The sequence below is a fragment of the Kitasatospora sp. NPDC058190 genome (assembly GCF_042883685.1).
Classification (GTDB): Bacteria; Actinomycetota; Actinomycetes; order Streptomycetales; family Streptomycetaceae; genus Kitasatospora.
In genome coordinates, this window is record NZ_JBHVVI010000005.1 from 112307 (window position 1) to 169285 (window position 56979).

Genomic DNA, 56979 nt, shown 5'->3' on the forward strand with positions numbered 1-56979 from the left:
CCCGTACGGTGTGAATCGTGAGCAGTAGCGGCCTTATCTACGCCGTCATCGTAGGGGCCTGGGCCGCCTATCTGGTGCCGATGTGGCTCCGCAGGCAGGACGAACTCAACGAGGCGCGCCCGACGGAACGCTTCAGCACCGCCATCCGCCTGCTGGCCGGGCGTTCGGCACTGGAGCGGCGGGCAGCCCGGGCCCTGGGTGACGAACCGCGTGACGACGAGCACAGCAACGACGGTCCTCCCGAACGGGACGAGGCCGCCTCCGACGACCCCGCCGGCCGGGAGCCCGAGCCCCCGGCCGAACCCTGCGTCGAGCGCCCGGCCGAACGGCCGGCCCCCGCGGGGCCGGCCGGGGCCGAGCGGCGGGCGCGGCTGCTGGCCCGCCGGCGCCGGATGGTCACCGCCCTCTTCCTCGCCTTCGCGCTCGGCGCCGTGGTCGCGGCGGTGGCCGGACTGGCCTTCCTCTGGGTCCCGGCGATCCCGGGGGCCCTCCTCACCCTCTACATCGGCCACCTGCGCAAGCTGGAGCGCCAGCGGTACGAGGTGAAGCTGGACCGCGCCCGGGCCGCCCAGGCGGCCGAGCAGCTGCGCCGGCGCGAGCGGCAGCGGGCCGAGGCCCCGGCGGCCGAGCAGGCCCCCGTCGAGGCCCCCGTCGACGAGGAGTCGGCCCCGGCCGCGCCCGCCGAGCACCGACCCGGCCGCCGTCCGCACCTGCGGCTGGCCGCCGACCCCGAGGAGGCCACCGTCCTGGTGTCCGCCTCCGCGGTGGCCGAGGCGACCGAGCATGAGGAGTGGGTCGACGGCATGCGCGAGCGCGGTGCGGCCGGCCCGGACTCCTGGGAGCCGGTGCCCGTCCCGCTGCCGACCTACGTCACCGCGCCGGTCGCCCCCAGGGTCTCCCGCGGCCTCGACCTGTCGGCCCCCGGCACCTGGACCGCCGGGCGCCCGACCGAGTCCCGCAGCACCCCGCTGTTCGACCAGTACGCCGAGGCCCCCGCACCGGAGGCCCGCCCCCGCGCCGCCAACGAATGACCGTGACCACCCCCCGACCAGGGGGGTGGTCACAGACCCCCTCCGAAAGGTGCTAGAGTTTCTTCTCGTTGGGGCTGTGGCGCAGTCCGGTAGCGCACCTCGTTCGCATCGAGGGGGTCAGGGGTTCGAATCCCCTCAGCTCCACCCAACGGATCGACTCCGGTCGGTCCAGCAAATCCCGCCAGGAGTCAACTCCCGGCGGGATTTCGCGTTTTGCGGCTCCGGTCGCGACTCCCGGGCCGACCGGAGCGACCGCTGTGGTGGAGGTCACAACCCTCTCGCGGGGCGGATTCTGACGCCGTTTGGGTCTCAGAAGGGTCGGTTATGGTGGGTGGGCCCAGACGCTGACGAGGGAACGATCTGGTCTATCTCAACGGGGTGCCATCGCGGTGCGCGAGTTCGGTCTGAAGCGGTGGACGCGACAAGCGGAGCCGGAGGAGCCCGAAGGCGGCCCGGCAACCGGAAGACCGAATTCCTGGACCATCGCGGCGGCCTGCGCGGCGGCGGTGTCGTTGACGGCCTTCGTCCTGGTGCGGCACCTGCACGGGGCGACCATGGTCGACATGCTGGTCTACCGGGCCGAGGGCCAGGCCGTGGTGAACGGCCAGGACCTCTACGCGATGCGGTTGCCCGGCTGGGACCTCCCGGCCACCTACCCGCCGTTCGCCGCGATGCTGTTCGTCCCGAGCACCTGGTTCGACGTGAGCACCCTGCGCGTCCTGGTGATGCTCCTCAACTACGCGCTGCTCGCCGGGGCCGTCCACCTCTCCCTCCGGCTGGCCGGCTGGCCCGAGCGCACCCGTCCGGCCGCCGTGATCCTCGCCACCGGCCTCGGCGTCTGGCTGGAGCCGGTGTTCACCACCTTCCAGTACGGCCAGGTCAACCTCGGCATCCTCTGCCTGGTGCTGTGGGACCTGACCCGCCCGGACCGCAGCCGGTTCAAGGGCGTGGGCATCGGCCTGGCCACCGCCATCAAGATCACCCCGGGCCTGTTCGCCGTCTACCTGCTCCTGACCGGCCGGGTCCGGGCCGGCCTGGTCTCGATCGCCACCTTCCTGGGTGCTGGCCTGATCGGCTGGCTCGCGCTGCCGGACGCCTCGTACGGGTTCTGGAGCACCTACCTCTGGGACCCGAGCCGGGTGGGCGTCACCGTGCTGGTGGACAACCAGTCGCTGCGCGGGGCCGTCTGCCGGCTCCTCGACGTCAACGACCCCGGCCTGGTCGGGCTGATCGCCTCCGCGCTGGTCGGCGCGCTCGGGCTCGGAGTGGCAGTGCTCGCCGGGCGCTCCGCCCGGGTGCTGCGCCGGGCCGACGCCTGGGGCGCCGTCTGCGCCGCCTTCACGGCGCTGCTGGTCTCGCCGATCAGCTGGACCCACCACTGGGTCTGGTGCGTCCCGCTGATCGCCCTGCTGGTGGTGGAGGCCAGGACCAGGGCGCGGCAGGCGCTGCTCGCCGTGACGCTGGTGGTGTTCCTCTCCCACGTGATGTGGACGGTGCCGCACCGCTGGGGCCGCGGCGTCGCCTGGTACTGGCAGCTGCCCGGCTCGATCTACCCGCCGCTCGGCATCGCCGTGCTGGCCGTCGTCGGCCTGCGGCTGTACCGCGCCCGGCGCCAGGCCGTCGACGCCTCGGCCGGCGCCTGGGCGCTGCTGGCCACCAAGCTCGACCATGACCCCGGCCACGAACCTGGGCACGACCCCGACCGTGACCCCGCCCTGACCAACCGGACCTGACGGATCAGAGTCGACGTGACCACCCAGACCGCAACCCCGTCGCCGCCCCGGGCCGCCGCACCGGCCGCCCGCCGGGCGGCAGCCGTCCTGGGCTCGCCGGCCCGCCGTACCGTGCTGCTCGGCGTGCTGTGCTTCGCGGCGACGTGCGCCGTCGGCCTGCAGGGCTGGGCCTCCGTCTCGCTCGGCGGCTTCGACCTCGGCATCTTCGACCAGGGCGTGCGCGGCTACGCCCACTTCGGGCTGCCGGTCTCGACGCTGAAGAGCTACCACCACGAGTTCCCGCCCGGGTTCTCGCTGCTGGGCGACCACTTCTCCCCGGTGCTGGCGCTGCTCGCGCCGCTGTACTGGATCTGGGACGACCCGCGCTCGCTGATCATCGGACAGGCGCTGCTGTTCGCGCTCGGGGTGCCGCTGATCCGACGGATCGTCGCGCACTGCTTCGCCGCCGCCGAGCCGCGCACCGCCCGCCGGGCCGCCGACCTGGCCGGTCTGGTCTACGCGCTCGGCTGGCCGCTGCTGGTCGCCGCCCGGGTCGGCTTCCACGAGGTGGCGTTCGCCGTCCCGCTGACCCTGCTCATGCTGGAGCGCGGCCTGGCCCGCCGGTACGCCGCGGTGGTGCTCGCCGGGGTGCTGCTGTGCTGCACCAAGGAGGACCTCGGCCTGATGGTCGGCGCGTACGGCCTGGTGCTGCTGCTGCGCACCCGCCGTACCGGGGACCGCGCCGGGCGCTTCACCGGGATCGGGCTGCTGCTGGGCGGGCCGGTCGCCTCGGCGGTGGCGATCAAGTGGCTGATCCCGGCGATGGGCGGGGAGCCGGGCTATTACTGGAACTACACGACGCTCGGCAACGACGGCGGCGACGCCGTGAAGCACCTGCTGCACAACCCGTTCCTGTTGGTGCAGACCGCCTTCGACCAGCCACTCAAGCCGCTGCTGCTGCTCTGGCTGTTCGGCACGATGTTCCTGCTGCCGCTGCGCTCGGCCACCGCGCTGTGCGCCCTGCCGCTGCTGGCCGAGCGGATCCTCTCCAGCAACCCCAACCACTGGTCGATCGCCCGGCACTACGACTCGATGCTCTGGCCGATCCTGCTGACCGCCGCGATCGAGGTGCTGGGCCGGCTGAGTGCCGCCGAGCGGCCCGAGCCCACCCGTCGGCGGGCCCGGCTGCTGGGCCTGGGCACGGCCGGGGTGGCGCTGGTGGCGGCCGTACCGATCGGGCTGCTGCAGCTGGCGGTGCCGTCCTCCTGGGCGCCCAAGGCGAGCGAGGCCGCGCTGGTCCGGGCGGCCGCGCTGATCCCGGAGGGGGCCTCGGTGGAGGCGGACAACCAGATCGCTCCGCGGCTGACCGCGCGGGCGGACGTGGTGCTGGTGGACGGGACGCCGCGCGGGCGCGAGTACGTGCTCACCCGCTCCGACAAGCGCTCCTTCCCGTTCAAGACCGACAAGGAGCAGGCCGACCGGATCCAGCTGCTGCTGGCACACGGCTACCGACAGCTCTGGGCCGAGGACGGGGTGGTGCTGCTGCACCGGGAGGGCAGCGAGCCGGTGCCCGGCGAGCACGTGCCCGGGCCGGGCAGCAAGCCGGTCCAGGACGAGGTGCCGTCCGACGTGGGGCACAACCTGTTCAAGGGCTGACGGCCGCCTCAGGGCTCCCGGACGATGACCACCGGGCAGGGCGCGTGGTGCAGGCAGTACTGGGCGACGGTGCCGAGCGGGGCGTCCGGCGGGGTGGAGTGGCCGCGGTTGCCGAGGACGAGCAGGTCGGCGCCGGTCGCGGCGGCGACCAGGGCGGGGCCGGGCCGCCCGGCCTTGAGGTGGCGGCGCAGTGGGACGGCGAGGTCGGCGGCCGCCGTGGCGAGGCCGGCCGTCTCGGCGAGGACGGCGGCCGCCCGCCGCTCCGCGCCGAAGCCGTCCAGGACGGGCGGGACGAGGCCGTGCTCGCCGTAGAGGCAGGGGAAGTCCCAGACGGCCACCGCCTCCAACGGGCCGCCGGTGAGGCCGGCCAGGCGGGCCGCCCAGCGGACGGCCGCACGGGCGGGCGCGGAGCCGTCCACACCGACCACGATCCGGCCGTGGGGCTGCATGCCTTCATCGTCGCAGACCTGCCCCCCCGAGCCGAAGGGCCGCGCACGAGCCGTAAGGCTGCGAGCGAGCCGAAGGGCCGCGCCGGTGCCGAAAGGGAGAAGCGACCAGCGAGGCACGAGCGCCGGAGCGCCGACCGTCGGCAGCGGGTCAGAGCGGCTCGGAGGCGAGCCGAGCACCAAAAAAGGGGGCACGAGCGCCGGAGCGCCGACCGTCGGCAGCGGGTCGGAGCGGCCCGGAGGCGAGCCGAGCCCCAAAAAAGGGGGCACGAGCGCCGGAGCGCCGACCGTCGGCACCGGGTCGGAGCGGCCCGGAGGCGAGCCGAGCACCGAAAAAGGGGTACGAGCGGGGGAGCCACCGAGGGCCGGCCGGAACGGTGTCCGGCCGGCCCTCTCGTGCGCGGGGCTACGGGGCTACGGGCGGTCGGCGTAGGAGCCGTGCTGGTGCGAGCCCTGGGGCGGGACGGCGCCGTAGTGGCCGGGGCGCCGGCCGCGCGGGTGCCGGGTCAGCTTGTAGCCGAGGACACCGGCGAGGGCGGCCAGGAAGCCGCCGCCGATGGTCCAGTACCAGCGGCTGTTCCAGCCGGAGAACCAGCCGGTGTACCAGTGCTCCTTCTGGGCCACCGGGGCCGCCGCCTTGGCCGTGCTCGCGCCGCCGCCGACCGGCGGGACGAGCGGGGCCTTGAGTTCGCCGCCCTCCGGCTGGGCGTTGTCGGCGTTGCCCTTGGCGCTGACGTGCAGCTGGGCGCCGGCGGGCAGGCCGAGGTCGGGCTGGGGGGCGTCGGTGACCGAGAGCCGGACGTAGTAGGTGCCGGGCAGCGGGTCGCCGGACCACGGCTCGGCCCAGGTGCGGACCTCGCGCAGGGTGCAGTTGAGCGTCAGGGAGGTGGCGCTCTGGTCGCCGGTGGCGTTCTGGGTGCCGGCGGTGCAGGCCTGGCGGCGGCGCAGCCCGTCGAAGACCTCGACGGTCCAGGTCTGCGGGCCGTGCCGGTCGGCCGAGGGGGCCAGGTTGACGGTCAGGCTGACCGCCGGGGTCTGGCCCTCGGAGGCGCCGAACGCCCAGTACAGGTAGTCGCCGGTGGAGGCGGCGACGTTGGCGTCCTGGCCGGGGGAGAGGTTGACGGCGGTCAGGAACGAGGTGCCGGCCTTGGTGGCCGGGGCCGGGGTGCCGCTGGCGCTCGCCGTGGGCGAGGGCGCGGCGGAGGCGGCCGGGGCGCCCAGCGCGAGGGCGGGCAGCAGGGCGAGGGCGGCGAGGGCGCCGCGGATCGTCGTACGCATGGTCAGTTCTCCCGCCAGACGGCGATGCGCCAGCGTGCGATCCAGCCGGAGACCAGGCCGAAGACCAGGCCGGACAGGGTGAGGGTGAGCAGCAGGATCCAGCCGCGGCCGAGGCCCATCGCGGCGCCCTCGGGGGCGGGCGAGGCGGAGGCCAGGTCGACGGTCAGCTCCAGCGGCATGCCGGGGTCGGTGTGCACGCCGGCCTGCGGGGCCAGCGAGTTGCTGACGACCAGGCAGACGGTGGTGTCCGGCTTGTCCTTGGCCGAGGAGGTCGGGCTCGTCGTGACGTAGCCCTTGGAGTCGTTGGTGGACCAGCGCAGACCGGTGGAGACCACGTCGGTGCGGGTGCTGCCGGCGTCGGTGCCGCGGACGAGTTCCTGGCCGGTGGCGCTGGTGGCCTGGAGCAGGACGCCGTAGTCGCGGTTCACCGCGCGGTCGAGCCCCACGCTGACCGAGGCGCGCAGCTCCTGGCCGGCCTTGACCGGGACCTTGTAGACGCGGTGCTCGGAGAACTTCTCGCGGTCGCTGTAGACGCCGGGAGTGAGCACCGGGGCGCTCTCGCACTTGTCGGTGCCGGTGGTCTGGACCGGGTTGACGGTGTAGGTGTCGTCGTTGCGGTCGATCAGCTGCTTCACCTTGTCGGTGAGCTGCTGCGGGGTGCGGACGTCGGTGTAGGTGCCGCCGGTCGCGTTGGCGATGCAGAGCAGCTGCTGGCGGGTCTTGTCGTCGTGCGCCAGTCCGAGGGTGTCGACCACCAGGTGGATGCCCTGGGCGGCGAGTTCGCGGGCCACGTCGCACGGGTCCGGCGGGGCGCAGTCGTCCTCGCCGTCGGTGATCAGGACGATCCGGCGGGTGGCGTCGCCCTTGCCGAGGTCCTGGGCCGCGCCGCGCAGGGCCAGGCCGATCGGGGTCCAGCCGGTGGGGCGCAGGGTGGCGACCGCGGTCTTGGCCTCGACCTTGTTGGTCTTGCCGACCGGGAAGAGCTGCTTGGTGTCCTGGCAGCCGGCGGTCTTGTCGTTGCCGGGGTAGGTGGCACCGAGGGTGCGGATGCCGAACTCGGCCTCCGCGGGAAGGGCGTCGATCACCTCGTCGAGCGAGTTCTGGGCCACCGAGATGCGACTCTTGCCCTGGATGTCGGCGGTGTTCATGGAACCGCTGACATCCAGGATCAGGTCGACCTTGGGGTTCTCCTTGGGCGCGGATGAGGCGCCGGCTGATGGTTCGTCGGCATGGGCGGGCAGGCCGAGGAGCAGCGAGGCGCCCGTTATCGCCAGGGCGGCCAGCAGGCTGCCGAGCCTGGTCTTCGGTCGTCGTCCGGTAGTCACGCGCCAGATCCTAGGGATCATCAGTTCGCCAAGGCCAAACGGGACCGGACGGTGCACCTCCCCATCCGGGTGTGAACTCCGGCGCGTGGAGAGCGGATTGCCGGGCGCTGCGCTCGCGCCGGTCCCGTCGGGGGCGGGTGGCCCTGCGACAATGGCGGACACACCGCAATGAATTACCAATACATATGGATAGTGATCGTTAGGGTGACGAATCGGACCACGGGTGCCGCCGTACCGGCACCCGGTCCCGGTCGGCTCCTTCGACTCCCCGCCTCCCCTCAGGACGGTCCGTGGCGACACCCTCCGCCGTGACGAGATCCGCCGCCGGGCCCGCCCGGCCGGTGCCGACCAGGCGCACCACCGAGCTGGTGCTGGTGCTGGCCGCCGTCCTGATCGCCGTGTTCGGCTACATCGAGGTCGGCGTCAACCTGGACGGCACGGTGCCGGCCGACGCGGCCCAGTACGGCGCCGCGCTGGGCGTGCTGGCGCTGGCGGCGCACGCCGTCGTCCGGTGGCGGGCCCGGTACGCGGACCCGCTGCTGCTGCCGATCGCCGTGCTGCTCAACGGGATCGGGCTGGTGGTGATCTACCGCCTCGACCGGGTCACCCCGGGCCGGGCCGCCGCCTCCACCCAGCTGCTCTGGTCGGGCCTGGGGGTGGCGCTGTTCATCGGCGTGGTGCTGCTGGTGCGCGACCACCGGCGGCTGCAGCGCTACGCCTACCTCGGGGCGCTGGTGGCGCTGGTCCTGATGGTGCTGCCGATCTTCTTCCCGCCGGTGTACGGCTCGCGGATCTGGGTCGTGATCGGACCGCTCTCCTTCCAGCCGGGGGAGTTCGCCAAGATCCTGCTGGCCGTCTTCTTCGCCGCCTACCTGGCGGTGCACCGGGACGCGCTGGCGCTCACCGGTCGCCGGGTCTGGCGCTGGCAGCTGCCGCGCGGGCGGGTGCTCGGGCCGGTGCTGATGATCTGGGCGGCCTTCGTCGGCGTGCTGGTGCTGGAGACCGACCTCGGCACCTCGCTGCTCTTCTTCGGCCTGTTCGTGGTGATGCTCTACGTGGCCACCGCGCGCACCGGCTGGATCGCGATCGGACTGGGCCTGGCGGCGGTCGGCGCGGTGACGGTGGGCTGGCTCTCGCCGCACGTGCACAGCCGGGTGACGGACTGGCTGGACCCGCTGGGCTCGATCGCGGCGGGCAAGGGCGCCAACCAGATCGCCCAGTCGCTGTTCGCCTTCGCCTGGGGCGGCGAGCTGGGCGCCGGGCTGGGCAGAGGGCACTCGGTGCTGATCGGCTTCGCCGCCAAGTCGGACTTCATCCTCGCCACCATCGGCGAGGAGCTCGGTCTGACCGGGCTGATCGCGGTGTTCCTGCTGTACGCGGTGCTGATCTCGCGCGGGTTCCGGACCGGCATCGCGCTGCGCGACCCGTTCGGGCGGCTGCTGGCGATCGGGCTGGCGGCGATCGTCGGGCTGCAGGTGTTCGTGGTGGCGGGCGGGGTGCTGGCGCTGATCCCGCTGACCGGGATGACCATGCCGTTCATCGCCCAGGGCGGCTCCTCGGTGGTGACCAACTGGATCATCGTCGCGCTGCTCGTTCGGATGAGCGAGGGCAGTGAGCGGATCAAGGTCGGGCGGCGTGGTCGCGAAGCGGCTTCCGGGCGAAGCGAGCCGGACGCATGAGCGACGACGCCCGGCGGCCCGCGCCGGAGGTGGGCTGATGGCGCGGATCCGGTTGAAGGGGAACGGCCCGCAGGGGCTGCCCGGGATCTCGGTCACCGGGCGCCGTGCGGCCACCTTCTGCCTGCTGCTGGTCGCGGCGCTGTGCGTGCAGGCCACCCGGGTGCAGGTGTTCGAGGCCAAGGACCTCAACCACAACAGCGCCAACCAGCGCCTCACCATCGAGCGCTACGCCCAGCCGCGCGGGAACATCCTGGTCGGCGCCGAGGCCGTCACCGGCTCCCGGGCCACCGGCGGTCGCTACGCGTACAAGCGCACCTACACCGACGGCCCGACCTACGCCGCCGTCACCGGCTTCGCCTCCCAGGCGTACGGCAACTCCCAGCTGGAGGGCACCGAGGACGACCTGCTGGCCGGCACCGACGGCCGGCTGGCCGGGTGGTCGCTCTGGGACGCGATCGCCCGTCGGCAGAACCCCGGCGGGGACGTCTACACCACCATCGACCAGGCCGCCCAGCAGGCCGCGATGCGCGGGCTCGGCCGGCAGAAGGGCGCGGTGGCCGCGATCGAGCCGGCCACCGGGCGGATCCTGGCGCTGGCCAGCACCCCCTCCTACGACCCGGGCGACTTCGCCGGCTCCTCCGGCTCCGACCAGACGGCCTGGAACCGGCTGCAGGCCGACACCGACCAGCCGATGCTCAACCGGGCGCTGCGCCAGACCTACCCGCCGGGCTCGACCTTCAAGGTGGTCACCGCCGCGGCCGCGCTCGCGAGCGGGGTGGTCACCGACCCGAACGCGCCGACCGGGGCACCGTTCCCGTACGTGCTGCCCGGGACGACCACGCCGCTGGTCAACGACAGCGCGGTCTGCGACCGGCCCGGCCTGTCGCTGGACGCCGCGATGACGGCCAGCTGCAACAGCGTGCTGGGCTACCTCGGGGTGCGGACCGGGTTGGAGGCGATGACGGCCACGGCCGAGGGCTTCGGCTTCAACGACCCGAAGCTGGACCTGCCGGTCCGCCCGGCCCGGTCCAACTTCGACACCGCGATGGACCAGTCGCAGCTGGCGCTCTCCTCGATCGGGCAGTTCGACACCGCGGCCACACCGCTGGTGATGGCGATGGTCGCGGCCGGGGTCGCCAACAACGGGACGGTGATGCGTCCACAGCTTGTGGACAAGCTGACCAGGAGCGACGGCACCGTGGTGCAGCTGATGAAGCCGCAGGTGTACAAGCGGGCGGTGACTCCGGCGGTGGCCGGGCAGGTGCGGGGGCTGATGACCGATGTGGTCGAGAACGGCACCGGCGGCAACGCCCGGATCGCCGGGGCGGTGGTCGGCGGCAAGACCGGCACCGCCCAGCACGGCGTGGACAACAGCGGGACGCCGTACGCGTGGTTCATCTCCTGGGCCAAGCCGGCCGGCTCGGACGCGGTGCCGCCGGTCGCGGTGGCCGTGGTCGTCGCGGACAGTGACGCCACGGACGTCACCGGTGGCGCGCTGGCCGCGCCGATCGCCCGGTCGGTGATGCGGGCGGTGCTCGGCCGCTGACCCGGACAGGGTCACTGACCTGCTCTTTTATCCAATGTCCGGTAAATCCGCCGCGTACGAAGTGTCCGGTTTGTGATGTCTGATATGCCGATTCGTACAATGCGCCGATCGGTATTGTTTGTTTGCGACACTGGTGCCTTCGGGGGGTACTGTCCGATGTTTGTTCGGTTGGTCCCCGATGGCACCCCCCGGTACCTCGGGTGACCGGCCACTAGGACACCCTCCCCCGCCTAGAAGGACCGCAGTTTTGGCCAGCAACACCCTTGGTGCGCGTCTGCTGCGACGCAAGCCCGTCTCGACCCTGATCGCGGAGAGCGAGGGCCACGGCCTTCCGGCCGGCGCACCCGAGGAGGGCGGACGCTCCGGCATCCACCTGCGCCGCTCCATCGGACTCTGGCAGCTGTCCGCGATCGGCATCGGCGCCACCATCGGCACCGGCATCTTCTTCGTGCTCAGCAGCGCGGTCCCGGCGGCCGGGCCGGCCGTCATCCTGTCCTTCGTGATCGCCGCGGTCACCGCCGGACTCACCGCGCTCTGCTACGCCGAGATGGCCTCCGCGATCCCGGTCTCGGGCTCCTCGTACTCCTACGCCTACGCCACCCTCGGCGAGGGCGTCGCCTTCGGCGTCGGCATCTGCCTGCTCATGGAGTACGGCGTCTCCGCCTCCGCGATCGCGGTCAGCTGGGCCGAGTACCTGAACAAGTTCCTGGACCTGGCCTTCGGATTCAAGATCCCCGAGCAGCTCTCCGGCGCCCCCGGCGGCGGGCACTGGTTCAACCTGCCGGCGCTGCTGCTGGTCGCGATGGTCTGCTTCCTGCTGGTCCGCGGTGTCAGCGAGTCCGCGAAGGTCAACGCGGCCATGGTCGGAATCAAGATCCTCATCCTGGTGCTGTTCGTCGGCGTCGCGCTGACCGGCTTCCACTCCGGCAACCTGACCCCGTTCATGCCGCTCGGCATCGGCGGCGTGCAGGTCGCCGCGTCCAGCATCTTCTTCTCCTTCATCGGCCTGGACGCGGTGTCCACCGCCGGTGAGGAGGTCAAGAACCCGCGCCGCACCATGCCGCTGGCGATCATCATCTCGCTGGTCGTGGTGACCCTGATCTACATCCTGGTCGCCCTCGCCGGCATCGGTGCCCAGCCGTGGACCAAGTTCGACGGCCAGGAGGCCGGGCTCGCCCAGATCATGCAGGACATCACCGGCCAGGGCTGGCCCGCGATGATCTTCGCGGTCGGCGCGATCATCTCGATCTTCAGCGTCACCCTCGTGGTGATCTACGGCCAGACCCGCATCCTGTACTCGATGGGCCGCGACGGCATGCTGCCCAAGCGCTTCGCCGAGCTCTCCCCGCGCACCGGTACCCCGATCTGGAACACCCTCGTGGTCGGCGTCGGCGTGGGCGCGCTGGCGGCCTTCATCCCGCTGGACGTCCTGGCCGACATCACCAGCCTCGGGACCCTCATCGCCTTCTCGGTGGTCTCCATCGGCGTGATCGTCCTGCGCCGCACCCAGCCCGACCTGCCGCGCGGCTTCAAGGTGCCCGGCTACCCGGTCGTCCCGCTGCTCAGCGTCGGCTTCTGCATCTACCTGATCACCGGCCTGCACGCCGACACCTTCCGGGCCGGCGCGATCGCCCTCGTCGTCGCCGTGGCGGTCTACTTCGGCTACAGCATCAAGCACTCCAGGCTGGAGCGGACCGAGCAGCAGGCCGTTCCTGCCGACAGTTCGACCGGCTGACCCCGTCGTTATCCAATCGTGAAGGGCCGCCGTTCGGTACGACACCCGGCGGCCCTACGCGCGTAGCGTCCCGACCGGTCCCGGACGCCATGGCGACAGGGCCCGGCCGGCACCCATAACCTTCCACCATGGTGAGCACCCGCACGCCCGGCTTCTCCCGCCCGCGCGGCCGCTTCACCGGCCGCGCCAGAACGCCGGCCCAGACCGTCAGCGCCGAACGGCCGTCCAGACCCGGGCGTCCCCCCAGAGGCTTCTCCGCCCGGCCCTTCCCCCGCCAGCGCGGCGAGAGCACCTTTCCGCCCACGTCCGATCGGTGGAATCCCGCCCGGCTCGCCTCGCTGCGCTCCGTCCAGCTGCTCGGCTGTCTGATCGCGGCCGGCTGGGCCGCCGCCTTCCCGCTCGTCTCCGACCTGCCCAACCAGCGGCTGTGGGGCCTCGTCGCGGCCCCCGCCTACCTCCTGGCCGGGCTGTTCTGCCTCACGCTGCCGCGCTCCTACGCCCCCCGGACGGCCGCCGCGGTCGCCCTCGCCGGCGCGGTGTTCGCGCCGCTCGGACTGCTCGCCCTGACCGGCCGCCACCAGTCCGAGGTCATGGTGGTCGAACGCTCGGCCCACCTCCTGCTCACCACCGGCGACGCGTACCTGCCGCACCCGGTGATCGTCACCGACTACAACCCGTACCTGCCGGCGATGGCCCTGTTCGGGCTGCCGCGCCAGCTGCTCGGCAACTCCACCGCCTTCGCCCGGGTCGTCGGGGACGCCCGGATCTGGTTCGCCCTCACCTTCGTCGTCTGCCTGCTGGCGGTCTGGCGGCTGCTGCGGCCCTCCGGCGGCGCCCCGCGCGTGCCGCTGCTGCCGCTGGCCGTCCTCACCGCCTCGCCGCTGATAGCGCTCGCCCTGGCCGTCGGCGGGGTCGACCTGCCGCTGATCGGGGTCTGCTGCCTGGCCATGGCCCTCGCCGAGCGCAACCGCACGGTCGGCGCCGGACTGGTGCTCGCCCTCGCCTGCAGCCTCAAATGGACCGCCTGGCCGGCCCTGCCGGTGGCCGTGCTGCTGCTCTGGCGGTTGTACGGGCGTCGGCCCGCCGCCCGCACCGCGCTGATCGGGGTCGGGGTGAGCGCGGCGGTGATCCTGCCGTCCGTCCTGACCCAGCCGGACCAGCTGCGCGACCAGGTGGTGCGCTTCCCGCTCGGGATGACCGCGATCCGCACCCCGGCCGGCAGCCCGCTGCCCGGCAAGGTGCTGGCCGGCTTCGGGCCGACCGGGCACTCCATCTCGCTGGCGCTGATGACGGTCGCCCTGGTCGGGGTGGCGATCTGGCTGCTGGCCCGGCCGCCGGTCTCCGCGATCGCCGCCGCCGACCTGCTGGCCGCAGGACTCGCGATCGCCTTCGCGCTCGCCCCGGCCGGGCGGTTCGGGTACCTGGCGCTGCCGGTCGTCCTGGTGATCTGGCCCCGGCTGGCGGCCCGGCGCTGGAGCAGCCGCCGCCCGGTCCGGCCCCGCCCGCTGCCGGACCCGCCGGAGCCCGTGCTGCCGCGACGCTGAGCCGTGACTCGCCCACTCGCTCTGTGCTGGTCGCCCGCTCGCTGTGACTCGCCCTCTCGCCTCCGGGGCGCTCGGACCCGGTGCCGACGGTCGGCGCTCTGGCGCTCCTTCGTCGCTTGTCGCTTCTCCCTTTCGGCACCGGCGCGCCCCTTCGGCTCGGGGCGGGTTCACGGGATCAGCAGACCGCAGGCCCCCGTCCGAGGTCGGACGGGGGCCTGCGAGCGCTCACGGGATCAGTGGCTGCCCGCCGCCTTGAGCAGCGAGGCGACCGCCGGGCCGGCCGCGTCGACGCCGTGGCCGCCGCCCTGGACCTCGGCGGCGACCGCGATGTTGCCGCGGAAGGCGGTGAACCAGCTGTTGGTGGTGGAGGCGCCCTGGACCTCGGCGGAGCCGGTCTTGGCGCCCGCGTTGTCGGTGATCCCGGCCATCACGTCCTTGGCCGTGCCGCCGACGGCGGTGGCGTTCATCATCGCGCGCAGCTTGGCGGCGACGTCCGGCGAGATCTGGCGGGCCGCGGGCTGCTGCGGCAGACCGGCGACCAGGATGGGCTGCTTGAAGGCGCCGCTCTGGACGGTCGCGGTGATCGAGGCGATGGCCAGCGGGTTCATCTGGACCTTGCCCTGGCCGATGTAGTTCATGGCCTGCTCGTCCTTGCTGCCCGGGGTCGCCGGGATCTTGCCGTCGGCGTTCGGCAGGCCGGTCTTCCACTCCATGCCGATGCCGTACACGTCCTTGGCGGTGCTGGACAGCGTCTCGGGCTTGAGGCTGGTCAGGCCCTGGTTGATGAAGGCCGTGTTGCAGGACACCATGAAGTCCTGCTGGAGCGTGTTGTTCGGGAAGGCGCCCGGGAAGTCGTTCGGGATCGCCACCGGGTTGCTGCTCTTCTCCGGGCAGGCCACCACGGTGTCCGGGTTGACCCCGGCCTCCAGCAGGGCCGTCGAGGTGACGATCTTCATCGTCGAACCGGGCGCGAGCAGGCCGGCGAAGGCCCGGTTCTGGCCGGTGGCCGGCGCGTTGGCGAAGGCCAGCACCTGGCCGGTGCTCGGCTCGATCGCGACGATGGAGCCGGACTTGCCGCCCAGGTCGGTCATCGCCTTCTCGGCGGCGGCCTGGACGGTGTTGTCGATGGTCACCTTGAACGGCTTGCCGGGCTTCGGCTCGACGATGGTGAACAACTTGTCCGGGGTGGTCTTGCCGGACGGGTCGGTGATCACCACCGCGCTGCCCGCGTCCTGGTCCTTGTTCGGGTCCGGCGGCAGCAGCTTGCGGGCGTTGTCCTGCAGGGTGCTCATCAGCGCCGGGGTGAGCGAGGCGCCCTGCAGCGGCTTGCCGTTGCGGTCCACCACGGTGGACGGCGGGGAGAAGACCTGCTGGGTGGCGATCGTCTCGTTGCCGGACAGGTGCGGGTGGATCACCGAGGGCGCCCAGTGCACGGCCGGGGTGTTGTCGCTCATCTTCACGACGCCGAGGAAACCGTTGTAGTCCCACACCCGGCTGGTGCCCTCGAACTCGGCGCGGGCCTTGAAGCCCATCAGCACGCCGGTGGGCCCGGGAGTGGCGGTGGCGGACGGCGAGTCGGTGGCGCCGGGGGTGCCGGTGGCGGACGGGGTCGCCGAGGCCGCGCCGGTGGGCTTGGCCGGGGTGGGGGTGCCGGTGGCCGAGGCGAAGGCCTGCGGGGTGGCCGGACCGGCCGGGGTCAGGGTCAGGGCGCTCGGCTTCACCTGGTCCTTGAAGGCGGTCAGCGCCGTGGTGGCCGCGGCCGGGTCGTCCGTCAGCGAGGCCGCCTTGGCGATGTCGCCGGACGCCCAGGCGGCCAGGAAGTCCTTCGCGCCGTTCGCCGCCTGATCGGCCGAGGGGGGTTCGGCCACCACCGTGCGGGGCTTCTTGGCGTCGGAGGACCCGGAGTCCGAGCCGCCCATCAGGCTGTACGCGCCGTAGCCGCCGCCCGCGAGGACGACGATGGACACGCCGGTGATGATGCCGATCTTCGCGCCACTGCGCATGGTGCAGTTCCCCCAGGGGTCTCGCGGCCGGGCGCAACCGGCCGGGGCCGGAAACGCGGTACCTCCCCACCCTAGGCAGGGCGAATCGGTACGCCGACGAAACGCCCGGGACTTGTGACGGATCTGGTACGTGTCGTGCACCGCGTACGGACGATTCGGGGGTGCGGTGTGGACGTCGGGTCGGGCCGCGGGCTCAGATCCAGCTGTTGAACCACATCCGGGCGCGCCAGTCGTCCAGCGGGATGGTCTGCCCGGTGAACAGCGGGAAGAAGTAGAGGAAGTTCCAGACGATCAGCAGCACCAGCAGGCCGGCCGTCGTCGAGCCGATGATCCGGCGGTCCCGGGAGGCGCCGGCCGGCCCGATCAGGGCGCCGACCAGCATCGTCACCGCGAGCACCAGGAACGGGACGAAGACCACCGCGTAGAAGAGGAAGATCGTCCGCTGCTGGTAGAGGAACCACGGCAGGTAGCCGGCCGCCAGGCCGCACAGCAGCGCGCCGGCCCGCCAGTCCCGCCGGAACGCCCAGCGCCACAGGCAGTAGACCAGCGCCACCACGGCCGTCCACCACAGCAGCGGGGTGCCGATGCCCAGCACCTCGCGGGCGCAGTCGGCGGCGGTGCAGCCGTTCTGGCCGAACTTCGGGGACTCGTAGTAGAAGGACACCGGGCGGCCCAGCACCAGCCAGGACCACGGGTTGGACTGGTAGGTGTGCGGGTCGGTGAGGTGGGTGTGGAACTCGTAGACCGTCGAGTGGTAGTGCCACAGGGCGCGCAGGGCCTCGGGTATCCACGGGTAGTCGGTGGAGCGGCCGACCGCCCAGTCCCGGCCCCAGCCGCCCTGGCCGGGCGCGGTGCTGCTGGCGAACCAGCCCCACCAGGAGGCCAGGTAGACGGCCACCGAGACCACCACGACCGACACGAAGGCCGGCACCACGTCCCGGGCGAGCACCGCCAGGTAGGGGCGCGGGGCGCCGGCCAGCCGACGGGCGCCGACGTCCCACAGCACGGTCATCACGCCGAAGGCCGCCGCCACGTACAGGCCGCTCCACTTGGTGGCGCAGGTCAGGCCGACGCAGACGCCGGCCGCGATCCGGTACGGGCGCCAGCCCAGGTTGAGCCGCTGGGCGAGCGCCGGGTTCTCCAGGCCGCCGAGCCTCGCCGCCAGCCGGGCCCGGGTGCGGTCGCGGTCCAGCAGCAGGAAGCCGAAGGCGGCGAGCATCCAGAACATCACCACCAGGTCGAGCAGGGCGGTCCGGCTGAGCACCAGGTGCAGGCCGTCCACCGAGAGCAGCAGGCCGGCCACGCAGCCCAGCAGGGTCGAACGGAACATCCGGCGGGCGATCCGGGCCAGCATCAGCACCGACAGGGTGCCGAGCAGGGCCACCGCGAACCGCCAGCCGAAGGGGTTCATGCCGAACAGCTGCTCGCCCGCGCCGATGATCCACTTGCCGACCGGCGGGTGCACCACGTACGAGGGCGTCGGGCGGTACGGGACGGCCGCACCCGGCGTCATGATCGTCGTGTTGGCGTCCTCCGGCCAGTTGATCTCGTAGCCGCCGTGCCAGAGCGCGTAGGCGTCCTTGGCGTAGTACGTCTCGTCGAAGATGATCGCGTGCGGCTGGCCGAGGTCGGTGAAGCGCAGCAGCCCGGCGAACACCGCCACGGCGATCGGGCCCAGCCAGCCGGACCAGCGGCACAGGAAGTACCAGAGGCCCTGCGGCAGCGAGATCCCCAGCCGCAGCAGCAGCGGCGACTGCGGCACGTCGCGGCCGGTCACCCCGGGGCCGTCCGGCATCGGCGGGACCAGACGCTCGGTGAGCGTCGCGGTCGGGCGGGCGCGGTAGCCGTGGCGGGCCAGGCGCTCCCGCCAGCTCAGGGGTGACCGAGGTGACCGAGGTGAGCGGGGGGACGGCAGGCCGGCACCGCCCTGCGCGGAGTGGTCCGTACCAGTGGGCGTCTGCGCCGCCGTGTCGCCGTTCATCCGCCACATCGTAGGGGCGCTCCTCGTACGTGTGACCGGTCCCTCGGAAGCTGCCCGAATCGTCACCAAACGCCCCGGCCGCTCGGAACTGCAAGGATGGGACCCGTGACAGGAGTACTCGTTCTCGCAGGCACCCCCATCGGCGACGTCTCGGACGCCCCGCCCCGGCTGCTCACCGAGCTGGCCACGGCCGACGTCATCGCGGCCGAGGACACCCGGCGGCTGCGCCGGCTCACCCAGGCGCTCGGGGTGACCCCGGCCGGGCGGGTCGTCTCCTACTTCGAGGGCAACGAGGTCGCCCGCACCCCCGAGCTGGTCGAGGCGCTGCTCGGCGGCGCCCGGGTGCTGCTGGTCACCGACGCCGGGATGCCCTCCGTCTCCGACCCCGGCTACCGGCTGGTCGCGGCTGCCGTCGAGGCCGACGTGAAGGTCACCGCGGTGCCCGGGCCGTCCGCCGTGCTCACCGCGCTCGCACTGTCCGGCCTGCCGGTCGACCGCTTCACCTTCGAGGGCTTCCTGCCGCGCAAGACCGGCGACCGGGCCCGGCAGCTGGCCTCGGTCGCCGCCGAGCCGCGCACCATGGTCTTCTTCGAGGCGCCGCACCGGATCGCCGAGGCGCTGGCCGCGATGGCCGAGGCGTTCGGGCCCGAGCGGCCGGCCGCCGTGTGCCGCGAGCTCACCAAGACCTACGAGGAGGTCAAGCGCGGGCCGATCGGCGAGCTGGCGGCCTGGGCGGCCGAGGGCGTCAAGGGCGAGATCACCGTCGTGGTCGCGGGCGCCCCGCCGGCCGCACCGCAGGAGCTGACCCCGGCCGAGCTGGCCCGGCTGGTGGCCGTCCGGGAGGAGGCCGGGGAGCGGCGCAAGGAGGCCATCGCGGCGGTCGCGGTCGAACTCTCCGTGCCCAAGCGGGACGTCTTCGACGCCGTTGTGGCGGCCAAGAAGGACGGCCTGAACGAGGCCTTGAAAAAGGGGTGAATTCCGGGGGTTGCGTGGCGGGCGGGGAGTCGTACCTTGGAGGGAAGGCCCCGGTAAACGCCCGCTGAGCTGAAGCTTCGGCCGTGGTTTCCGGGTTGCGGAAGGCTTTTCGTATAGGACTTCCCAACCCGCATCCAAGTCTTCACAAGAAGGGCGTCGGCCGGGGCGGTCCGGGCATTTCCTGGAATGGAAAGACCCAGCCGGGCGAGCGCCCGGCGGGCGCTGGGAGACGGCTATGAGCGAGATCGTCGGTAGCCCCCGCAGTGGCAACGCACTGAGCGCCCCCGGCCTGGCCGGGCGGCCGCACACTCCCGTCGAGACCGTACGGGAGGCCTACTCCTTCGCCTGCCTGCGCTGTGCGTACGGCTGGGAGCAGGCGTACGACATCGAGCACCACGTGGCCCGGGACGGCCACACCGTGTTCGAGTACCACGCCAACGGTGTCCGGGTACCGTCCCCGCTGCTCAAGCCGACCTGCCCGGGATGCGGTGGACACACCGTCCGGATCATGCGCGAGGGCCGGGTGGCCGTCGCCGACCAGCCCTGGCAGCACGCCCCCGGCTACCCGGCGCACGCCGAGCCGGCCGGGACGCCCCCGGTGCCCGGGCCCGAGAAGCCGCGCGGACGCTGGGCCCGGTTCTGGTCGCGGCTGTTGGGCTAGGGCCGGAGCGCGGGCACGGGGAGCGCGACCGGGGCCGCCCGCCGCGAGCAGTGCGGCGGGCGGCCCCTCCGGACGCGCGGGGTGATCGGGCGGTCCGGTCGGGTGCGCGGGTAATGCGGTCGAGGCGGGCGTTCGGGCCCGACTAAGCTTTCCGACCATGGCGGCCACTGCAGAACACAGCACCACCGGGACGAGCGCCCCGGCGTACTACGTCTCCACCCCGATCTACTACGTCAACGACCGACCCCACCTGGGCCACGCGTACACCACGGTGGCGGGCGACGTCCTCACCCGCTGGCACCGCCAGCGCGGCGAGAAGGTGTGGTACCTGACGGGCACCGACGAGCACGGTCAGAAGATCATGCGGACCGCCGAGGCCAACGGCGTCAGCCCGCAGGAGTGGTGCGACAAGCTGGTCGAGGAGGCCTGGAAGCCGCTCTGGGAGCACCTGGAGATCGCCAACGACGACTTCATCCGCACCACCGAGGAGCGGCACACCGCCCGGGTGCAGGAGTTCGTCCAGGACCTGTACGACAAGGGCGAGATCTACAAGGGCGGCTACTCCGGCCCGTACTGCGTCGGCTGCGAGGAGTTCAAGCTCCCGTCGGAGCTGCTGGACGGCGCCACCGAGGACGAGAAGCTCTGCGCCGTGCACAAGCGGCCGGTCGAGTGGCTGGAGGAGGAGAACTACTTCTTCCGCCTCTCCGCGTACGGCCCGAAGCTGCTGGAGTTCTACGCCGCCAACCCGGGCTTCATCCAGCCCGCCTCGGCCCGCAACGAGGTGCTGCGCTTCGTCGAGCAGGACCTGAAGGACCTCTCGATCTCCCGCTCCACCTTCAACTGGGGCGTGCCGCTGCCCTGGGACGAGAAGCACGTCCTCTACGTGTGGGTGGACGCGCTGCAGAACTACATCACCGCGGCCGGCTACGGCAGCGACCCGGAGCGCTTCGCCGAGCTGTGGCCCGCCTCCGTCCACCTGGTCGGCAAGGACATCCTCCGCTTCCACGCGGTCATCTGGCCCGCCATGCTGATGGCCGCCGGCCTGCCGCTGCCCAAGCGGGTCGTCGCCAACGGCTGGCTGATGGTCGGCGGCGAGAAGATGTCCAAGTCCAACCTGACCGGCATCGCGCCCACCGACCTCACCTCGCACTTCGGCGTGGACGCGTACCGCTACTACTTCCTGCGGGCGATCCCGTTCGGCACCGACGGCTCGTTCTCCTGGGAGGACTTCACCGCCCGGTACACCTCCGAGCTGGCCAACGACTTCGGCAACCTGGCCTCCCGGGTCGCCGCGATGGTCGGCAAGTACTTCGGCGGGGAGCTGCCGGCCTCGGCCGCGCACGGTGACGCCGAGCAGGCGATCGCGGACGGACTCCGCACGGCCGTCGAGACGGCCGACCAGAAGATCGGCGAGGAGCTGGACTTCGCCGGCGGCCTCGCGGCGATCTTCGAGTTCGTCAAGCAGGTCAACGGCTACCTCACCGAGCAGGAGCCCTGGAAGGTCGCCAAGGACGAGTCGGCGGAGGGGCGGGCCCGCCTGGCCACCATCCTCTACACCGCCGCCGAGGCGCTGCGCGGCACCGCCGTCCTGCTCAACCCGGTGATGCCGTCCACCGCCGAGAAGCTGTGGGACTCGCTGGGCGCCGCCGAGGGCCTCGGCGCGCTCGCCGCGCAGACCGTCGCCACCGTCGGTGACTGGGGCCGGCTGCCCGCCGGTGCCACCGTCACCAAGGGCGAGATCCTGTTCCCGCGCCTGGAAGAGAAGCCGGCCTCCTGATGCCCGCCAAGGACGACGACCGGTCGACCCCGCCGCCGCTGCCGGAACCCCTGGCCGTGGCGGTGGCCGACTCGCACACCCACCTCGACATGCAGGCCGGCACCCCGGCCGAGGGACTGGCCCGGGCCGCCTCGGTCGGGGTCACCACGGTGGTCCAGGTGGGCTGCGACGTGCCCGGCTCGCGCTGGGCCGCCGAGCTGGCGGCCCAGCACGAGCAGGTGCACGCGGCCGTCGCCCTGCACCCCAACGAGGCGCCGCGGATCTTCCTCGGCGACCCGGACGGCTGGTCCGGGCAGCAGCGCCCCGCGGGCGGCCAGGCGGCGCTGGACGAGGCGCTCGCCGAGATAGACGCCCTGGCGGCGCTGCCGCAGGTGCTCGCCGTGGGCGAGACCGGCCTGGACTACTTCCGCACCGGGCCGGAGGGCGTGGAGATCCAGAAGGAGTCGTTCCGCCGCCACATCGAGATGGCCAAGCGGCACGGCAAGGCCCTGGTCATCCACGACCGGGACGCCCACGAGGACGTCATCGCCGTCCTGCTGGCCGAGGGCGCCCCCGAACGGACGATCTTCCACTGCTACTCCGGCGACGCCGAGATGGCCAAGGTCTGCGCCGAACACGGCTGGTACCTCTCCTTCGCCGGCCCCGTCACCTTCAAGGCCAACCAGCCGCTGCGCGACGCCCTGCTCGCCACCCCGCTGGACCGGGTCCTGGTCGAGACCGACGCCCCCTTCCTCACCCCGCACCCGTACCGGGGACGGCCGAACGCCCCGTACCTCATCCCGGTCACGGTGCGGTCGATGGCCGCCACCCTGGGGCTGCACGAGGACGAGCTGTCGGCGGCGATCGCGGAGAACACCGCGCGGGCCTTCGGGTACTGAACGGGTCGAAGAATCGACTTGCCGCTCGGGTCCTCCGGATCGACCTCGCCGAGGTCGTCGAACTCCGGGCCCCTCCCGCGCCCGTATCCTTGGCGCGTGAGCACCACCGACCCCACCTCTGACAGCCACCTGCTGGGCGCCGCCGACATCCGGGCGCTGGCGGCCGCGTTCGGCGTGAAGCCGACCAAGCAGCGCGGGCAGAACTTCGTCATCGACGGCAACACCGTGCGGCGGATCGTCCGGGCCGCCGACGTGACGGAGCAGGACGCGGTGGTGGAGGTCGGGCCCGGGCTCGGATCGCTGACGCTGGCGCTGTTGGAGGTCGCGCGGCACGTCACGGCGGTCGAGATCGACCCGGTGCTCGCGCAGCACCTGCCGGACACCGTCGCTGCCCGGATGCCCGGCCGGGTGGACTCCTTCGACCTGGTGTTCAGCGACGCCATGGAGGTCACCGAGCTGCCCGGCCCGGCGCCCACCGCGCTGGTCGCCAACCTGCCGTACAACGTCGCCGTGCCCGTCCTGCTGCACATGCTGGCGACCTTCCCCAGCATCGAGCGGACCCTGGTGATGGTGCAGAGCGAGGTCGCCGACCGGCTCGCCGCCAAGCCCGGCAACAAGGTCTACGGCGTTCCGTCGGTCAAGGCCAACTGGTACGCCGACGTGAAGCGGGCCGGCGCCATCGGGCGCAACGTGTTCTGGCCCGCCCCCAACGTCGACTCCGGCCTCGTCTCGCTGATCCGCCGCGAGCCGCCCAGGACCACCGCCAGCCGCGAGGAGGTGTTCGCGGTGGTCGACGCCGCGTTCGCCCAGCGGCGCAAGACCCTGCGCGCCGCGCTGGCCGGCTGGGCCGGCTCCGCCGCCGGGGCCGAGCAGGCGCTCGCGGCCGCCGGGATCGACCACAAGCTGCGCGGCGAGATGCTGACGGTGGAACAGTTCGCCGCGATCGCCGAGCACAAGCCCGCCAAGTCCGCCGAGACTGCCGAGACTGCTGAGGACAGCGTGTGATCACCGTACGGGTGCCGGCCAAGGTCAACGTCCAGCTCGGGGTCGGCGGACTGCGCGCCGACGGCTTCCACGACCTGGCCAACGTCTTCTTCGCCGTCGCGCTCGGCGACGAGGTCACCGCCTCCGAGTCGTCCGAGGGCGTCACGCTGTCCTGCTCCGGGCCGGACGCCGCGTCCGTCCCGCTGGACGACAGCAACCTCGCCGCCCGCGCCGCCCGGCTGCTCGCCGCCCACCACGGGATCGCCGACCCCGGAGTGCACCTGCACATCGCCAAGGCCATCCCGGTCGCCGGCGGCATGGCCGGCGGGAGCGCCGACTGCGCCGCCGCGCTGGTCGCCTGCGACGCGCTGTGGAAGCTGGACACCCCCGTCGAGACGCTGCTGGAACTGGCCGCCGAACTGGGCTCCGACGTGCCCTTCGCCCTGGTCGGCGGCGTCGCGCTGGGCCGCGGCCGGGGCGAGATCCTGGAACCGCTCGCCGTCTCCGGCACCTTCCACTGGGTCTTCGCGGTCGCCGAGGGCGGCCTGTCCACCCCCGCCGTCTTCCGCGAGTGCGACCGGCTGCGCGAGGAGGCCGGCACCGGCTCCAGCGACACCGACGTCCCCACCCCCGACGCCGACCCGGCCCTGCTCACCGCCCTCGCCGAAGGCGACGCCGTCGCCCTGGCCGCCGCGCTCGCCAACGACCTCCAGCCCGCCGCGCTCTCGCTGCGCCCCGCGCTGGCCGCCACCCTGCGGGCCGGCACCGAGGCCGGCGCGCTCGGCGCCCTGGTCTCCGGCTCCGGGCCGACCTGCGCCTTCCTGGCCAAGGACGCCGACGCGGCCACCGCCGTCGCCGAGGCGCTGCGGGCCTCCGGCACCTGCCGGACCGCGCACGCCACGTACGGGCCGGTGCCGGGAGCCTCGGTGGCGCCGTAGCGCCGTAGTCGCCGCGGCCTCGGCCCGTCAGTGGGGTGTCGGCCCGCCCATTAGGCTGGGGTGATCGGGGAGTCCCCGAGAGGGGCGCCCCCGCCGCTGACGGCGGGCCGCCCCGCGACCGCCGAACCCAGGAGCGCAGCACACGTGGCCGTCAACCTCGCCACCATCGAGTCCGTCACGAAGGTCTACGGCACCCGCACCCTGCTGGACGCGGTGAGCCTGGGCGTGAGCGAGGGCGACCGGATCGGCGTCGTCGGCCGCAACGGCGACGGCAAGACCACCCTGATCCGGATGCTCGCCAAGCTGGAGGAACCCGACGGCGGGCGGATCACCTGGAACGGCGGCCTCGAACCGGCCGTCCTCACCCAGCACGACTCGCTCGACCCGAAGGCCACCATCCGGCACGAGGTCATCGCCGACCGCGCCGACCACGAGTGGCTCGGCGACGCCCGCATCCGCGACATCATCGAGGGCCTCTTCGGCGGCCTCGACCTGCCCGGCTTCGCCGACGGCCTGGACACCGTCATCGGCCCGCTCTCCGGCGGCGAGCGCCGCCGGATCGCCCTCGCCAAGCTGCTGCTCGGCTCGCCCGAGCTGATCATCCTGGACGAGCCCACCAACCACCTCGACGTCGAGGGCATCAACTGGCTCGCCCAGCACCTGCAGAAGCGCCGCTCCGCGCTGGTCTGCGTCACCCACGACCGCTGGTTCCTCGACCAGGTCTGCACCCGGATGTGGGACGTCCAGCACGGCGACGTGCACGAGTACGAGGGCGGCTACTCCGACTACGTCTTCTCCCGCGCCGAGCGCTCCCGGATCGAGGCCGTCGAGGAGCAGAAGCGCCAGAACCTGGCCCGCAAGGAGCTCGCCTGGCTGCGCCGCGGCGCCCCCGCCCGCACCTCCAAGCCGCGCTACCGGATCGAGGCGGCCAACGCTCTGATCGCGGACGTTCCGGAGCCGCGGGACAAGAGCGAGCTGATGAAGTTCGCCAACGCCCGGCTCGGGAAGACGGTCTTCGACCTGGAGAACGTCACCGTGACGGCCGGCCCCAAGCTGCTGTTGGAGAACCTCACCTGGCAGCTCGGCCCCGGCGACCGGATCGGCCTGCTCGGCGTCAACGGCGCCGGCAAGACCTCGCTGCTGCGCGCCATGCGCGACGCGTACGCCTCCGAGGGCGACGTTCAGCCGGCCTCCGGTGTGGTCAAGGTCGGCAAGACCGTGCGACTGGCCTACCTCTCCCAGGAGGTCGCCGAGCTGGAGCCGGAGACCCGGGTACTGCAGGCCGTCGAGCAGATCCGCTCCCGGGTCGACCTCGGCAAGGGCCGGGAGATGAGCGCCGGGCAGCTGTGCGAGCAGTTCGGCTTCGGCAAGGACAAGCAGTGGACGCCGGTCGGCGACCTCTCCGGCGGCGAGCGGCGGCGGCTGCAGCTGCTGCGGCTGCTGATGGACGAGCCCAACGTGCTGTTCCTGGACGAGCCGACCAACGACCTGGACATCGAGACGCTCAACCAGCTGGAGGACCTGCTCGACGGCTGGCCCGGCTCGATGATCGTCATCAGCCACGACCGCTTCTTCATCGAGCGCACCACGGACGTCGTGTACTCGCTGCTCGGCGACAAGCGGATGCGGATGCTGCCGGGGGGCGTCGACGAGTACCTGGAGCGGCGGGCCCGGATGGCGGCTCTTGCGGCGGCTGCCGCTCCCGCTGCTCCGGCCGTTGAGGCCGCCGCCGCTGCCGGGCTGTCCGGCGGGGACCTGCGGGCGGCGAAGAAGGAGATGCAGAAGCTGGAGCGGCAGATCGCCAAGCTGGACGAGAAGGAGTCCAAGCTGCACACCCAACTCGCCGAGCACGCCGCCGACTTCTCCAAGGTCGCGGAGCTGGACGGACAGCTGCGCGCCGTCCGGGAGGAGAAGGAGGAGCTGGAGATGAGCTGGCTGGAGCTCGCCGAGCAGGTCTGAACTACTGCTTCCTGAGCAGGATTTCGAGCTCGTCCGCCGCACGGCCCAGCGCGCTGAGCGCGGGGTCGTGCGGCGCCGTCGGACGCACCGCCGGCCGCGTCGGCGGGCGGTGCTCCCGGGCGGCGGCGGTCAGTTCGTCCAACGCCCGGCGGACCCGCTCGGTCTCCGCGGGATCGGGCACCCGGCCGCCGTACCGGATCTGCGCGGCGAAGGCCGCCACCGCACCGCCCAGCCGCTCCAGCGCGGCGGTGGCCGGCAGCCACTGCTCGGCCAGCCGGCCCGTGGGCGGCGGCTCGGCCAGGCCCTGCCGCACCTCCTGACGGGCGTCCGCCAGCGAACGGTAGGCGGTGCGGCGCAGCCAGACCTGGGCCCGGCCGTCCTGGGTGGTGGCGTCGAGGTAGGCGCGCAGGGCCGTGGTCGCGGCCACCAGCCGGGGCTCGATGCGGTGGCGCGGGCGCTCGGGCCACAACAGGTAGCCGAAGAGCAGCACGACCGCGCTGGCGAGCACGGTGTCCAGCACCCGCGGCCAGAACTCCGCCGCGCCGCTCTGGCCCCCGAGTTGCAGCAGGACCAGCGCCATCGGGGTCATCACCACCGTGTTCAGCCCGTAGTGCGCGGCGGTGGCGTACGGCAGCAGCGCGACGCACAGCGCGGCCATCGCGGTCAGCGCCCACTTCTCGGTGGTCAGCGACAGCAGCGCCGCCGTGACCACCACGCCCAGCACCGTGCCGATCGCACGGCTCACCGCGCGCAGGAACACCGAACCCAGGTCCGGCTTCAGCACGAAGGCGATCGTCATGGGCACCCAGTAGCTCTTGCTCAGCGGGTAGTTGGCGGTCACCGCCGCGCCGACGGCGATGCACAGCGCGACGCGCAGCCCGTACCGGACGGAGGGGCGGGAGAGCAGCTTGCTCCTGAGCCGCCACGGGTCGGGCGGGGGCGCGGGGGCGGTGCCGATCCGCGTCGTGCGGCCGGCGACGGTGTCGGCCGCGGCGCGCAGCGCCACGTCCAGCGCCTGCCGCGCCGGGGTGTCCGGCCCCCAGTCCGGCACCGCGACCTCACCCCCGCCCCGCCGCACGGCCGCCGCCAACCGCCCGGGCACCTCGGCCACCTCCGCCGGGACGGGGCGCCAGGCCCAGAGCAGGCCGGTCGCGGCCTCGGTGGCGGCGAGGGCGGCCTCGTACATGCGGTGCAGGGCTTGCGGGTCGGCTCGGCGGCTCGGGTTCGGGAGCAGATCCTGCAGTTGGTTGAGGCGGGCGGTCAGCACCTGGCGCGAGGCGGCGCCCTGCGGAGTGCCCAGATCGGCGAGGGTGCGGCCGAGCGCCTCGTAGACGGCGGCGAGCGCGCGGTTGCGGGGATCGGAGCCGGACCGGTGATCGGACCTCACCGGTAGACCCAGCAGGACCACCAGGGCCGCGCCCGCCAGCATCATCGGCGCCGCCGCCCACCACGGATGCGGCGGCGGCATCCCACTGCCCAAGGCGGCCGACACCAGCAACAGCATCCCGGCCGCCGAACCCCGCGGGCCGGTCGCACTCAGCGCACCCGAGGCGAAGGCGGTGAGCGTCAGCGCGCCGCCGAGGACGGCGGCGCTCGCGTGCGCGTGCTGCAGGGCCGTACCGATCAGCATGCCGAGAGCGGAGGCGAGCACGGCGGTGGCGATGCGGGTGGCGCGCTGGTGCGCAGGCTCCGCACGGTCGTTCATCGTCGCGTGCATCGCGCCCAGCCCGGCGAACACCCCGAGGTCCAGGCGGTGGGCCAGCAGACCGGCCGTCAGCGGTACCGCCATGCCGACGGCGGCCCGGACCATCAGCGCCCACGGCAGCGGCGGCCGGGCCGGTCGCGCGGCGCGGGCCCACCAGGGCGTCGGCTTGCTCGGAGGCATACGGGGTCACGTCCGTTCTGCGGCCTCGGGTCGCTGCTGTGCGACATTGCGCGGCAGATGGGGCGTACCGGGTCAGTCTACCCAGCGGCCCGGCGGCCGTCGGATACGTGTCAAGTTCGTACCGATCGTGCACGGGCGGGCCAAGGGCCCTGCCGGGCCGACAGAGGTGGTGGCTACGATGACGGAGGCGGAAACCGCCCACAGGGCGGGCGGTTGAACCGACCAGGGCTGCAAGGCCAAGAAGTTGACGGTGTGTTGCGGCGGAGCGCACGGGGTTGCCCGGGGTGCCCGGCCGTACGGGGGAGAGGTGGACTGCTGTGGCAGACGATGGTGACCCGCGCTCGGGGAAGACGCCGGCGCCTGCGGACCCTGCGGCTACGGGGACGGATCCGGGGGTGTCGGTGGGCTCGACACCCTATTCGCTCAACAGCGGGTGGGGCGGTTTCGGGCCCCTCATCAGCATGGGGCAGACGTACGGCGACGCCAATGCCCTGGTCACCGCCTTCGGCAAGCAGAACGTTCAGATCGAGCTTCAGACGCTCACTGCGTTCGCTACGAAGGTCGAGGCTTTGCTCGCTGCCATGGAAGGTTCGGAAGCCGCGCCGTACAAGCTCGAAGCACAGAAGCTGATTCAGGCGAATTTCGTCAGCGGGCAGAACCCCGAGGCGTTCTCGGAAGCAGTGGCCCTGAATTCCGCCTACAGCAAGGTCCACAGCCAGCTCGTCAAGCTCCACAAGGACTTCACGGCGCAGATCCAGGCGATGCAGAAAGCCGTTGTGCAGTCGGCGGGCTCCTACGGGACCAGTGACGAGAACGCGGCGGCCGCCCAGAACGCAGTGGCGAAGAGTGCGGGCGTCACAGGGCCGAGTGGATCGGTGCCGCAGGACAGCACGAACCTCTGACGGCGGTGCGGGAGAGGCTCACGGGGAGACGGGGAACAGGTCATGGCAGACGAATACAACGACATGAAGCACGCTGAGCTCAGGGCGCTCGTTGACGGCACCCAGCCTGACGTGCTGCTGAAGCGAGCCGGCAAGCTCCAGGATGCCGGTCGGGTTCTGACGGAACTCAGCACGGCCCTCCAGGCCCACCTCGGCACGGTCAGCTGGGAGGGACAGGCCGCTGAGAACTTCAAGACCTGGGTCGGGAACCTGTACAAGTCCGCGGCGATCATCGGTCAACACTCCACGACCGCCGGCGGGGCGATGACCCAGGCAGGTGAAGCGCTCAGTACGGCCAAGGTCGCGATGCCCCAGCTTCCCCAGCAGGCGATGGACAAGGTCGCCGCTTACGAGAAGCAGACGGTGCCCCCGGATGTGCAGTCGAAGATCTCGACAGCCGGCCAGACGCCCGACGAGTACATGAAGGCGAAGCTCGGGGACGCTTGGGTGACCAAGACGGAGTGCGACGGATACAAGGCGACGATCCAGAAGGAGCAGCAGGAAGCCGCCAAGCAGGTGGGGAACCTGGCCCAGGCGTACAGCGCGGCGACGACGACGCTGAACGGGATTCCCACTGACGTGACGCTGCCGGGGACGCCCGAGACAGAGCGGAACCGAGGTGGGGAATCGGAATACACGGGCGGTGGCGGCTACTCAACTGGCTCGGGAGGCGCCGTCCGCAGCCCCCGTACGAGTGGCGGCAGCGCCGGTGGGAGCTACAGCCCGTCCGGTGGCAGCTACGGTGGCGCCACCATGAGGCCCCGCGATCCGGCAACGAGCTGGCAGGACCCGTCCAACCCGACCCACACCGGACCTACTCCTCCGCACGGCGGTGGCCAGCTGCCGCCCGCGCCGCAGGATCCGGGCAACTCGATCCCGCCATCCCACCCGTCGGACCCGGTCACTCGCCCGGGTACCGGCCTCGACAGCCTCCCGACCCTGCCGGACCAGACCACCCCGGTCGGCCCCGGTAGCGGCCCCGTGCTGCCGAGCGGCCCGAGCGGAACTCCCACCTACCCGGGTGGGCCCGGTGGCCCCGGCAGCGTGCCCGGCCTGCCAGGCAGCGGGCCGATCGCGGGCTTCCCGGGCGGGACCGGTGGTGGCTCCGTCCCGACCAAGGGCATCGGCAGCATCCCCGGCAAGAGCGGCGGTTCGGTGCCCCTCCGCACCGGCCCCTTCAGCGGCGGATCGGTTCCCGGCAAGGCCGGCACCCCGGGCCTGCCCAGCGGAACGGTCTTCGGCCGAGAGGGCGCGGCGAGCGGCGGCCGGGTCGGCGGATCGTCCATGGGCAGCGGAATGGGCATGCACCCCGGCATGGGCGGCGGCCACGGTGTCGGCGGCGGCGGCGTCGGTGGCTCGCGTGGTCGGGGCCTGACCTCGACCCCGGGTGGAACGGTCGGCGGTCGCAAGGGCCCTGCGGCCGGTGGGGAGTTCACCCCGGGCGGTACGGGCCTGCGCAACCGTGCGGCCGCAGCGGAGGCCGCCGAGGGCGGTGCCCGGTCCGGGCAGAACGGCATGATGGCCCCGGGCGCGGGCGGCCACGGCGGCAAGAAGGAACGCGACCGCCGCAACCGCGCGGACTACCTCCACGAGGACGAGGAGACCTGGACCAGCGGTACGCCGCACAGCAACCCGGACGTGATTGAGTAGGCAACAGACGACTGCCCGGCCACTTTGCCCTGCTGGTGGCCGGGCAGCTCTGTCACCGGCGCGGATTTCAGCGGACGGAAAGATCGACGAGGAGTTGTGATGGGGCATGTGCAAGGGCGTCGACGAGTTTTCGCGGCGGCGCTCCTAGCTGTCGGAGCTGTGATTGGCCCGGTTGCTGCACCTGCGGTCGCCGATGAATCGATCCGTGCCGCGCAATGGCATCTGGACGCCATGCATGCCCCGGAGATGTGGAAGGTCTCGAAAGGGGACGGGATCACCGTTGCGGTGATCGACGGAGGCTTCAAACTGGATCACCCGGATCTAGTGGGTCAGTTCTTGCCCGGCAAGGACTTCAGCGGCAGCTCGGGCGGCGTGGGTTCCTACGCCGATGGGCACGGCACAATGATGGCCAGCCTCATTGCCGGAACAGGGAAGAGCCGGGGGGGAAATGGAGCTTACGGCCTCGCGCCCGGCGTGAAGCTCCTTCCATTGAAGATCAACAACGGGTCTGTGGGGACGTCCGTAACGAGCGATTTCCTCGACCAGATCGGGCAGGCTGTCAACTACGCCGTCGATCAGGGCGCCAAGGTAATCAGCATCTCGCAAGGCGCGGCCGCGGTGACAGCCTCCCAGGATGACGTAGCCAAGCTGAATGGGATCCTTGCGGCTGCGAGGGCGAAGGGCGTCCTGGTGTTCGCGGCCGTGGGAAATGAGGCGCAGTCGGGGAATCCGGTCGACTATCCCGGCGGCCTCCCCAATGTCGTCGGCATTGGGGCGGTCGATCGGAGCGGGACTGTGACGGACGAGTCCGAACGTGGGCCGCAAGTCGCGCTCGTCGCGCCGGGCGTGGACACACTTGCGGCCTGCACGGCGCCGTCTGGATACTGCCAGGGCCACGGCACGTCCGACGCGACCGCTCTGGCGTCCGCTTCAGCGGCGTTGGTGTGGTCGGTGCACAAGGACTGGTCGGCGAACCAGGTCCTGCGGGTGCTCATCAACACGGCGGGTGGGTCGAATGGCGGGAACAGCCGTACGGATGGTGCAGGGTGGGGTGCGGTTCGGCCCCGGATCGCGCTGACGGATCCGGGCGATCCCGGTCCTGCGGATGTGTCGCCGCTTCCGGCCGATGCGGCTACGCCTTCGGCGGCTCCGTCGCCGTCGGCGAGTGCGTCCGTTCCGGCGTCATCGACGCCGAGTCCGGCTGGAGCGGCATCTGGCGCGCCGACCGCGCAGCCGAAGGCTGGTGCGTCGTCCGGGTCGAGCAGTGCGCTGCCGGTTGTGGGTGGAGTGGTGGCCGGGTTGGTGCTGGTGGCCGGGGTGGTGTTCGCCGTGGTGAGGCGGCGGAAGTCCGCTGCGCAGCAGCCGATGGGTGTTGTGACGCCGCCGTCGTACCAGCCGCCGGTGCCGCCGGGGGACAACCCGTACGCGCGGTAAGCGGTTTGTGGGTGGGCCTGGGCCCGGGTGTCGCGGTGGCGGCGCCCGGGTTTTTTGGTGGGCGTGAGGGCCGTGGCAGTGCGCCGGGGTCACCCGGGTGGCGGCTGGTGGGCTGGCCGGGGGGTGGTGAGGGTGGTGGTATGGATGCGGAGGGTGCTTGGCGGGTAGGGCAGTTGCGGCGGGCGGCGGCTGCGGCGTTGATCGGGACGGCGATCGAGTTCTACGACTTCTTTCTGTACGGGACGGCGGCCGCGTTGGTGTTCGGGCCGGTGTTCTTCCCCGAACTGGGCAGGGTGGGGGCGCTGTTGGCGGCGTTCTCGGTGTATGCGGTGGCGTTCCTGGCCCGGCCGTTGGGGGCGGTGGTGTTCGGGCATTTCGGGGACCGGGTGGGGCGGAAGGCGACGCTGGTGGTGTCGCTGCTGTTGATGGGGTTGGCGACGGCGGCGGTGGGGGTGTTGCCGGGGTTCGCGGTGTGGGGGTGGTGGTCGCCGGTGCTGCTGGTGGTGTTGCGGGTGTGCCAGGGCGTCGGGTTGGGCGGGGAGTGGGGCGGGGCGGCGCTGCTGATCGCGGAGAACGCGCCGCCCGGGCGGCGGGGGCGGTACGGGGGGTTCCTGCAGTTGGGGCCGACGGGTGGGTTCGTGCTGGCCAACGGGGTGTTCCTGGCGCTCCAACTCGGCATGGACGAGGGGTCGTTCCGGGGGTGGGGCTGGCGGGTGCCGTTCCTGGCCTCGACCTTGCTGGTGGCGGTGGGGCTGTTCGTGCGGTTGCGGATCGAGGAGTCCCCGCTGTTCCGGACGGACGAGCGCAGGGAACGGCCGCCGGTGGTGGAGGTGTTGCGCGAGCACTGGCGTCCGGTGCTGGCGGGCGGTGGGGCGATCACCGCGGGGTACGCGCTGTTCTACGTGACCACGACGTACGCGCTGGCGTACGCGACGTCCGGCCTCGGGGTGGCGAGCACGCTGGTGCTGTCGATGCTGCTGGTCGGGGCGGCGGGGATGGCCGTGACGGTGTGGCTGAGTGCCTCGCGCAGTGACCGGTGGGGGCGGCTGCGGACGCTGCAGTGGGCGACGGGGCTCGCCGCGGGCTGGGCGCTGGTGGTGTTCCCGCTGCTGGAGACGGTGCGGCGGCCGCTGATGTTCGTCGGGCTGGCGGGGGCGATGGTGGTGCTGGGCTGCGTGTTCGGGCCGGTGGCGGCGTTCCTGCCGGAGCTGTTCCCGACCCGGGTGCGCTACACCGGGGCCGCGCTGACGTACAACCTGGGCGGGGTGATCGGCGGTGCGACGACGCCGCTGGTGGCGACCAGGCTGACCGCGGCGTACGGGACGGCGCAGCCGGTGGGTTGGTACGTGGCGGGGCTGGGCGTGCTGGCCCTGGGATGCCTGCGGCTGTTGCCGGAGACCACGGGCGCGGAGTTGGCGGCGGTGGACGGCGGACGCCGCCGGGCGCCCGTCCTGGGGACGGACCCGGCGGCGTAGGCGCAGGCGCGGGGAGGGCTCAGCCGGCCAGGGCGGCCCGGCCGGCCAGCACGATCGCGGTGTGCCGGGCGACGCGCTCGCCGAGGTGCTCGGCGGTCGCGATGTCGGCCTTGTGGACGGCCTCGACGCCGGCGTCGGAGGGCGAGGAGGCGGCGGCGCCGCTGAAGAAACCGAGGCGGTTGAGGTCGTCCTCGCTGGCGGTGGTGGCGTTCCAGCCGGGCTTGAGGCCGAGGTTGACCCAGTTCATGCCGTGCTGGGCGGCGAGGGTCTGGAAGAAGCCGAGGGTGCTGGCCTTGTCGCCGCTCTTGGAGGCGGAGTTGGTGAAGCCGGCCGCGACCTTGTCCTTCCAGGCGTCGGTGAACCAGCGCTTGCTGGTGGCCTCGGCGAAGACGTGGAAGGCGCCCGAGGCGGTGCCCATGTAGGTGGGGGAGCCGAAGACGATCGCGTCGGCGGCGTCCAGCTGGGCCCACTGCTCGTCGGTGATGGTGTCGACGGCGATCGAGACGACCTCGGCACCTGCGGTGGCGGCGCCGCGGGCGACGGCCTCGGCTATCACGGCGGTGTGGCCGTAGCCGGAGTGGTAGGCGATCGCGACGGTCGGGCGGATGGCGGTCATGCGGGCGCTCCTGTACGGGTGGGCCGGTGGGCAAGTGGCGGGGACGGGCCCGGGCAGGGCGAAGCTTGCGGACGCCCGGCCCGTTGAACGGTCTCCAATATAGACCAGGTCTCCAATGGTTACCAGGGGCGGATTGGAGACCTCGGGGCTACCCTGGTCCGTATGACGACGGAGGAAACGGCCCGGGAGCAGGGTCAGCCGCACGGGCAGGTGATGGAGCTCAACGTCTTCGCCCAGCTCTGCCCCAGCCGCGAGATGTTCGCCGAGTTGGCCGACAAGTGGTCACTGCTGATCCTGATGAGCCTCGCCGCCTGCGGGCCGCAGCGCTTCTCCGAACTCCAGCGCGGGATCGGCGGGGTCAGCCGCAAGATGCTCACCCAGTCGCTGCGCACCCTGGAGCGCGACGGCCTGGTGCTCCGTACGGTCTTCCCGGAGACGCCGCCGCGAGTGGTCTACGACCTGCTGCCGCTCGGCCGGGAGCTGGCGGAGCTGGTCTCCCCGCTCGGCCGCTGGACGGAGCTTCGCGCCCGGCAGATGCTCGCGGCCCGCGAGGAGTTCGACGCGGCACACCCCGAGGCATGAGCGGCCGGAGGTGGGCCGGAGACGGGTCGGGGAGGCCCGAGGTGGCCCCGGGCAGGGCCGATTTCCCTTCCGGGCCGACGGCCGTGTAATGTCTTCCTTGTTCGACCGGCCCGGGAAAACAAACCCGGCAAGCCCCTATAGCTCAGTCGGTAGAGCGTCTCCATGGTAAGGAGAAGGTCTGCGGTTCGATTCCGCATGGGGGCTCCACTGAAAGACCCTCGCCTCACGGCGGGGGTCTTTCGCGTTTCCCGAGCTCGCCGGCCCGGCCCGACTCCCGCCAGGCCCGGGCCCGGCCGGACCGCCGACACGCGGTGGCCTAGCGGGTCGGGTGCGGAATGCGCTGTGATGGTGCGTCATCGGCCGCCCGCCCGAGGGGTGCGGGCGCGAGCCGGACCCCGACCGGGAGGGCGTCATGGGCGTTCGACTCGTGGTGGTCGACGACCATCGGCTGCTGGCCGAGGCGCTGGCCACCGCGCTCCAACTGCGCGGCCACCGGGTGCTCGCGGTCGGCTCCCCGGCCGGTGTCGCCGCCGACCTGGTGGCCGGGCGGCGGCCGGAGGTGTGTCTGTTGGGCGTGGCCGCGCCGGGGGAGCCCGGCGCCTTCGACGGGCTGCGCCGGATCCACCGGGAGCGCCCCGAGGTGGCCGTGATCGTGCTCGGGCCGGTCGGTGAACTGCGGGGCGTGGCAGGGGCGTTCGCGGCCGGCGCGGCCGGGTACGTGCCCAGCGACGAGCGGATCGAGGTGGTCGAGCGGGCGATCGGACGGGCCCGGGCGGGCGAGGCCGCGGTGGCGGTGGACGTCCTGCGCGGGGCCTTCGACCAACTGCTGCGCCCGGTGGCCGAACCGGACGACGAGGCGGTCCGGCTGCTGCGACTGCTGACCCGCCGTGAGGTGCAGGTGCTGGCCCGGATCGCGGACGGCGAGGACACCGCGGCGATCGCCGCCGGGATGCGGATCGCCGCGAGCACCGCCCGGACCCACGTCCAGCGGGTGCTGATGAAGCTGGGGGCGCGCACCCGGCTGGAGGCGGCCGCGGTGGCCGCGCGCACCGGCATGCTGGAGCGGATGTCCGGTGGCTGAGGACGGCGGCTGAGGACTGGGTGAGAAAGCCCGGGAGCGACCACCCCGGTGGTCGGGAGCACCTTGCCGGGCAGGGACAATTGGCGGCAGTCGTACGCATTCCGTCGATGGCCGCCGACCGGGCGGACCCATCGCCCGCTGGAGGTCTCATCATGAGTAAGTACCTGGTCACGGGTGGCGCCGGCTACGTCGGCAGCGTGGTGGCCGCCCACCTGCTGGAGGCGGGGCACCAGGTGACCGTCCTGGACGACCTGTCGACCGGCTTCCGCGAGGGCGTCCCGGCCGGTGCCGAGTTCGTCGAGGGGCGGATCCAGGAGGCCGGCAAGGTGCTGGACGGCTCCTTCGACGGCGTGCTGCACTTCGCCGCCTCCTCGCAGGTCGGCGAGTCGGTCGTGGACCCGGAGAAGTACTGGCGCAACAACGTGGCCGGCTCGCTGGAGCTGATCAGCGCGATGCGCGTGGCGGGCGTGCGCAAGCTGGTGTTCTCCTCCACCGCCGCCACCTACGGCGAGCCGGAGGCGGTGCCGATCGCCGAGACCGCCCGCACCGCGCCGACCAACACCTACGGCGCCACCAAGCTCGCGGTGGACCACCTGATCACCAGCGAGGCCGTCGCGCACGGCCTGGCGGCCGTCTCGCTGCGCTACTTCAACGTGGCCGGCGCGTACGGCGCCTACGGTGAGCGCCACGACCCCGAGTCGCACCTGATCCCGCTGGTCTTCCAGGCCGCACTGGGCCAGCGCCCGCACATCGCGGTGTACGGCGACGACTACCCGACCCCGGACGGCACCTGCATCCGCGACTACATCCACGTCGCGGACCTGGCCGAGGCGCACCTGCTGGCGCTGGACGCCGCCAAGCCGGGCGAGCACCTGATCTGCAACCTGGGCAACGGCAGCGGCTTCTCGGTGCACGAGGTGATCGAGTCGGTCAAGCGCGTCACCGGCCGGGAGATCCCGGTGCAGGTGGCCGGTCGCCGGGCCGGCGACCCGGCGGTGCTGGTGGCCTCCGCCGAGCGCGCCCACCAGGAGCTGGGCTGGACGCCGCGGCGCCCGAGCCTGGACGACATCGTGGCCGACGCCTGGAAGTTCACCCTGGAGAAGAACGCCGGCTGACCACGGGCGAGTCGGGACGGTCCCGGGGGGCGGAAGGCGCCCCGGGGCCGTCCGGACCGAACAGGTCCGGCCACTCACACCGTTTCTGACGAAAGTTCACCGATCCACCACGGGGGAGTTTCCCGGCCCGTACGCTGAGTGCGGTACCGGTGGGGGCCGGCGCCGATTCGGCCTCACCGGCCAGCCGGTGGGCGGGCGGAGCGACGGGTTCGGAGCACGGTCGCCGGACGGGTCCCCGCTCCCGGGCTCGGGCGCTCTGAGCAGGGGGGTAGTGACGATGGGGCGGATCCGGGTCCTGGTGGTCGACGACCACCGGATCTTCGCCGAGGCACTGGCCGCGGCCCTCGCCGCCGAGCCCGACGTGGAGGTGGGCGCGGCGGGCAGCGCGGCCGCCGCCGAGCGGGCGCTGGAGCGCGCCGCCACCGAGGGGCGGGGCTACGACGTGGCGCTGATCGACGCCGACCTGGGGGCCGGGGCCGCGGGCGCCCGGTCCGGGTCGGGGGCCGAACCGGGCGAGGAGGCCCGGCGCCGCCAGGGACCAGCCGCACCGCCGCCCCGCCGGTCCGCGGCGCCGACGACCGTCGCCCGTCCGGCGGACCAGCTCCGCCATGACCAGCTGCGCCCGGAGCAGTCGCGCGCCGACCAGCTCAGGACCGCCTCCCCGCCCCCCGACGGCATCACCCTGCTCGGCCGGCTGCGCCGCGCCCACCCCGGGCTGCGCGCCGTCGTCCTGGCCACCGCCGACGACCCGCACCGCGCCGCCCGGGCGCTGCACGCGGGCGCCACCGGCTGGGTGGCGAAGGAGAGTTCGCTGGCCCGGCTGCTGGCCGTGGTCCGGGGCGTGCTGCGGGACGAGACGCACCTGCCGCCCGCGCTGCTCACCGGGGTGATCCGCGAGCTCACCACCGCCCGGCGGGACCGCACCGAGAGCGAGCGGCTGGTGGACACCCTCACCCCGCGGGAGAAGCAGATCCTGCGCTGCATGGTCGCGGGCCTGGGCCGACAGGCCGTCGCCGAGCGGCTCTACCTGTCGCCGCACACCGTCCGTACCCACATGCAGAACGTGCTCGGCAAGCTCGGGGTGCACTCCACCCTGGCCGCCGTCGCGGTCGCCCGCCGGGCCGGGGTCAGCCCCGCCGAGTCGGCGGTGCCGCCGTCCATCGCCTCCGCCCCCTGAACGGCGGCGGACAGGGCTCAGCCGGGGATGTTGTCGAACGGCGCGACCAGCAGCCGCAGCAGCGCGGCGAGTTCGCCCTGCTGTCCGGAGCTGAGCTGGGCGAGGAGTTCGCGCTCGTGCGCGAGCAGTCCGGCCAGCGCCTGGTCGGCGCGGTCCCGGCCGTCGCCGGTCAGCCGGACCAGGACGCCGCGCCGGTCGTCCGGGTCGGGCAGGCGCTTGACCAGGCCCTTGCCGGTGAGCCGGTCGATCCGGTTGGTCATGGTGCCGGAGGTGACCAGGGTCTGGGTGAGCAGTTGGCCGGGGGAGAGCTGGTACGGGGAGCCGGCCCGCCGCAGGGCGGTCAGGACGTCGAACTCCCAGGGCTCCAGGCCGTGCTCGGCGAAGGCGGTGCGGCGGGCTCGGTCCAGGTGCCGGGCGAGCCGACTGACCCGGCTGAGCACCTCAAGCGGCTCCACGTCGAGGTCGGGGCGCTCTCGGCGCCATGCTGCGACCAGCCTGTCGACCTCGTCCTCCATGACGATCAGTGTATCGGTGGATGTGTCGATGTGAAGTCTCTTGACATCGAGAAATGTGCCAGCGAGGCTACATCGAGATATCTTGATGTCGAGATACCTGCGAGGTGAGCCATGACCACCCCCGTCTGGGACCCGGCGCAGTACCTGCGCTTCGCCGACGAACGCACCCGCCCGCTGCGCGAACTGATCGCCCGCGTCCCCGCCCTCCCGGATCCGGATCCGCACGGCGCCGTGATCCTCGACATCGGCTGCGGCCCGGGCAACTCCACCGCCGTCCTGCGCGAACGCTGGCCGCAGGCCCGGATCACCGGTATCGACAACTCCGCCCCGATGCTCGCCACCGCCCGCACCGAGGGCGAACCCACCGCCGACTACCTGCTCGCCGACGCCCGCGCGTACGACCCCGCCCCGGCCCGGCCCGACCTGATCGTCTCCAACGCGACCCTGCAGTGGATCGACGGCCACCTCGACCTGATCCCGCGCTGGGCCGCCGCGCTGCGCCCCGGCGCGGCGGTCGCCTTCCAGGTCCCCGGCAACTTCGACGCCCCCAGCCACACCCTGCTCGCCGACCTGCGCCGCAGCCCCCGCTGGCGCGACGCCCTCGGCGCCGACGCCGTCCGCTCCGGCGTCCACTCGCCCGAGCGCTACCTCGACGCCCTGGCCGGCGCCGACTGCCTCCCCGACGTCTGGGAGACCACCTACCGCACCCTGCTGCCGGGGCCGGACCCGGTGCTGGAGTGGGTCAAGGGCAGCGCCCTGCGGCCGGTCCTCACCGGGCTCGCCGACCCGGCCGACCGGGCCGCCTTCCTCGCCGAGTACGGGCGGCTGCTGCGCGAGGCCTACCCGGCCGGGCCGTACGGGACGGTGTTCCCGTTCCGGCGGATCTTCGCGGTGGGGGTGAAGCGGTAGCGGAGGAGGGGGCGACGGCCCGTACGGGCTCAGCCCTTGCGGTCGCCGACCAGCTTCGGGTGCCGCTCCAGGCCCTCCAGCCCGTGCCAGGCCAGGTTCACCAGGTGCGCCGCCACCGTCGCCTTGTCCGGCTTGCGGACCTCCAGCCACCACTGGCCGGTCAGCGCGACCATCCCGACCAGCATCTGCGAGTACATCGGGGCCAGCCGGGCGTCGAAGCCGCGGGACTTGAACTCCAGGCCCAGGATGTCCTCGACCTGGGTCGCGATGTCGCTGATCAGCGAGGCGAAGGTGCCGGTCGACTGGGCCACCGGCGAGTCCCGGACCAGGATCCGGAAGCCGTCCGTCGAGGTGTCGATGTAGTCCATCAGCGCGAACGCGGCCTGCTCCAGCAGCTCGCGCGAGTGCCCGCCGGTGAGCGCCCCCGTCACCATGTCCAGCAACAGCTGCATCTCGCGGTCCACGACCACCGCGTACAGCCCCTCCTTGCCGCCGAAGTGCTCGTACACCACGGGCTTGGAGACCCCGGCGCGCTCGGCGATCTCCTCCACCGAGGTGCCGTCGTAGCCGCGCTCCGCGAAGACCGTCCGGCCGATCTCCAGCAGCTGCTCCCGGCGCTGCTTGCCGGTCATCCGGACCCGGCCGCCCCGGCGGCGCGGGGCCGAGGCGGCCGCGCCACCGCCCGTGCCCCGTTCCGTCCCCCCGTTGGCGGGCTCGCCCGCCGGTGCAGCGGCCCGCGGACGGACCGGCGCCGCTCCGGGCGCCGCGTCCGTCCGCGTGCTGTGGTGACCGCCTGTGCTGTCTGCGCTGCTCCCGTTCACCCCTACATCATGCTGGAAGCGCCGCCTCATGCGGCGCGGCGGGCGGCGATCCGCTGCGCGTCCGGCCAGCGGACGTCCCGGACCCAGCCGGCCAGCTCGAACCAGCGGATCAGCCGGGCCGAGGAGTCGATCTGTCCGCGGAGCACCCCGTGCCGGGCCGCGGTCGGGTCCGCGTGGTGCAGGTTGTGCCAGGACTCGCCGCAGGAGAGCACCGCGAGCCACCAGACGTTGCCGGAGCGGTCCCGGGAGCGGAACGGGCGCCGGCCGACCGCGTGGCAGATCGAGTTGATCGACCAGGTGACGTGGTGCAGCAGCGCCACGCGGACCAGCGACCCCCAGAAGAAGGCGGACAGCGCGCCCTCCCAGGACAGGCTCACCAGGCCGCCGACCAGTGCGGGCAGCAGCAGCGAGATCGTGGTCCAGAGCCAGAACAGCCGGGAGATCCGCCTTATGGCCGGGTCGCGGACCAGGTCCGGGGCGTACTTGAGCTGAGGGGTCTGCTCCTCGTCGAACATCCAGCCCATGTGCGCCCACCAGAGGCCCTTGATCAGCGCCGGGACGCTCTCCCCGTAGCGCCAGGGCGAGTGCGGGTCGCCGTCCTTGTCGCTGAAGCGGTGGTGCTTGCGGTGGTCGGCCACCCAGCGCACCAGCGGGCCCTCGACGGCCAGGCTGCCGGCGATCGCCAGCACCAGGCGCATCGGGCGGTCGGCCTTGAAGGCGCTGTGGGTGAAGTAGCGGTGGTAGCCGACCGTGATGCCGTGACAGGTGAGGAAGTACATCGCGACGGTGACCGCCACGTCCGTCCACCCCAGCCCCCACCCCCAGGCCACCGGCACCGCGGCGACCAGCGCGGTGAACGGCACGAGGATGAACAGGCCGAGTGCGAGGCGCTCGGCGAAGCCCTGCCTCTCCCCGCCACGGGTGGCGGACAGCCGGGTCGCGGCGTCGGCGGAGGGATCGGGGGAGGGATCGGGGAGCGCGGCGCCCCCCGCATGCGCCTGGCCGGCCTGGATGGTCATGGGGCGTCCCTTCGCGGCGTCCCGGAGCGGGACAGAGCGGAGCCTACGTTGGCGTAACCTACGGCATCGTAGGTTGCGCTCCGTGTCCAGCGGAACACACCGTCGCGCGGCGCTTGAGTGAATTCACCCGACTGGATGGGTGAACCCTGGATCCACCCCGTGATGGGACGAGTCGCACAGACACTCTTCGCCTGCGAGCGAAGACCGAACAGCGCGAAGCCGCCCGCCGCCTCCGCCGCGAGGGGCGCACCTACGACGAGATCCAGGCCGAGCTGGGGGTGTCGAAGAGCTCGATATCCCTCTGGTGCCGGGACCTGCCACGACCGATCACGCCACGGCAGCAGTCCCGGAAGGCGGCCGAGACCCGCTGGGGGCCGATCCGCAGGCAGCGAGACGAGGAGCGGCAGGCGACAAAGGCCGCGGCCAGGGCCGAGATCGGCGACCTCAGTGATCGGGAGCTCTTCCTGGTCGGGGTCGCGCTCTACTGGGCGGAAGGGTGCAAGGACAAGCCGTACGACCGGCGCGAGAAGGCCACCTTCATCAACAGTGACCCGCAGGTGGTCCAGGTCTACCTCGCCTGGCTGAAGCTACTGGGTGTCGGGCAGGACCGATGGCGCCTGCGGGTGTCGATCCATGAGTCGGCGGACGTGTGCGAGGCGGAACGGTACTGGACCCGGATCGCGGGGGCGCCGGTCGAGTTCCTGCGGCGCGCGACGCTCAAGCGGCACAATCCCAGGACGACGCGGAAGAACACCGGGATCGGCTACCACGGCTGCCTCACGATCAGCGTATTGGGGAGTGCTGACCTTTACCGCCGAATCGAGGGTTGGTGGATGGGCATAGCTGATACCCAGGGCGGGGCTGACTCGGGTAGGGTCTGACCAGCTATCCGCCGTGGGGTAATTGGCAGCCCGCAGGCCTTTGGAGCCTTGCAGTGATGGTTCGAGTCCATCCGGCGGAGCCGTGTACGTGTCCGGTGGCCCGATCTGGCCACCGGGCGGTTTTTCTTCCGCAGCTATCCTCGTAGCGCCAGGGCATGCGTGCGGACCTCCGCCCGGGCCTGCTCTGCCCTCTCTGTGAACCTACTGAGGAGCCTCCCCGCATGGGTGCCAATTCGCTTGCCGCCGTTGTCGTGCTCGCCGCCGGTGGCGGGACCCGGATGAAGTCGAACAAGCTGCCCAAGGTGCTGCACGAGGTGTGCGGGCGCTCGCTGGTGGGGCACGCGGTCTCGGCGGCCGCGGAACTGACGCCGGCGCAGCTCGTGGTGGTGGTCGGCCACCAGCGCGAGCAGGTGGAGGAGCACCTGGCGGCGCGCTACCCGGCGGTGCGGCCGGTGGTGCAGGAGGAGCAGAACGGGACCGGGCACGCGGTGCGCACGGCGCTGGAGGCGCTGACCGCGGACGGTGTGGTGCTGGACGGCACCGTGATCGTCACCGCCGGGGACTCGCCGCTGCTGACCGGGCGGACCCTGCGCCGACTGGCGGACGCGCACGCCGCGCAGCAGAACGGGGTCACCGTGCTGACCGCCGTGGTCCCCGAGCCCTTCGGCTACGGCCGCATCCTGCGCGACGAGGACGGCACCGTCGCCGCGATCGTCGAGGAGCGGGACGCCAGCGACACCCAGCGCGCGATCACCGAGATCAACTCGGGCGTCTTCGCCTTCGACGCCAAGCTGCTGGTCGAGGCGCTGGCCGAGCTCACCACGGACAACTCGCAGGGCGAGGAGTACCTGACCGACACCCTGGAGATCCTGCGCAAGGCCGGGCACCGGGTCGGCGCCGTGGTCGCCGAGGACCACCGGGACATCCTGGGCATCAACGACCGGGTCCAGCTGGCGCAGGCCCGCCGACTGCTGAACGACCGCCTGCTGGAGCAGGCGATGCGCGCGGGCGTCACCGTGGTGGACCCGGCGACCACCTGGTTCGACGTGCAGGTCTCGTACGAGCCGGACGCCGTGGTGCTGCCGAACACCCAGCTGCAGGGCGCCACCCACCTGGGCGAGGGCTGCGAGGTGGGCCCGAACTCCACCCTGAAGGACACCCTGATCGGCTCCGGCGCCCGTGTGAGCAACACCACGGCCGACCGCGCGGAGATCGGCGAGCTGGCCGCCGTCGGCCCGTACGCCTACCTGCGGCCGGGCGCGAAGCTGGCCCGCAAGGCGAAGGTCGGCACCTACGTCGAGGTGAAGAACTCCGAGCTGGGCGAGGGCGCCAAGGTGCCGCACCTCTCCTACATCGGCGACGCCACCATCGGCGAGGGCAGCAACATCGGCGCGGCCTCGGTCACCGTGAACTACGACGGGATCAACAAGCACCGCACGGTCGTCGGCGCGCACTGCCGCACCGGCTCGGACAACATGTTCATCGCCCCGGTCACCGTCGGCGACGGCGCCTACACCGCGGCCGGCTCGGTGATCACCAACGACGTCCCGGCCGGCGCGCTGGGCGTGGGCCGGGCGCAGCAGCGCAACATCGAGGGCTGGGTCGAGCGCAAGCGCCCCGGAACCACGTCCGCGCAGGCCGCGAAGGCGGCGACGGACGGGGCCACCGAGGCCTGACGGGACGGGCGGTGCGCCCGCGGGGCGGTCCCGGGGCGGACGGTTTCTGCGCGGGCGCGTAACCTTGAGGACATACGTGCGCCACTGGGCTTACCGCCCGTGTCCAGGCGTACCGACAATTCCCCGATCCCCCGTGAGTGCGGGCTGCGCCTGCCCTCCGCGGGGGAGGGGTTCAGCGTCCGCAACGCGAGGAGACGGTGCAGTGAGCGGGATCACGACGTCGGGTGAGAAGAAGCTGAAGCTCTTCTCCGGCCGTGCCCACCCGGAGCTGGCGAAGGAGGTTGCCGAGGCGCTGGGGACCGAGCTGGTTCCGACCAAGGCCCTCGACTTCGCCAACGGCGAGATCTACGTCCGCTTCCTGGAGTCGGCGCGAGGCGCGGACTGCTTCGTGATGCAGAGCCACACGGCTCCCATCAACCAGTGGATCATGGAACAGCTGATCATGATCGATGCGCTGAAGCGGGCCTCCGCCAAGAGCATCACCGCGATCCTGCCGTTCTACGGGTACGCCCGCCAGGACAAGAAGCACCTGGGCCGCGAGCCGATCTCGGCCCGCCTGGTCGCCGACCTGCTGCGCCAGGCCGGTGCCGACCGCCTGATGGCGGTGGACCTGCACACCGCGCAGATCCAGGGCTTCTTCGAGGGTCCGGTGGACCACCTGTTCGCGCTGCCGCTGCTGGCCGACTACATCGGCGAGAAGGTGGACCGCTCCAAGCTGACCGTCGTCTCGCCGGACGCCGGCCGGGTGAAGGTGGCCGACCAGTGGTGCGACCGCCTGGACGCGCCGCTGGCGATCATCCACAAGCGCCGCGACATCACCCAGGCCAACACCATCCTGTCGGCCGACGTCGTCGGTGACGTCAAGGGCCGGGTCTGCGTCCTGGTCGACGACATGATCGACACCGCCGGCACGATCTGCGCCGCCGCCGACGCGCTGTTCGAGAACGGCGCCGCGGACGTCCTGGTGGCCGCCACCCACGGCGTGCTCTCCGGCCCGGCCGCGGACCGGCTGAAGAACTCGCGGGTGAGCGAGTTCGTGTTCACCAACACGCTGCCCACCCCGGCGCAGCTCCAGTTGGACAAGATCACCACGCTGTCCATCGCCCCGTCGATCGCGGCCGCGATCCGCGAGGTGTTCGAGGAGGGCTCGGTCACGAGCCTCTTCGAGGGCGTGCACTGACGAAGGCCCCGTGCGGCGGCCCCCGTCCCAGGCGGGCCGGGGCCGCCGCCGATTTCACGGGAGGGCACCGGTGCGGTTAGACTCGTGAAACTGCTCGGCGAGGGATGCCGTGTGCCCGCTGGCCGGGTGCCGACACCGTGATCGACGCGCTGCCGGTAGCGGATTCCGTCCGCCGGCAGAGGCCGTTGCCGCCGAGTGACCCCCGAACGTACTGAGGGTGTGGTCCCGGCGGTTTTTCGCGTTGCCTGCACCCCCGCGCCAGTCTTCACGAGGAGTGCAGTCGTGTCCGAGATCCGTCTTGCCGCTGAGACCCGTTCCGAGTTCGGCAAGGGTGCCGCCCGCCGCGCCCGCCGCGCCGGCTTCGTCCCCGGTGTCGTCTACGGCCACGGCCACGCCCCGGTTCACCTGAACCTGCCCGGCCACGACCTGATGATGGCCCTCAAGACCCCGAACGCCCTGCTGGTCGTGCCGATCGAGGGCAAGGACGAGTACGTGCTGCCGAAGGCCGTCCAGCGTGAGGCCATCAAGCGCACCATCGAGCACGTCGACCTGCTGCTGGTCAAGCGTGGCGAGAAGGTCACCGTCGAGGTTCCGGTCCACACCGAGGGCGAGCTGGCCCCGGGCGGCAACCTGCTGGAGCACGTCCTGCAGGCCCTGCCGATCGAGGCCGAGGCCACCCACCTGCCCGAGGCCGTCACCGTCTCGGTCGAGGGCCTGGAGGCCGGTGCCTCCATCCACGCCAAGGACATCGTCCTGCCGGCCAACGTCTCGCTGGCCGTCGAGGCCGACGCCGTCGTGCTGCAGGTCATCGCCGCCCAGGCCGCCCCGGCCGAGGAGGGGGCCGAGGAGGCCGCCGAGGGTGCCGAGGCCTGAGCCTCGCGCTAGTCGCTGAGACCGCTGCCCCGGTCGCTCCCGCTGGAGCGGCCGGGGCAGCGGTGTGTCCGGGATGATGACGTCGAGCGCGAGGGCGACGAGGAGAGTGGGAATGGCTGAGGAGTACGACGGTCCCTGGCTGGTGGTGGGGCTGGGCAACCCCGGGGAGCAGTACGCCCGGAACCGGCACAACATCGGCTTCATGGTGGTGGACCTGCTGGCGCAGCGGATGGGCGCCAAGTTCAAGGCGCACAAGAGCCGGGCCCAGGTGGCCGAGGGGCGGCTGGCGGGCAGGCGGGTGGTGCTGGCCAAGCCGATGTCCTTCATGAACCTGTCCGGCGGGCCGGTGACGGCGCTGCGGGACTTCTACAAGGTTCCGGCCTCGGCGCTGATCGCCGTCCACGACGAGTTGGACATCGACTATGCGGCGCTGCGGCTGAAGCTGGGCGGCGGGGACAACGGCCACAACGGGCTGAAGTCGATCACCAAGTCGCTGGGCCCGGACTACCACCGGGTGCGTTGCGGGATCGGCCGTCCGCCGGGCCGGATGGAGGTCGCGGACTTCGTGCTGAAGGACTTCTCCTCGACCGAGCGCAAGGAACTGGACTGGTTCGTGGACCGCTCGGCGGACGCGGTGGAGGCGCTGCTGTCCGAGGGGCTGGAGCGGGCGCAGGGCACCTACAACTCCTGACGCGTCGTCATGGACGTGCTGTGCGGGGTACGCAACAGTCGTACAACGCTTGCCGTGCCAAACCTGAATCCGTGTGAGAACCCTGTGCGGGATCGGATAGCGTCGGCCTGGTACGCGAACGGGTCCTGGGGAGTTCTCGATGCGGAGATTGCGTCCGGTCCGCCGACTTCGGCGGCTCCGGGTGGTCCGGCTGAAGCAGCTCGGACGGCGGGTCGGCACGGCCGGTGCGCTGGGGGCGGCCGGGGTGTTGTTGTCGAGCGGCGCGGTGGCGCACGCCGATCCGGTGACAGAGCCGGATGCGGTGGTCTCGCCGGAGCCCGCGGCGGCGCAGTTCGCCCCGGTGCTCGGCGATTCGGTCGGGCCGGACGCCGGGCTGCTGGCGGTCGGCGGCGGCCTGGTGGTCGTGGCCGGCGGTGCGGCGCTGTGGCTGAAGCGGCGGCGCGCGGGCGAGCCCGGCGAGTAGGAATGCACGGCGAGGGGCCGGTGTCCACGGGAGTGGGCGCCGGCCCCTCGCCGTCTTGTCATCCGTTTCCGGTGCGCGGTGCGTCGTGAGGGTATGAAGCGCGAATCGATGCGCCCGGGGGGTTCCGGATCCGACCCGTTCGACGAGTTCGTCGCGGCGCGGTACCAGGCCCTGCTGCGGGGGGCGTACCTGATCACCGGGGACGTCCACGATGCCCGGGACCTGTTGCACGACGCCCTGACACGGGTGTACCCGAAGCGGTCGGCGATCCGGGAGCCCGGGGCGGCCGAGGGGTACGTCCGCAGGACGATGGTCCGCACCCACGTCTCGCGGTGGCGCCGGACCAGGCGCGAGTTGCTGACGTCCACGCCGCCGGACGGAGCGGTGGTCCAGGAAGCCGAGCGGGACGACCAGTTGGCGGCGGCCCTGGCCGGGCTGCCACGGCGGCAGCGGGCGGCGGTGGTGCTGCGTTACTACCTGGACCTGTCCGTCGCGCAGGTGGCGGTGGAGCTCGGGTGCTCGGTGACCACGGCGAAGACCCACCTGGCGCGGGGGATCAAGGCGCTTCGACAGGAACTGGAACCGGCGAGGGAGTTGGTGGGGCGTGAACGCTGAGGACGAGTTCGAGGAGGAGCTGGCCATCCGGCTCGGGACGCGAGCGGCCGGGGTCGGCGGCAGCCCGCCGCTGGCCGAACTGCGCGAGGCGGGGCGCCGGCGGGCGCGGCGGCAGCGGGTGCTGCGAGGAGCGGCGGCGGTGGCGGTGCTGGCGGTCGGCGCGGGGGTGCTGACACACCTGGGCGGCGGCTCCGGGGGCGGCCGTACGGGCGTGGCCGGGGCGGGAGTCGCTCTGGTGAGCCCGACGACAGGTGCGACGGGCCCGGGGCCGGAGGCCGTGATCCTGAGTTGCGCGAAGGGGCCCACGTCCGTGCGGACACCGGGCTGGCACCAGCACCCGGCCTGGACGCCTCCGGCGGTGCCGTCGTCCGGCGCTCCGTCGTCGGGGGTGCCGTCGTCCAGTGTCCCGTCGTCCGGTGCTCCGTCGTCGGGGGTGCCGTCGTCCAGTGTCCCGTCGTCTGGTGCTCCGTCGTCGGGGGTGCCGTCGTCCAGTGTCCCGTCGTCCGGTGCTCCGTCGTCGTTGTCGTCGGCCGATCTGGCGAACATCGAGCTGGGGCGTGCGGGTGCGGCCGTGGAGATGACGGCGATCATGAACGTGGTGTTTCGCGAGCACTATTTCGGTACCTGCCGCGACGCGGGCACGAACACGCTCTACGTGATGCGGGTCCCGGGCAGCGACCTGGACGCCGCCGCGACCCGGGCCGTGGCCGACCGGCCCTGGGTGAAGCTCCAGTTCGTGGATGCGGCCGGTTCGCGTGACCAGCTGATGGCGTTCGGCGCCCGGATCCGGGCGGACATCGGGGAGTGGCGGTCCAAGGGTGTGGAGATCGAGGCGGTGACGCTCGCCGTCGACGGCACCGGAGTGGTGGTCGACACTCCGCAGTGGGCATCCGCAGGTGCGGAGATCAAGGCGAAGTACGGCCCCCTGGTGGCCGAGGTCCGCTAGGGCCCGAGTGACGCGAAGGGCCGGTGCGGGAGGCACCGGCCCTTCGACGATCCTGCCGTCAGCCGGTGTTGCGCAGGCCGGCGGCGATGCCGTTGACGGTGAGCAGCAGCGCGCGGGCGCGCAGCGGGTCCTCGTGGCGGCCGGCCGCGACCTCCTCGCGCTGGCGGCGCAGCAGCGCGACCTGGAGGTAGGAGATCGGGTCGAGGTAGGCGTCGCGGACGGTGAAGGTCTGCTTCAGCACCGGGTTGTGCTCCAGCAGTTCGTTCTCGCCGGTGAGCCGGAGCACCTCGCGCAGGGTGAGCTCGTGCTCGGCGACGATCTGGTCGAAGACGTGGTGCAGCTCGGCGGGCACCAGCTGCTCGACGTAGTGGCGGGCGATCCGCAGGTCGGTCTTCGCCAGCGTCATGGCGACGTTGGACAGGAAGTTGCGGAAGAAGTGCCACTGGCCGTACATCTCGTCCAGCACGTCACCGAGGCCGGCCTCGCGGGCGGCGGCGAGGCCGGAGCCGACGCCGTACCAGCCGGGGACGATCTGGCGGGACTGGGTCCAGCCGAAGACCCACGGGATGGCCCGCAGGCCGTCCAGGCCGGCGCCGGAGTCGGGGCGGCGGGACGGGCGGGAGCCCAGGTGCAGCGAGGCGAGCTGGTCGACCGGGGTGGCGGCGAAGAAGTACTTCGGCAGGTCGTCCTGCTCGACCAGGGCGCGGTAGGCGGTGTGGGCGGCCTCGGAGACCTGGTCCATCGCGGCGTCCCAGCGGGCCAGTTCTTCGGGGGCCTGGCGCGGGGCGGTGTGCAGGGCGGAGGCGGCGAGGGTGGCGGAGAGGGTCAGCTCCAGGTTCTCCCGGGCGAGGGAGGGGAGCAGGTACTTGTCGGAGATGACCTCGCCCTGCTCGGTGACCTTGATCTCGCCCTCCAGGGTGCCCCAGGGCTGGGCCAGGATCGCCTCGTGCGAGGGGCCGCCGCCGCGGCCGACGGTGCCGCCGCGGCCGTGGAAGAGGCGCAGCCGGATGCCGTAGCGGTGGGCGACGTCGCGCAGCCAGCGCTGGGCGCGGTGGATCTCCCACTGGGAGGTGGTGATGCCGCCGAACTTGGAGGAGTCGGAGTAGCCGAGCATGACCTCCTGGACGTCGCCGCGCAGTGAGACGAGCAGCCGGTAGGAGGGGTCGGAGAGCATCTCGTCCAGGATGCGGTCGGCCTGCTGGAGCTCGTCGGTGGTCTCCAGCAGCGGCACGATGCCGATCTTGGCGATGCCGGCGTGCAGGTCGATCAGACCGGCCTCGCGGGCCAGCACGGTGGCGGCGAAGACGTCGTCGGCGCCCTGGCACATCGAGATGATGTAGCTCTCGACGATCTCGTCGCCGAAGCGCTCGAAGCCCTCGCGGATGGTGTTGAAGACGCCGAGGGTCTTGGTGCCGGCGTCGTCCAGCGGGGCCGGGGTGGGGGCGAGCGGGCGGCGCGAGCGCAGCTCCTTGGCGAGCAGCCGCTGCCGGTACTCGCGGGGCATGTCGGCGTAGCGCCAGGCCTCCTCGCCGAGGCGGTCGAAGAGCTGGCCGAGGGCGTGGTGGTGGGCCTCGGCGTGCTCGCGCACGTCCATAGTGGCGAGCTGGAGGCCGAAGGCCTCGACGGTGTTGATGGCGCGGGCCAGCCGGCCGTCGGCGATCAGCTCGCCGCGGTGGGCGCGCAGCGAGTCCTGGATCAGCCGCAGGTCGGCGACCAGCTCGCGGGTGCCGAGGTAGTCGCGGCCCTCGACGTGCGGGGTGCCGCCGGCCAGGCGCTCGCGGGTGTTCTCCAGCTTGAGCCGGATGCAGGTGGCCTTGAGGCGGTAGGGCTCCTCGGCGTTCATCCGCTTGTAGCGGGGGCTGAGTTCGGGGAGCCGGTGCAGGTCGGTGTTGAGCGAGGCGAGCAGTTCGACCGAGGCGCCGGCCAGCCGCTCGGAGGTGGAGAGGGTGTTGCGCAGCTCGTCGATGGCGGCGAGGGCGTCCTTGATCCCGTACTCGTGCTGGAGGTTGAGGACGTCCCAGGTGACCTGGGGGGTGACGTTGGGGTTGCCGTCGCGGTCGCCGCCGATCCAGGTGCCGAAGGTGAGCGGGCGCACGCCCTCGGGCAGGCCCAGGCCGACCCGGGCGAGCTCCTCGTGCAGCTCCTCCAGCACCTCGGGGACGGCCTCGCGGTAGAGCTCGTCCAGGTAGTAGACGGCGTTGCGGGCCTCGTCGGTGGGTTCGGGGCGGGCGATGCGCAGCTCGTCGGTCTGCCAGAGCAGGTCGATGACCTCGGCGAGGCGGCGGTCGGCGGAGCGCTTGGCGCTGCTGGTGCGGGCCGGGTCGGCGGCGACCAGGCCGGAGGTGAGCTCCTCGCGGTGGATGCGGTCGAGGAGTTCGCCGATCCGGCGCAGCTTGTTGAGCACGCTGCGGCGGGCGGCCTCGGTGGGGTGGGCGGTGAAGACCGGGCGGACCGCGAGGTGGGCCAGGGTGTCCTCGAGGTGCTTGGGGTCGGCCTCGGCGAGCTGGTCGGCGGTCTGGGCGAGCAGCGAGCCCTCGCGGGCGCGGCGGGTGGCGAACTCGCGGCCGCGGTGCACCTGCTCGGTGACGTTGGCGAGGTGGAAGTAGGTGGAGAACGCGCGGACCAGCTTGGCGGCGGTGTCCAGGTCGATGTCGGAGAGGAGTTCGGCGGTGGCCTCGCCGTCGGTGCGGCTGAGCAGTCGGACCTGTTCGACCAGGCCCAGCAGCTGGGGGCCCTCCTGGCGGACCAGCGTCTCGCCGAGCAGGTCGCCGAGGCGGCGGATGTCCGCGCGCAGGGCCGAGTTGTCTGCGGCTGCGCCGGCGGCGAGGACAGTGGGACTGTCCGCCGGGGTGGGGACCGGAGCGGTCACGGCTGGCTCCCTGTGGTGGTGGGGTTCGGCAACGGCTCATCGTCACAGGTCCACGCGCAGTGTGGCGGGTGTGACGCGTGCGGACCGCGCTGTCCGACGCGACCAGCATAGGTCTCGGGGCGGTCGCTGTCCGAGAGGTGGCCGGATGGCGGACAGGCCGGCCGAGAAACCCCTGTGGTCTGGACCACTTGAGCGGTCCGCGAGGTGTGCCGGATCATCTCGGTGGGGAAGGGAGGGGGTTGCGGCTTAGGCTGTCACGCATGAGCAAGTCGCCTGGGGAGCGCGCGCCGGTCCGGTCGTTCTGGTGGTGGAAGCGGCCGCGCAGCGCCTTCCTGGACATCGCGCTGGCGCTGCTGGCCGCGCTGGAGTGCTCGGCCAGCACGATCGCCTTCCTGGGCGCCCGGGTGAGCTTGTCGGGCGCGGGCACGGTCGCGGTCGCGGTGCTCGGCACGCTGGCGGGCGGCTCGCTGGTGCTGCGCCGTCGGTGGCCGGCCGTACCGGTGCTGGTGACCCTGGTGCTGATGCCCGGGATGCTCGGGGTGCTGCTGCTGGTGGTGTCCCTCTACACGCTGGCGGAGACCTGGGAGTGGCCCTCGCGGCGCTGGCGGGTGGTGGCGCTGTCGGTGCTCGCCTTCGCCGAGGCGGTCGCGGTGATGATGGTGTCGATGCTGACGCCGGGCGACTCGACGGTGGAGCAGCCGGCGCTCTGGGTCCAGGTGCTGATAGCGGTGCTGGTGGCGGTCGGGCTGACCGTCCCCCCGGTGGTCACCGGACTGTACGTGGGGGCGCGGCGGCGGCTGATCGAGTCGCTCAAGGACCGCGCGCACGGCCTGGAGACCGAACTGGACCTGCTCGCCGAGCAGGCGCAGGAACGCGCCCGCCGGGCCCGGCTGGAGGAGCGCACCCGGATCGCCCGGGAGATGCACGACGTGGTGGCGCACCGGGTGTCGCTGATGGTGGTGCACGCCGGGGCGCTGGAGCGGATCGTCGCCAAGGACCCGGAGAAGGCCGCGCAGAGCGCCAAGTTGATGGGCGAGGTGGGCCGGCAGGCGCTGAACGAGCTGCGCGAGATCCTCGGCGTGCTGCGGATGGACGACGAGCGGCAGCCGGAGCCGGACTCGCTGGCCGGACTGCCCCGGCTGGTCGACCAGTCCCGGGCGGCCGGGATGGCGGTGACCCTGACGGTCAGCGGCAGCCGGCAGGAGTTCACCGGCGAGGCCGAGCAGACCGCGTACCGGGTCGTCCAGGAGGGGCTGACCAACGCGCACAAGCACGCGGGCGGGGCGCAGGTGTCCGTGCTGCTCGCGTACGCGCCGAACGGGGTGCGGGTGAGCGTGGTCAACGCCTGTCCCGGCGGTGAGCGGGGTGCGGCGCAGCTGCCCAGCGGCGGCAACGGGCTGGTCGGGATGCGGGAGCGGGTGGTCGCGCTGGGCGGCACCTTCTCGGCCGGGCCGGAGGCGGACGGCGGGTTCCGGGTCGAGGCGGTGCTGCCGTCCCGGCTGGCGGTCCGGACGGACCGGCTGGGCTAGGACGGACCGCTCGGGCTGGGACGGACCGCTCGGGCTAGGAGTGCTCCTCCGCGGTGCGCAGCCGTTCCGGGGCGGTGCCCAGGACCAGGGTGCTGATCGCCTGGTCGATGCCGTGGCCGAGGAACCACTCGCCGGTGTGGTCCAGGCTGTAGACCCGGCCCTCCTCGTCGACGGCCAGCAGCGCCTGCCCGTACGCCTCCTCGCCGAGCGGGGCGAGCCGGGTGCCCAGTGCCCGGCCGAGGTCGAACAGGGTGCGCGGCTGGTGCAGTCCGCACAGCGGGTCGATCAGGAACGGGGTGCGGGCCAGCTGGCGGCCCGGGCCGGACAGGTCGAAGGCGAGGGCGCCGAACTCGGCCCAGGCCTCGACCGCCGCGGGGAACACCGCGTGCTGGACGCCGCCGGACCCGCCGTACCCCGCCAGGGTGTCGGCCCACTCCTCGGCCTGCCGGATCTGCCAGCGGCCGGGGTGCCAGCCGGCCGCCTTGAGCTCGGCGGCGACGTCGGCGGGGAAGCGCGGGCGGGTCCGCCCGAGGGTGCCGGTCGCGGACAGGGTGGCCGGGGCCGGGGGCGGGGGCGGGCTGGGCGGATTCAGGGCGGACTCCGGGGCTCGGGGACAGGGAACGTACGAAGGGCGGCGGCCGGCGCGCGGCCGGTCAGCGCGCGGGCGGTCCGACGGCGACGCTCTGCACCGTGAAGTGCTCCAGCATCGGCGCACAGGAGCGGCACGGCGGGGCGTGCGTGCCGTGTGCCGGGTCGCCCTCCTCGCGGATCCGGACGGTCGTCATCCGGGCGCCCTTGAGCGCCTTGCGGGCCTCGTTCAGGCTCATCGGCTTGCGGGCCGCGCGCTTGGAGCGCCTGCCGTCGACCGTGGTCAGGTACTGGGAGAGCAGGACGGCCTCCGGGCAGCGGCCGGTGAACCGCTCGCGGGCCTCGACCGGCAGGGTGTCCAGGAACTCGCCGACCAGCGGGTGCAGGACCGGGCGCCGCTCGTCCTTGTCGCCCGCCAGGGTGTGCACCTCGCCGCCCTTGAGTGACAGCGCGGCGGCGACGGCGGGCAGCAGGCTGTCGCGGTGGTGGCGCAGCACAGGCGGGCCCGCCGGCTCACCGGTGGTCATGCGGTGTCCTCCTCCTCGTTCCCGGCGGTCCGGTCCCTGTTGGTTCCTGTTGGTCCGGAGCAAGCCTGTCATTTGACACCGACAAGCGCACAACCGGGGTGCGGGCACGGCCGAACGCCCGTACGGCCGTTGGCGGATCGGCCCGGGCGCCCGTCGGCATCCTGGCCCGACCCCGACCGGATCCGCACACCGCCGTCACGACTTGTCCGCCGATTTACCGAAACCGCCCCCGGGCGGCCGCCGAGGTCGCTACGGTTCCGGCAGCGAGCCGACGGGCGCGCGCCCCGGCCGCCGGCTCGGTCAACTCGCGTCGACGGAGGAACCGTTGCGGGTGGCCGACGGCCGTCCGGCGGTGAACTCGCCGATGCCGTACGGATGGTCGGAGGGCGCGGCGCGCGGGAGGAGGGCCGACACGAGCGGTTCGGCCCCAACTCCCGGCCGGACGCCCCGCGGACCGACGTCCGGCCGGCCACCGGGATCGACGCCGGGTGCACCTCCCCGTCCCGGTCCGCCTACGGCCGCCACACCCCACGCGGACCCGGCGGAAGGGAGTGGCGGAGGTCTTGGGAGGGGCTGGATGCGGGGGTCCGGCCGGCCGGGTGACCCAATAGGCTGGTGCCCAGCAAGCGCACCGAGAATTTGCAGCAGCCAGTGGGGGCTCCCAGATGACGACAGGTCGGCCCGGCGTCACCGCCGCACCGAACGCGGCGTACGCAGGTCAGGTGGTGCAGTTCCCGGATCCGGTCCGCGCGGAGCGGCACCCGGCCGGGGTCCGGGTGGACGAGTCCGGCTATCCGGACTTCGGTCCGTACGCCGCCGCGGCGGCCGAGGTCGCCGACCCGCCGGAGGGCTTCGGCGTGGACGAACTGCGGCTGACCGACTACGTCTCGGCCAACGCCGCGCTGTTCACCCAGGGCCACCCGCTCTGGGCCGACCTGGAGACCGCGGTGGCCACCCCGCCCGGCTGGACCTGGCACCACGCGGTCGGCCGGGCCGCCCCCGGCTGGCGGCGGATGGAGCTCGTCCCGGTCGAGGTCAAGGCCCTGCTGCGGCACCACGGCGGCCTGGCCACCTCGCCCGCCGACCACTCCCGCCGCGGCACCCGCCCGCTGCAGGAGCGCCGGCCCGTCCACTTCTCGCTGGCCAGGGACGGCGGCGACCCGATCGGCGTCCCCGAGGACCTGGTGCAGCGCGCCGAGGAGCGTCTCGGCTACCGGCTGCCCGGCGCCTACCGCACCTTCCTCAAGCTGGGCGGCGGCCGCGGCCCGGTCGGGGTGGCGCTGGACACCGAGCTCGGCATGCTGTTCGACCAGCCGTTCCTGACCCTCAGCGAGGAGTACGGCGTCGAGGACGTCGTGTACGCCAACAAGTGCCTGCGCGACCACCTCACCAAGGACTACCTGGGCATCGCCTACGTGCAGGGCGGCATCGTCGCACTCAAGGTGCGCGGCGACCGGATCGGCTCGGTCTGGTTCCACCTGTACGACGACGCCCGCGACACAGGCGCCCCGGAGGCCCCCGAGGACCGCTGCGCCCGGCTGCTGCTGCCCTGCGGGGACGACTTCGACGCCTTCCTGCTGCGGCTGGCCGGCAGTCCGCCGGAGCTGGAGACGGTCGCGGAGCTGATGGTGGACGGCGGGTTCGCCCGCGCCGTCCCGGTGGGCTGACGCGCGTGGGCGCCGGGGTGCAGGTGGAACGGGGGACGAAGAGGATGCGGACAGGGGTGAACCGGGCGTGGTGACGTACGCGCAGGCGCAGGAGCTCGCCGAGGAGTGGATCAACGGCGGCGTGCCGCGCTCGCAGCAGCGCGAGGTGCGGGTCCGGGAGTTCGACCTGGGCTTCGTCTGCTGGGCGGTCGCGCCCGCGGACACGACCGCCGGTCCGGACGGCGGCGCGGCCGGGGCGGACCAGGTCGGCTCGGGTGAGGCGCGGCTGGTGATCGCCCGGGACTCGGGCGCCAGCACGCTGTGGCCGGCGCTGCCGGTCAACGAGGTGGTCCGGCAGTACGAGGAGATCTACGGGCGGCCGGTCGCGGCCAACCCGGCCGGGGCGGCGAAGCCCGCACCGGGGCCGGTGGAGGCCACCTCCTTCCTGCTCAGCCCGCCGCAGTGGCTGCAGGAGGCGGGGGCCGCGGCGATCGCGGCGGAGGCGGAGAAGCTGGGCGGCGCGGCCGCTCCGGCTGCCGCCGCCGCTCCGGCTCCGGCGCCGGTTGCCGGTCCGGTTGCCGCCGAGGAGCCGCCGGTGCCGGTGCCGCCCGCGCCCTTGCCGGTGCCACCCGCACCCGCCGTGCTGACCGAGCCGCCGGTCTCCGACCGGCCCGCCGGGGACGCGCCGACCATGCTCGCCCCGCCCGTGCCGCAGCCCCCGGCCGCCGCGCCCGTGCCGCCGCCGGTCGCGCCGGTGGTGCCGAACGCTCCGCTCGGCGCCGAGGCGGCGACCGTCCTGATGTCCGAGGGCCTGCGCACCTCCGGCTCGGACCTGCCCGACACGCCCGCCCCGGCCGGGGCCGAGGCCGCGACCATGCTGATGCCCCCGGGCAGCGGTGGCTACGGCATGCCTCCGATCCCGCCGTCCGCCGCCCAGCCCCCGGCCGCGCCGCCCGCCGCCCCGCCGGCCCCGGTGCCCGCCGCGGCGGCCGAGCCGGCGCCGACGCTGCTCGCGCCGCCGGACGCCATGCCCGGACTGATGGGCCTGCCCGGTGCCCCGGCCGCCGCGCCTACGGGCGGCGCCCCGGTGGAGCAGGCGCCCACCATGCTCGCCACGCCCGGCACCCCGGCCGCCCCGCCTGCGGGCCGCGCCCCGGTGGAGCAGGC

46 protein-coding genes, 3 tRNA genes and 1 pseudogene are annotated in these 56979 nt (G+C 72.9%); 37 read left to right on the forward strand and 13 right to left on the reverse strand.

Annotation, left to right across the window (positions count from 1 at the left end; translation table 11 throughout):
* Positions 1-17: 17 nt before the first annotated feature.
* The 4 genes from ACFVWU_RS03800 (at position 18) to ACFVWU_RS03815 (ending at position 4399) form a co-directional block, all read left to right on the forward strand.
* Positions 18-1031 carry a hypothetical protein gene (locus ACFVWU_RS03800; RefSeq protein ID WP_387615106.1) on the forward strand — a complete coding sequence of 338 codons (1014 nt, stop codon included), beginning with the start codon at positions 18-20 and terminating at the stop codon, positions 1029-1031.
* A 70-nt stretch (positions 1032-1101) separates the two neighbouring features.
* A tRNA-Ala gene (locus ACFVWU_RS03805) sits at positions 1102-1175 on the forward strand.
* A 245-nt stretch (positions 1176-1420) separates the two neighbouring features.
* A complete protein-coding gene (locus ACFVWU_RS03810) occupies positions 1421-2764 on the forward strand; it encodes a glycosyltransferase 87 family protein (protein WP_387615109.1) in 1344 nt (447 codons plus the stop codon).
* A gap of 15 nt (positions 2765-2779) precedes the next feature.
* Positions 2780-4399, forward strand: a complete 1620-nt coding sequence (locus ACFVWU_RS03815; protein WP_387615111.1) for a DUF2079 domain-containing protein — start codon at positions 2780-2782, stop codon at positions 4397-4399.
* An 8-nt stretch (positions 4400-4407) separates the two neighbouring features.
* Here ACFVWU_RS03815 and ACFVWU_RS03820 read toward each other — a convergent pair whose 3' ends face one another.
* From ACFVWU_RS03820 to ACFVWU_RS03830, 3 genes are all read right to left on the reverse strand, one after another.
* A complete protein-coding gene (locus ACFVWU_RS03820; RefSeq protein ID WP_387615114.1) occupies positions 4408-4848 on the reverse strand; it encodes a universal stress protein in 441 nt (146 codons plus the stop codon).
* Positions 4849-5259: 411 nt separating this feature from the next.
* On the reverse strand, positions 5260-6123 hold the full coding sequence (locus ACFVWU_RS03825) for a peptidase (protein WP_387615117.1): 864 nt from the start codon (positions 6121-6123) through the stop codon (positions 5260-5262).
* 2 nt (positions 6124-6125) lie between these two features.
* Entirely contained in the window at positions 6126-7448 is a 1323-nt protein-coding gene (locus tag ACFVWU_RS03830) for a VWA domain-containing protein (RefSeq protein ID WP_387615120.1), read from the reverse strand.
* Between the two features lie 308 nt (positions 7449-7756).
* Here ACFVWU_RS03830 and ACFVWU_RS03835 point away from each other — a divergent pair, with 308 nt between their 5' ends.
* The 4 genes from ACFVWU_RS03835 to ACFVWU_RS03850 all read left to right on the forward strand — a co-directional run bounded on the left by ACFVWU_RS03835 (position 7757) and on the right by ACFVWU_RS03850 (position 13952).
* Positions 7757-9127: an FtsW/RodA/SpoVE family cell cycle protein gene (locus ACFVWU_RS03835; RefSeq protein WP_387615122.1), complete on the forward strand. Its 1371-nt coding sequence runs from the start codon at positions 7757-7759 to the stop codon at positions 9125-9127.
* A gap of 37 nt (positions 9128-9164) precedes the next feature.
* Positions 9165-10673 (forward strand): penicillin-binding transpeptidase domain-containing protein, encoded by a 1509-nt coding sequence (locus ACFVWU_RS03840; RefSeq protein ID WP_387615124.1) that lies wholly within the window; start codon positions 9165-9167, stop codon positions 10671-10673.
* A 178-nt stretch (positions 10674-10851) separates the two neighbouring features.
* Positions 10852-12408 (forward strand): amino acid permease, encoded by a 1557-nt coding sequence (locus ACFVWU_RS03845; protein WP_387615126.1) that lies wholly within the window; start codon positions 10852-10854, stop codon positions 12406-12408.
* A gap of 128 nt (positions 12409-12536) precedes the next feature.
* Positions 12537-13952 (forward strand): glycosyltransferase 87 family protein, encoded by a 1416-nt coding sequence (locus ACFVWU_RS03850; protein WP_387615128.1) that lies wholly within the window; start codon positions 12537-12539, stop codon positions 13950-13952.
* Positions 13953-14185: 233 nt separating this feature from the next.
* Here the strand turns inward: ACFVWU_RS03850 and ACFVWU_RS03855 are convergent, their stop codons facing one another.
* Positions 14186-15955 (reverse strand): penicillin-binding transpeptidase domain-containing protein, encoded by a 1770-nt coding sequence (locus tag ACFVWU_RS03855; protein WP_387615130.1) that lies wholly within the window; start codon positions 15953-15955, stop codon positions 14186-14188.
* 193 nt (positions 15956-16148) lie between these two features.
* Positions 16149-17945: a dolichyl-phosphate-mannose--protein mannosyltransferase gene (locus tag ACFVWU_RS03860; protein WP_387615132.1), complete on the reverse strand. Its 1797-nt coding sequence runs from the start codon at positions 17943-17945 to the stop codon at positions 16149-16151.
* A 96-nt stretch (positions 17946-18041) separates the two neighbouring features.
* Here ACFVWU_RS03860 and rsmI point away from each other — a divergent pair, with 96 nt between their 5' ends.
* From rsmI to ACFVWU_RS03895, 7 genes are all read left to right on the forward strand, one after another.
* The gene (gene rsmI / locus ACFVWU_RS03865) at positions 18042-18911 is read left to right on the forward strand and encodes a 16S rRNA (cytidine(1402)-2'-O)-methyltransferase (protein WP_380611886.1); all 870 of its coding nucleotides are present in this window, start codon (positions 18042-18044) and stop codon (positions 18909-18911) included.
* A gap of 235 nt (positions 18912-19146) precedes the next feature.
* Positions 19147-19572 (forward strand): hypothetical protein, encoded by a 426-nt coding sequence (locus tag ACFVWU_RS03870; RefSeq protein WP_387615135.1) that lies wholly within the window; start codon positions 19147-19149, stop codon positions 19570-19572.
* Positions 19573-19729: 157 nt separating this feature from the next.
* Positions 19730-21349: a methionine--tRNA ligase gene (gene metG / locus ACFVWU_RS03875; protein WP_387615137.1), complete on the forward strand. Its 1620-nt coding sequence runs from the start codon at positions 19730-19732 to the stop codon at positions 21347-21349.
* On the forward strand, positions 21349-22227 hold the full coding sequence (locus ACFVWU_RS03880; protein WP_387615139.1) for a TatD family hydrolase: 879 nt from the start codon (positions 21349-21351) through the stop codon (positions 22225-22227). Before metG ends, ACFVWU_RS03880 begins: the two co-directional genes overlap by 1 nt.
* Before the next feature lie 96 nt (positions 22228-22323).
* Positions 22324-23232, forward strand: a complete 909-nt coding sequence (gene rsmA, locus ACFVWU_RS03885; protein WP_387615141.1) for a 16S rRNA (adenine(1518)-N(6)/adenine(1519)-N(6))-dimethyltransferase RsmA — start codon at positions 22324-22326, stop codon at positions 23230-23232.
* Positions 23229-24149, forward strand: coding sequence for a 4-(cytidine 5'-diphospho)-2-C-methyl-D-erythritol kinase (locus ACFVWU_RS03890; RefSeq protein ID WP_387615143.1), 921 nt, complete (start codon positions 23229-23231; stop codon positions 24147-24149). Before rsmA ends, ACFVWU_RS03890 begins: the two co-directional genes overlap by 4 nt.
* 144 nt (positions 24150-24293) lie before the next feature.
* Positions 24294-26108, forward strand: a complete 1815-nt coding sequence (locus ACFVWU_RS03895) for an ABC-F family ATP-binding cassette domain-containing protein (protein WP_387615146.1) — start codon at positions 24294-24296, stop codon at positions 26106-26108.
* Between the two features lies 1 nt (position 26109).
* On the opposite strand, the gene ACFVWU_RS03900 is transcribed toward ACFVWU_RS03895, so the two are convergent.
* Positions 26110-27993, reverse strand: a complete 1884-nt coding sequence (locus ACFVWU_RS03900) for an FUSC family protein (protein ID WP_387615148.1) — start codon at positions 27991-27993, stop codon at positions 26110-26112.
* 461 nt (positions 27994-28454) lie between these two features.
* On the opposite strand from ACFVWU_RS03900, the gene ACFVWU_RS03905 reads away from it, so the two are divergent.
* From ACFVWU_RS03905 to ACFVWU_RS03920, 4 genes are all read left to right on the forward strand, one after another.
* On the forward strand, positions 28455-28895 hold the full coding sequence (locus ACFVWU_RS03905) for a hypothetical protein (RefSeq protein WP_387615151.1): 441 nt from the start codon (positions 28455-28457) through the stop codon (positions 28893-28895).
* A gap of 42 nt (positions 28896-28937) precedes the next feature.
* Positions 28938-30584, forward strand: a complete 1647-nt coding sequence (locus tag ACFVWU_RS03910) for a hypothetical protein (protein WP_387615154.1) — start codon at positions 28938-28940, stop codon at positions 30582-30584.
* 99 nt (positions 30585-30683) lie between these two features.
* Entirely contained in the window at positions 30684-32018 is a 1335-nt protein-coding gene (locus ACFVWU_RS03915; protein WP_387615157.1) for a S8 family serine peptidase, read from the forward strand.
* Positions 32019-32158: 140 nt separating this feature from the next.
* A complete protein-coding gene (locus tag ACFVWU_RS03920) occupies positions 32159-33493 on the forward strand; it encodes an MFS transporter (RefSeq protein ID WP_387615159.1) in 1335 nt (444 codons plus the stop codon).
* 19 nt (positions 33494-33512) lie between these two features.
* On the opposite strand, the gene ACFVWU_RS03925 is transcribed toward ACFVWU_RS03920, so the two are convergent.
* Entirely contained in the window at positions 33513-34109 is a 597-nt protein-coding gene (locus ACFVWU_RS03925) for a flavodoxin family protein (RefSeq protein WP_387615161.1), read from the reverse strand.
* Positions 34110-34271: 162 nt separating this feature from the next.
* Here ACFVWU_RS03925 and ACFVWU_RS03930 point away from each other — a divergent pair, with 162 nt between their 5' ends.
* The 5 genes from ACFVWU_RS03930 to ACFVWU_RS03950 all read left to right on the forward strand — a co-directional run bounded on the left by ACFVWU_RS03930 (position 34272) and on the right by ACFVWU_RS03950 (position 38064).
* Positions 34272-34691, forward strand: a complete 420-nt coding sequence (locus tag ACFVWU_RS03930) for a winged helix-turn-helix transcriptional regulator (protein WP_387615164.1) — start codon at positions 34272-34274, stop codon at positions 34689-34691.
* A 131-nt stretch (positions 34692-34822) separates the two neighbouring features.
* A tRNA-Thr gene (locus tag ACFVWU_RS03935) sits at positions 34823-34898 on the forward strand.
* 205 nt (positions 34899-35103) lie between these two features.
* Positions 35104-35772 (forward strand): LuxR C-terminal-related transcriptional regulator, encoded by a 669-nt coding sequence (locus ACFVWU_RS03940; protein WP_387615166.1) that lies wholly within the window; start codon positions 35104-35106, stop codon positions 35770-35772.
* A gap of 152 nt (positions 35773-35924) precedes the next feature.
* Positions 35925-36887, forward strand: a complete 963-nt coding sequence (galE, locus tag ACFVWU_RS03945; RefSeq protein ID WP_387615169.1) for a UDP-glucose 4-epimerase GalE — start codon at positions 35925-35927, stop codon at positions 36885-36887.
* A 277-nt stretch (positions 36888-37164) separates the two neighbouring features.
* Entirely contained in the window at positions 37165-38064 is a 900-nt protein-coding gene (locus ACFVWU_RS03950) for a LuxR C-terminal-related transcriptional regulator (protein ID WP_387615171.1), read from the forward strand.
* A gap of 17 nt (positions 38065-38081) precedes the next feature.
* On the opposite strand, the gene ACFVWU_RS03955 is transcribed toward ACFVWU_RS03950, so the two are convergent.
* Positions 38082-38579 (reverse strand): MarR family winged helix-turn-helix transcriptional regulator, encoded by a 498-nt coding sequence (locus tag ACFVWU_RS03955; protein ID WP_387615173.1) that lies wholly within the window; start codon positions 38577-38579, stop codon positions 38082-38084.
* A gap of 111 nt (positions 38580-38690) precedes the next feature.
* On the opposite strand from ACFVWU_RS03955, the gene ACFVWU_RS03960 reads away from it, so the two are divergent.
* Positions 38691-39488, forward strand: coding sequence for a methyltransferase domain-containing protein (locus tag ACFVWU_RS03960; RefSeq protein ID WP_387615176.1), 798 nt, complete (start codon positions 38691-38693; stop codon positions 39486-39488).
* 29 nt (positions 39489-39517) lie between these two features.
* Here ACFVWU_RS03960 and ACFVWU_RS03965 read toward each other — a convergent pair whose 3' ends face one another.
* Positions 39518-40120 (reverse strand): TetR/AcrR family transcriptional regulator, encoded by a 603-nt coding sequence (locus ACFVWU_RS03965; protein WP_350526162.1) that lies wholly within the window; start codon positions 40118-40120, stop codon positions 39518-39520.
* A 215-nt stretch (positions 40121-40335) separates the two neighbouring features.
* Positions 40336-41328 (reverse strand): acyl-CoA desaturase, encoded by a 993-nt coding sequence (locus tag ACFVWU_RS03970; RefSeq protein WP_387615179.1) that lies wholly within the window; start codon positions 41326-41328, stop codon positions 40336-40338.
* 278 nt (positions 41329-41606) lie between these two features.
* Here ACFVWU_RS03970 and ACFVWU_RS03975 point away from each other — a divergent pair, with 278 nt between their 5' ends.
* From ACFVWU_RS03975 to ACFVWU_RS04015, 9 genes are all read left to right on the forward strand, one after another.
* Positions 41607-42209: a hypothetical protein gene (locus ACFVWU_RS03975; RefSeq protein ID WP_387615181.1), complete on the forward strand. Its 603-nt coding sequence runs from the start codon at positions 41607-41609 to the stop codon at positions 42207-42209.
* Positions 42210-42216: 7 nt separating this feature from the next.
* Positions 42217-42289, forward strand: a tRNA-Gln gene (locus ACFVWU_RS03980).
* Between the two features lie 141 nt (positions 42290-42430).
* The gene (gene glmU / locus ACFVWU_RS03985) at positions 42431-43885 is read left to right on the forward strand and encodes a bifunctional UDP-N-acetylglucosamine diphosphorylase/glucosamine-1-phosphate N-acetyltransferase GlmU (protein ID WP_387615184.1); all 1455 of its coding nucleotides are present in this window, start codon (positions 42431-42433) and stop codon (positions 43883-43885) included.
* Positions 43886-44087: 202 nt separating this feature from the next.
* Positions 44088-45065, forward strand: coding sequence for a ribose-phosphate diphosphokinase (locus ACFVWU_RS03990; protein ID WP_380611907.1), 978 nt, complete (start codon positions 44088-44090; stop codon positions 45063-45065).
* A 282-nt stretch (positions 45066-45347) separates the two neighbouring features.
* Positions 45348-45938: a 50S ribosomal protein L25/general stress protein Ctc gene (locus tag ACFVWU_RS03995; protein WP_387615188.1), complete on the forward strand. Its 591-nt coding sequence runs from the start codon at positions 45348-45350 to the stop codon at positions 45936-45938.
* A 112-nt stretch (positions 45939-46050) separates the two neighbouring features.
* Positions 46051-46629, forward strand: coding sequence for an aminoacyl-tRNA hydrolase (gene pth / locus ACFVWU_RS04000; protein ID WP_387615191.1), 579 nt, complete (start codon positions 46051-46053; stop codon positions 46627-46629).
* A 139-nt stretch (positions 46630-46768) separates the two neighbouring features.
* Positions 46769-47092, forward strand: a complete 324-nt coding sequence (locus ACFVWU_RS04005) for a hypothetical protein (protein ID WP_387615194.1) — start codon at positions 46769-46771, stop codon at positions 47090-47092.
* 93 nt (positions 47093-47185) lie between these two features.
* Positions 47186-47707 carry a SigE family RNA polymerase sigma factor gene (locus tag ACFVWU_RS04010; protein WP_387615196.1) on the forward strand — a complete coding sequence of 174 codons (522 nt, stop codon included), beginning with the start codon at positions 47186-47188 and terminating at the stop codon, positions 47705-47707.
* On the forward strand, positions 47697-48653 hold the full coding sequence (locus tag ACFVWU_RS04015) for a hypothetical protein (protein ID WP_387615199.1): 957 nt from the start codon (positions 47697-47699) through the stop codon (positions 48651-48653). Before ACFVWU_RS04010 ends, ACFVWU_RS04015 begins: the two co-directional genes overlap by 11 nt.
* Positions 48654-48711: 58 nt before the next feature.
* Here the strand turns inward: ACFVWU_RS04015 and ppc are convergent, their stop codons facing one another.
* The gene (gene ppc / locus ACFVWU_RS04020) at positions 48712-51522 is read right to left on the reverse strand and encodes a phosphoenolpyruvate carboxylase (RefSeq protein WP_387615201.1); all 2811 of its coding nucleotides are present in this window, start codon (positions 51520-51522) and stop codon (positions 48712-48714) included.
* A 260-nt stretch (positions 51523-51782) separates the two neighbouring features.
* Between ppc and ACFVWU_RS04025 the strand changes: the two genes are divergently transcribed.
* The gene (locus tag ACFVWU_RS04025; protein WP_387615204.1) at positions 51783-53051 is read left to right on the forward strand and encodes a sensor histidine kinase; all 1269 of its coding nucleotides are present in this window, start codon (positions 51783-51785) and stop codon (positions 53049-53051) included.
* A gap of 34 nt (positions 53052-53085) precedes the next feature.
* Here the strand turns inward: ACFVWU_RS04025 and ACFVWU_RS04030 are convergent, their stop codons facing one another.
* Together ACFVWU_RS04030 and ACFVWU_RS04035 are read right to left on the reverse strand one after the other, a co-directional pair.
* On the reverse strand, positions 53086-53766 hold the full coding sequence (locus tag ACFVWU_RS04030) for an SUKH-3 domain-containing protein (protein WP_387615207.1): 681 nt from the start codon (positions 53764-53766) through the stop codon (positions 53086-53088).
* Positions 53705-54166: a YwqJ-related putative deaminase gene (locus ACFVWU_RS04035; RefSeq protein ID WP_387615209.1), complete on the reverse strand. Its 462-nt coding sequence runs from the start codon at positions 54164-54166 to the stop codon at positions 53705-53707. Before ACFVWU_RS04035 ends, ACFVWU_RS04030 begins: the two co-directional genes overlap by 62 nt.
* Before the next feature lie 665 nt (positions 54167-54831).
* Between ACFVWU_RS04035 and ACFVWU_RS04040 the strand changes: the two genes are divergently transcribed.
* Together ACFVWU_RS04040 and ACFVWU_RS04045 are read left to right on the forward strand one after the other, a co-directional pair.
* On the forward strand, positions 54832-55833 hold the full coding sequence (locus tag ACFVWU_RS04040; protein WP_387615212.1) for an SMI1/KNR4 family protein: 1002 nt from the start codon (positions 54832-54834) through the stop codon (positions 55831-55833).
* A gap of 67 nt (positions 55834-55900) precedes the next feature.
* Positions 55901-56979 (forward strand): annotated as a pseudogene (locus ACFVWU_RS04045) (hypothetical protein); the annotation flags it as partial.

Bases quoted from the DNA above. Each gene is read 5' to 3' on its own strand.
- ACFVWU_RS03955 (WP_387615173.1), bottom strand. From the start codon at position 38,579: ATGGAGGACGAGGTCGACAGGCTGGTCGCAGCATGGCGCCGAGAGCGC.
- pth (WP_387615191.1), top strand. From the start codon at position 46,051: ATGGCTGAGGAGTACGACGGTCCCTGGCTGGTGGTGGGGCTGGGCAAC.
- ACFVWU_RS03850 (WP_387615128.1), top strand. From the start codon at position 12,537: ATGGTGAGCACCCGCACGCCCGGCTTCTCCCGCCCGCGCGGCCGCTTC.
- ACFVWU_RS03855 (WP_387615130.1), bottom strand. From the start codon at position 15,955: ATGCGCAGTGGCGCGAAGATCGGCATCATCACCGGCGTGTCCATCGTC.
- ACFVWU_RS03840 (WP_387615124.1), top strand. From the start codon at position 9,165: ATGGCGCGGATCCGGTTGAAGGGGAACGGCCCGCAGGGGCTGCCCGGG.
- ACFVWU_RS03950 (WP_387615171.1), top strand. From the start codon at position 37,165: ATGGGGCGGATCCGGGTCCTGGTGGTCGACGACCACCGGATCTTCGCC.
- ACFVWU_RS03970 (WP_387615179.1), bottom strand. From the start codon at position 41,328: ATGACCATCCAGGCCGGCCAGGCGCATGCGGGGGGCGCCGCGCTCCCC.
- ACFVWU_RS03925 (WP_387615161.1), bottom strand. From the start codon at position 34,109: ATGACCGCCATCCGCCCGACCGTCGCGATCGCCTACCACTCCGGCTAC.
- ACFVWU_RS03940 (WP_387615166.1), top strand. From the start codon at position 35,104: ATGGGCGTTCGACTCGTGGTGGTCGACGACCATCGGCTGCTGGCCGAG.
- ACFVWU_RS04035 (WP_387615209.1), bottom strand. From the start codon at position 54,166: ATGACCACCGGTGAGCCGGCGGGCCCGCCTGTGCTGCGCCACCACCGC.
- ACFVWU_RS03860 (WP_387615132.1), bottom strand. From the start codon at position 17,945: ATGTGGCGGATGAACGGCGACACGGCGGCGCAGACGCCCACTGGTACG.
- ACFVWU_RS03915 (WP_387615157.1), top strand. From the start codon at position 30,684: ATGGGGCATGTGCAAGGGCGTCGACGAGTTTTCGCGGCGGCGCTCCTA.
- ACFVWU_RS03920 (WP_387615159.1), top strand. From the start codon at position 32,159: ATGGATGCGGAGGGTGCTTGGCGGGTAGGGCAGTTGCGGCGGGCGGCG.
- ACFVWU_RS04040 (WP_387615212.1), top strand. From the start codon at position 54,832: ATGACGACAGGTCGGCCCGGCGTCACCGCCGCACCGAACGCGGCGTAC.
- galE (WP_387615169.1), top strand. From the start codon at position 35,925: ATGAGTAAGTACCTGGTCACGGGTGGCGCCGGCTACGTCGGCAGCGTG.
- ACFVWU_RS04025 (WP_387615204.1), top strand. From the start codon at position 51,783: ATGAGCAAGTCGCCTGGGGAGCGCGCGCCGGTCCGGTCGTTCTGGTGG.
- ACFVWU_RS03960 (WP_387615176.1), top strand. From the start codon at position 38,691: ATGACCACCCCCGTCTGGGACCCGGCGCAGTACCTGCGCTTCGCCGAC.
- ACFVWU_RS03910 (WP_387615154.1), top strand. From the start codon at position 28,938: ATGGCAGACGAATACAACGACATGAAGCACGCTGAGCTCAGGGCGCTC.
- ACFVWU_RS03845 (WP_387615126.1), top strand. From the start codon at position 10,852: ATGGCACCCCCCGGTACCTCGGGTGACCGGCCACTAGGACACCCTCCC.
- ACFVWU_RS04010 (WP_387615196.1), top strand. From the start codon at position 47,186: ATGAAGCGCGAATCGATGCGCCCGGGGGGTTCCGGATCCGACCCGTTC.
- ACFVWU_RS03905 (WP_387615151.1), top strand. From the start codon at position 28,455: ATGGGGCAGACGTACGGCGACGCCAATGCCCTGGTCACCGCCTTCGGC.
- ACFVWU_RS03965 (WP_350526162.1), bottom strand. From the start codon at position 40,120: ATGACCGGCAAGCAGCGCCGGGAGCAGCTGCTGGAGATCGGCCGGACG.
- ACFVWU_RS03825 (WP_387615117.1), bottom strand. From the start codon at position 6,123: ATGCGTACGACGATCCGCGGCGCCCTCGCCGCCCTCGCCCTGCTGCCC.
- ACFVWU_RS03880 (WP_387615139.1), top strand. From the start codon at position 21,349: ATGCCCGCCAAGGACGACGACCGGTCGACCCCGCCGCCGCTGCCGGAA.
- metG (WP_387615137.1), top strand. From the start codon at position 19,730: ATGGCGGCCACTGCAGAACACAGCACCACCGGGACGAGCGCCCCGGCG.
- ACFVWU_RS03870 (WP_387615135.1), top strand. From the start codon at position 19,147: ATGAGCGAGATCGTCGGTAGCCCCCGCAGTGGCAACGCACTGAGCGCC.
- ACFVWU_RS03900 (WP_387615148.1), bottom strand. From the start codon at position 27,993: ATGCCTCCGAGCAAGCCGACGCCCTGGTGGGCCCGCGCCGCGCGACCG.
- glmU (WP_387615184.1), top strand. From the start codon at position 42,431: ATGGGTGCCAATTCGCTTGCCGCCGTTGTCGTGCTCGCCGCCGGTGGC.
- ACFVWU_RS04005 (WP_387615194.1), top strand. From the start codon at position 46,769: ATGCGGAGATTGCGTCCGGTCCGCCGACTTCGGCGGCTCCGGGTGGTC.
- ACFVWU_RS03930 (WP_387615164.1), top strand. From the start codon at position 34,272: ATGACGACGGAGGAAACGGCCCGGGAGCAGGGTCAGCCGCACGGGCAG.
- ACFVWU_RS03820 (WP_387615114.1), bottom strand. From the start codon at position 4,848: ATGCAGCCCCACGGCCGGATCGTGGTCGGTGTGGACGGCTCCGCGCCC.